The following is a 57,254-nucleotide window of genomic DNA, read 5'->3' as shown; positions in this document are numbered from 1 at the left end:
GTGGTGTTGGAGTTCTCGGCACGGAAGGTGGGGCCAAAGGTGTACACGTCGCCAAAGGCCATGGCAAAGTTCTCGGCATTGAGCTGGCCGGACACGGTGAGGCTTGCATGCTTGCCAAAGAAGTCCTGGCTCCAGTCGACCTCGCCGGACTCGGTGAGGGGCGGATTTTTGGGGTCGAGCGTGGTCACGCGGAACATCTCGCCGGCGCCCTCGCAGTCACTCGTGGTGATGATGGGGGTGTTGACGTAGACAAAGCCCTGCTCCTGGAAGAAGCGGTGGATGGCGGCAGCCGCGACAGAGCGGATGCGGAACACGGCGCGGAACAGGTTGGTGCGCGGGCGCAGGTGCTGCTGGGTGCGTAGGAACTCGACGGTTGCGCGCTTCTTCTGCAGCGGGTAATCCGGGGCGCTGACGCCCTCGACCTCGATGGAGGTGGCAGAAAGCTCGAAAGGCTGGGGCGCATCGGGGGTCAGCTTGACGGTGCCGGTGCAAATGAGTGCGGCCGAGACGTTTTGATGGGCGATCTCGTCGTAGTTGTCGAGTGCCTCGCGGTTCATGACGACCTGCAGGTCGCGGAAGCAGCTGCCGTCGTTGAGCGTAACGAAGCCAAAGTTCTTCATGTCGCGGACGGACTTGACCCAGCCGGCGACGGTGACGGTCTGGCCGCCGAGCGACTCGGCATCGGCATAGAGCTGCGCGATTTTGGTGCGGTTCACGTATCCTCCCATAACGGTTGAATGATAGTTATCCATACAGTTCGATATTCTAGCAGCTCGGCTCATTTGGGCTATACAGATAAGGCATTGGCGGGATGGTTTTTCAAACGAAAAGCGCCCGCGGCCAAATGGTCGTGGGCGCTTGACGAGGTACCTTTTGGCTGTGTGGCGCGGGGCCTGGCTACTTGGTCTTGGCAACCAGCAGCGGATCGCCCAGCTTGACGAGCGGGTTGCCGCCGATAAGCGTTCCAGACTCGCCGACATGGTCGATGCTCTTAAGACGATCGAGCTCGGAGACGATGACGGTCACGATGTCCTCGTGACCAGCGGCCTTAATGGCCTCGCGGTCGAAGCTGATGAGCGGCTGGCCTGCCTTGACCACATCGCCCATCTCGACAAAGCGGGCAAAACCCTTGCCGTTCATTTCCACGGTGCCCAGGCCAACATGGATGAACACGCGCAGGCCGTCCTCGGTGATCATGCCGATGGAGTGGTTGGTGACAGTGGTGGCACCGATGCGGCCGTTGGCGGGCGCATAGATGGTGCCGGTAATGGGCTCGATGCCATAGCCCTGGCCAAGCATGCCCGAGGCGATCGTCTCGTCGGGAACCTCGTTCAGGTTGACGAGCACGCCGTTGACGGGGGCATAGATGACGCCTTCGCGGGTAGCGAAGCTTGCTGCGGGCGGAACGGACGCCTCGCCGGTCGAGGTGAAGGTGGACTTAAGCGAATCGAGCAGACCCATAGTTGCCTCCAACTTAAATAGGCGCATATCGCGCGTTTGGTTTGCCGGAAACGTTTCATATGTGTTTCGCGGCTTGGTCAACGCCCCTATTCTACGCTGCTCAAAGATACCTCTGAACTGGGATTATGTGATATATCAGTTGAAGGGAAACTTATTGCCGGAGTGTTTCTGCGCCACGGGTTCAAGTGGGGTACGCTTGAAGGCGAAAAACAAGGGCGCATAATTTGCGCGAAGGGAGCACATATGATTGTCGAGAACCATGCGCTGTGGGGCGAGGAGCCGACCGAGGATTATCCGGCGACGTTTACGTATTTGGGTGCCGAGCCGCTGCCCGATAAACCGAATGGCCGCCGCCCCGCGGTGATCATCTGCGGCGGAGGCGGGTTTACGCATATCGCTCCGCACGAGCAGGACCCGGTGGCGTTTGCATTTTTGGATCGCGGCTACCAGGCCTTTGTGCTCAACTATGTCACGAGTTCTACGGGTGACGTGAGCTTTCCGCACCCCCAGGCAGATCTTGCCAAGATGGTCGCCACGGTGCGCGCCAACGCCGACGAGTGGCATGTCGATCCTAAGCGCGTGTGCGTCGTGGGCTTTTCTGCTGGCGGCATGATTTGCGCCTCGCTGGCAACACAGTGGAAGACCGGCCCCTTTGCGGCACTTGCCGGGGCGCGTCCGGACGACATTCGTCCCGATGCCGTGGTGCTGGGCTATCCATTGCTCGACTTTGCCTATGTGCGCGACATGCAGACGCGCGATCCGCGCATTGACTTGCGCGTGCCCAAGACGGGCGGCAAGACGGGACGCGATTTGCTCAACGACTACCTGTCGATGGTGACGGGCGGCGAGGCAACTGACGAGCATCTGGCCGACATCTGCCCCACCACGCATGTTTCGCGTCAGATGCCGCCGACCTTTGTGTGGGGCGTGTCCGACGACAAGACGGCGCCGATCGCGCAGGTCTACCCGTTTGCGCAGCGCATGGCCGAGGAGGGCGTTGCATGCGAGATGCACGTTTTTGACCAGGGCGGCCACGGCCTTTCGCTCGGCAACGCCAACACCGCGGTCGACAACGAGGACAAGCAGGTGGCGGTCCGTCCCTGGATCCGCCTAGCCTTCCGCTTCCTGGAGCGCCATCTGTAAGAGGACGGGCATCCCAGCCCTTCAATAACTTGCGGTGAAATAGTTCCGATCTGGGGCATCAACCAGCCCATCCAGGAACTATTCCACCGCAACTTTGTTTTTGATGTCCCGTCCGGAAACTACGTCCCTGTTTTGCCCTCGAAGGCGGGATGCAGTTTCCCATAGGGCCTCGATTTGGAAACCACATCCCGTTTCGAGCTCAAATTCTGGGTCGCAGTTTCCCCGAGGGGCCCCGTTGGGAAACTGCGACCCGTTTCGAGCGGGAATAACGGGACACGCTTTCCGCAAGGGCATCGTTTCCTACCAGACGGTGAACTGGGCGTTTTCTGTGTTCCAATGGACATCGCGAACGTAGTCGCGCACGCCCGTCGCATCTCGTGCTTCGAACAACTCAAGAATATGAGCATGTTCGCTGTTGGCTTTATTGAGCAGTTTACACGCCGTTTCCTGGTCGACAGTTTCGTAATCGCGCTTGATAAAGCAGCGTTCGAGCTGCGAGATCATATCGCGCAGACGGTCGTTGCCACAGCGGTTGAAGTACGTTAGATGAAAGTCTCGCTGAATGTCGTCGTACTTTCGGATGAGACCGCCTTGGATCGCGAGGTCCATGGAGCCGACGAGAAATTTAAGCTGCGTAATGTCATCGTCGGTTAGGTTCGGACAGGCGAGATATGCGGCCTGCCCGTCGAGCGGCCCCATAATCTCAAAGACTTCAACGGCGTTTTGCTGATCGAACCCACGGACGCGGAATCCGCGGCGGGGGAGATTGTCCAGATAACCGTCGCTTGCGAGCTGGATGAGCGCTTCGCGGACCGGCGTGCGCGACACGCCCATGGCGTCGCAGATCGCTTGCTCGCTCAGCCGGTCGCCGGCCGAAAGCTCGCCGGCGTCAATACGGCTCGAAATGTAGTCGTATACGTGGTCTTTCAGGGGCCTTCTGAGCGTTTCCATGAGCCTATGTTCCTTAACGGTATATTTCTAAAAGCAAATACGTTTCACTTGAATAGCTCAGTTGAATTATAGAACGACCAGCTAAATCATGCTACTTTGCGCCGATACGTAAGAATACGCTTACCGAAGAATACCTACCGTTCAGGATTGTATACAATATACAAAACAGGAAAACCGCCCTAAGATAAAGCCATCGAAAGGAAGGCGGGCGCGAAGAAGTCCCGCTCTCTGCTAAGAGATCCAAGGAGGATCATCATGACCAAGTTCAGCCACGTCATCATCCGCCGCCCCGGCAAGTCCCTGAGCAATGGCATCACGAGTGCCCCCGAGCTTGGCCAGCCCATCTACGAGCGCGCCATCGAGGAGCACTACGATTACGAGCATGCGCTCGAGCAGTGTGGCGTGGACGTGTCGGTGCTGCCTGCCCTCGAGCAGTATCCCGACAGCTGCTTCGTCGAGGATCCGGCCGTCATCACTCGCTGCGGCGCCATCATTACCAACCCCGGTGCCGACAGCCGCAACGGCGAGAAGGACGAGATCGAGCCGGTCGTCCGTCGCTTCTTTGACGACGAGCATGTCAAGCACATCGTTTCTCCGGGCACGCTCGACGGCGGCGACGTCATGATGGTCGGTGACCATTTCTACGTCGGTCGCTCCGCTCGTACCAACGAAGAGGGCATCCGCCAGTTCTGTGAGATTCTCGAGGGCTGGGGCCTCGAGGGTTCTGAGGTTCCGCTGGAGGAGGTCCTGCACCTCAAGACGGGCGTCAACTACATCGAGGACAACAACATGCTCGTCTCTGGTGAGTTCATCGATAAGCCCGACTTTGCCCAGTACAACAAGATCGTCGTGCCCGAGGACGAGGCATACGGCGCCAACTGCATCTGGGTCAACGGTACGGTCATCGTTGCCGAGGGCTATCCGACTGTGCTCAAGGCCGTGCAGGATCTGGGCTACAAGACACTCGTCGTTGACACCTCCGAGTATCGCAAGGTCGACGGCGGCCTTTCTTGCCTGTCGCTGCGCTTCTAACGCGATAGCTGTAACAGTCTGATGATCGCTTGACCGATGGCCCGGCACCCGATTCGGGACGTCCGGGCCATCTTTCGTTCGGTCACATGATGAAGGGGGTGCACATACAATGGCCTCTAAAGCTCAAAATGAAGAGATTATCGACCCTAATGGCCTCGATCTCTTTCGTCTGACCATGATGGTCATTACCGCCAGTATTTGTGGCGGCATCTTTTCGCTTGCCGGCGATATGGCAGCAGGCGGGGCAAATACCGGTGCGGTTATCGTCTCGTGGGGAATTTGCTTTATTGGCGTCTTTGCGCTGATGATGGTGTTCAACGGTTTGTCTCAGGCCCGTCCCGACCTGACCGGCGGCATCTATGCATACGCTGCGGCCGGTTTTGGCGATTACATTGGATTCAACTCCGCTTGGGGCTACTGGATCAGCGCATGTCTTTCCAACGTGAGCTTTGCGCTCTTGCTGTTTAGCGCGCTGGGCTATTTCTTCCCCGCGTTTGGCGCGGGTAACAACCTGCTTTCTATCGTCTGCGCCAGCGTGTTTTTGTGGTTCCTTACCGCCCTTGTGCTTCGTGGCGTTAAGGAGGCTGCGGGCATTAACACGATCGTCACGTTGGCGAAGCTGGTGCCGCTGGGGCTCTTTGTGCTGAGTATCGTGCTCCTGGGTAAGTTCAACGTCGATATCTTTATGGACAACTTCTGGGGAGAGCCGGCTGGTCCTGGCTTTGGCGAGCAGGTTGTCTCGACCATGATCGCCCTTGTCTGGGTCTTCACGGGCATCGAGGGCGCAGTCGTTATCTCGGGCCGTGCAAAGTACGTGCGTGACGTCGGTCGCTCGACGGCGCTCGGATTTGCGGCTGTATTCACGCTGTATCTGATCATCTCGATGCTGTCGCTCGGCATTATGCCGCGCGAGGAGATGGCACAGCTTGCAACGCCCTCCATGGCGGGAATTCTCGAGTGCGCAATCGGTCCGGTTGGTGCTGCCATCGTAAACCTTGGCGTTATCCTTTCGTTGGTCGGCGCGCTGCTGGGCTATGTCATCATTGCGTCCGAGACGCCGTTCGAGGCAGCGCGCCAGGGATCCTTCCCTCTGGCGTTTGCCAAGACGAACAAGCACGACGCCCCGGTGGTAACGGTTCTCGTGAGCTCCGGCATCACGCAGCTCTTCTTGATCGTGTCGTATGTGGCGGCGAGCACCTACCAGTTCTTCTATAGCTGCGCAGTCAACACGATTCTGGTTCCGTATGTCTGCTCGGCTGCCTATTACATGGTGATTGGCTGGAAGAACGAGCATCTGGACGGGCCGCATGCGCCCAGCGTCGGCAAAGCCCGCTTCTTCGGTACGCTCGGCTTCATCTACACATTGTTCCTGGTGTGGTCGACGGGTCTTCAGGGCGTTATGATCACGACGATTCTTTTTGCTCCGGCCATTCCCGTTTATATGCTGGGCGAGCGAGGCCGCGGTAAACCGGTGCTTCCGCATCTGCACGACAAGCTGATCGCAGCGGTGGTCATTGTCGTGGCAATCATTTCGCTGTATCTGCACTTTGCCGGCATTGCGCCGATAGTCTAAGACTGCGGCAATCTTCATCGCTTGGTAAGCCGACGGAGGCATCGCGTGCCGGTGCCGTCCGGTAATCCATAACTGACGTGGGCCTCTGTAACGTGCCTTTGTGAGCGCCCACCAAGCCCGCGCAGGTGACATTTGTTGCCAGCGCGGGCTTTTGCTGTTGCGGCGAAATGCTGCCGGCAGCTGGGGACGTTCCTATTGTGTCGGCACCCTGGGACACTCCTTGGATGTTCCGCATGCGACGGAGGGAACGGATCATTTTGTCGAGGGGCGGGCGGCTGTTTCGGTCCTCGGGGAAACCGCGTCCCGTTTCGAGAGCAGATTCCGGGCCGCAGTTTCCCCGAGGGCCCCATTGGGAAATTGCATCCCAGTCTGAGCGCCGATTCCGGGCTGCAGTTTCCGCTAGATGCCTCAACCGGAAAGCCCATCCCGTTTAGGTGTTCCGGAGTGGGATTCGGTTTCCGCAGCAGGCCCGTCTGGGAAGCAATGGCCCAGAATTCCCCTTGCACCGATCTGTTGATTGAACATCGTTGCATGTTCGCGCTATCATGCATGGTTAAAATTGGTTAGCCATGGCAAACGGTTAGCCATGGTGAACATAAATACAACGCCCTGTGGGCGCCGGGGGAGGAACACGGACGTGAAGCTCGATACACTCGAGATTGGAAAGGACGCCGTTGTCGCATCGGTGGCATCGGACGATCAGGCACTCCGACAGCATATTTTGGACATGGGTCTAACGCCGGGCACCGAAGTCACCATGATGAAGTACGCCCCCATGGGCGACCCGCTCGAGATCCGCCTGCGTGGCTACGAGTTGACACTGCGTAAGGACGATGCCGCTCGCATCGAGCTCGTGGGTATTCACGACACCGATACGGGTCCGCGCGCTAACGCCGCAATCGGCACGACGGAGCATCCGGCCCTGGGCGAGGGTACGTATTCGCCCCGTGCGGCAAAGACGGCCGTGCCAGAGGGCGCGCCGCTGCACTTTGCCCTCGCCGGCAACCAAAACTGCGGCAAGACCACGTTATTCAACCAGCTGACGGGCTCCAACCAGCACGTCGGTAACTTTCCCGGCGTGACGGTCGACCGCAAAGATGGCACCATCCGTAACCATCCCGAGGCGAGCGTTACCGACCTGCCCGGCATTTACTCCCTGTCGCCGTACACAGGCGAGGAGGTCGTGAGCCGTCAGTTCATCCTCGACGAGCGTCCGGACGCCATCATCGACATCATTGACGCCACCAACATCGAGCGCAACCTGTACCTGACACTGCAGCTCATGGAGCTTGACCGTCCTATGGTCATCGCGCTCAACATGATGGACGAGGTGACCGCCAACGGCGGCGCCGTAGACGTCAACTTGCTCGAGAGCCTGTTGGGCGTGCCCGTTGTCCCCATTAGCGCTGCCCGCAACGAGGGCATCGGCGAGCTGGTGGACCACGCCCTGCACGTGGCGCGGTTCCGCGAGCGCCCTGGTCGCCTGGACTTTTGCGCGCCCGACGGTCCGGACGGCGGTGCGCTGCATCGCTGCATCCACGGTATTGCTAACCTGATCGAGGACCATGCCGTGACGGCGCACATCCCGGTGCGCTTTGCGGCGACCAAGCTGGTCGAGGGCGATGAGCTGGTAACCGAGGCGCTTCACCTGGATCGCAATGAGCTCGACGCTATCGAGCACATCATTACCCAGATGGAGGGCGAGGCCGGCACCGACCGCCTATCTGCGTTGGCCGATATGCGTTTTAGCTTTATCGGCGACGTGTGCGGGCGTTGCGTCGTCAAGCCGCACGAAAGCCGCGAGCACGTGCGCTCCGTCAAGATTGACCGCATCCTGACAGGTCGTTACACAGCCATTCCGGCGTTTCTGGTGATCATGGGCCTCGTCTTTTGGCTGACGTTTGGCGTGATCGGCGCGGCGTTACAGGGACTTATGGAGGACGGCATCGCTGCCATCATCGCCTCGGCCGATGCAGGCCTCAAGGCGTTCGGCACCAACGACGTGGTGCGCTCGCTGGCTGTCGACGGCGTGCTTACGGGTGTGGGCAGCGTGCTGACCTTCCTGCCGATTATCGTCGTGCTCTTTTTGTTCCTCTCCATTCTGGAAGACTCCGGATACATGGCGCGCGTGGCCTTTGTCATGGATAAGGTGTTGCGTCGCTTTGGCTTGTCGGGCCGCAGCTTCGTGCCCATGCTCGTCGGTTTTGGCTGTACCGTGCCGGCTATCATGTCGACCCGTACGCTCCCATCCGAGCACGACCGCAAGATGACGGTCATGCTCACGCCGTTTATGAGCTGCTCAGCCAAGTTGCCGGTTTACGGCTTGCTGTGCGGGGCGTTTTTCCCGCAGGCGACGGTTCCCGCCATGGTCTCGCTCTATCTGATCGGTATCGTGGTCGGCTGTATCGCGGCTTTGGTGCTCAACCGCACGGCATTTAAGGGCGACCCGGTGCCGTTTATCATGGAGCTTCCCAATTACCGCCTGCCGAGCGTCAAGACGACGGTGATGCTGGCATGGGATAAGGCCAAGGACTTTATTACCAAGGCTTTTACCATTATCTTTGCCGCTACCGTGGTCATCTGGTTCCTTCAGACGTTCGACATTCGCTTTAATGTGGTCGCCGATCAGTCGCAAAGCCTGCTTGCCGGTCTGGGTAGCATCATCGCGCCGGTGTTGGCCCCGCTCGGCTTTGGCGACTGGCGCGCCTCGACGGCGCTCGTCACGGGGCTCATTGCCAAGGAGAGCGTCATCTCGACGCTCACGGTGCTTTTGGGCGCAACGTCGCCCGCGGCGCTGTCGACCATGTTTTCGCCGTTTACCGCCTACGTGTTCTTGGTCTTTACGTTGCTGTATCCGCCTTGTGTGGCGGCAATCGGCGCCGTCAAGAGCGAGTTGGGCGCGCGCTATGCCGTGGCCGTATTCGCGTTTCAGGTCGCCGTTGCCTGGATCGTGGCGTTTGTCGTGCATTCGGCGGGCATATTGCTGGGGTTGGCTTAGTTATGAATTGACGGCGCAACCTCTGTGTATCGAATTGTTTTCGGCCCCGCATCTGTACTGACGGATGCGGGGCCGTTGCTATATAATCGCCTCCGCTCAAAACGATTGGAGACGTTATATATGACTCAGACAAGGCAAGACGGCATCACGCTCAAGCAATGGCTCCCACTCGTCGGGCTCACCTGCTGTGCGTTCGTGTTCAACACGTCGGAGTTTATGCCCATCGGCCTTTTGACTGATATCGCCGCGTCGTTCTCGCTCACCGAGGCCCAGGCGGGCATCATGATCTCGGTCTATGCCTGGGGCGTCATGCTGCTGTCGCTGCCGCTCATGGTGTTCGCCTCGCGCTTTGAGTTCAAGCGGATGCTGCTGGGCGTGCTGGCCGTGTTCTCGCTCGGTCAGTTCCTGTCCGCTGTGGCGCCGACCTATCCCATCCTGGTCTGCGCGCGCCTGGTGGTCGCTTGCGCACATGCCGTGTTCTGGTCAGTCGCCTCGATTATGGCCTCGCGCCTGGTCGACACTCGCCACGGCGCGCTCGCCATCAGCATGATCGCTACGGGCTCGTCCATCGCGCAGATCTTTGGCCTGCCGCTCGGTCGCGCTATTGGCTTGGCCGTGGGCTGGCGCATGACGTTTGCCGTGGTCGGGGGCCTCTCAGCCATCGCGGTCGTCTACCAGGCAGCGGTGTTCCCGGCCATGCCGGCGGGTGAGCGCTTTACCGTCAAACAGCTGCCCGAGCTGCTCAAGAACCCGCTCCTCATCGCGCTCTACGCAGTCACGGTCTTCATGGCGACCGGCTATTACGCAAGCTACAGCTATATCGAGCCCTTCCTGGCGCAGGTCGCGCACGTCGATGCGGGCGCCATTACCATGACGCTGACGGCGTTTGGCTGCTCTGGTTTGCTCGGAAGCTGGCTGTTTGGCCGCCTGTTCGATGGGCATCGCTTCCCGTTCTTGGCTATCACGCTCTCCGGCGTGCCGGTGGCCCTGCTGCTCATGGGGCCGGCCGCATCGTCGCTCGTGACAGTGCTTGCCGTCTGCGCACTGTGGGGTTGCTGCGCCACGGCCTTTAACGTGGCGTTTCAGGCCGAGCTCATCAAGCACACGCCGGCAGATTCGTCGGCCGTCGCCATGTCGATCTTCTCGGGCCTGTTCAACCTCGGTATCGGCACGGGTACCGCGATCGGCGGAGCCGTGGTTTCGGGTCCCGGTATCGCCTGGATCGGCTTTGTGGGCGGGGCGATTGCCGTCGTGGGCGTTATCCTCGCCATCACGGTGATGTTCCCAGCCATCCGCCGCGCCAAGCCCGTCGCCTAGCCACGTCCCCTCATCAGTTGCGGTGGAATAGTTCCTGTTTAAGGCCTTTGAAGGCTCAAGCAGGAACTATTCCACCGCAACTTATTTTGGGGGAGGGGATGCACGGCAGGCATACAATGGATGTCGTTGTGTTGAGCTTACCGGGAGGTTGCTATGTGGGCATACGAGACGACGTTCTATCAGATCTATCCGCTGGGCTTTTGCGGAGCTCCGCGCGAAAACGCCGCGCCCGTTGCCGAGGATGAGCTCGCCCAGGCTGCCAATGCCGCGCCCAACCCCGATGCGCCCATCATGAAGATTGCCCAATGGGTCGACTACCTGCAGGAACTCGGCGTTGGCGCTGTGCTGATCAACCCGCTGCTCGAATCTGATAGCCACGGCTACGATACACGCAGCCTGCGCCACATCGACCGCCGCCTGGGTGGGGACGCCGACTTTGCCGCCGTATGCGACACACTGCATGCCCATGGCATCCGCGTGGTGCTCGATGCCGTCTTCAACCACGTCGGCCGCGGTTTTTGGGCCTTCCGCGATGTGCAGGAGCGCAAGTGGGACTCGCCCTACAAGGACTGGTTCCACATTAGCTTTGACGGCGATTCTTGCTATGGCGACGGCTTTTGGTACGAAGGCTGGGAAGGCCATTTTGAGCTTGTGAAGCTCAACCTGCAAAATCCCGCTGTGGTCGATTACCTGCTCGAGTCCGTGCGCCGCTGGGCCGAGGTCTTTGGCGTCGACGGCCTGCGCCTGGACGTTGCCTATATGCTCGACCGCGACTTTATGCGCCGCCTGCACGCCTTTACCCGTGAGCTCAAGCCCGACTTTGTGCTGATCGGCGAGACGCTCCACGGCGACTACAACCAAATCGTCAACGACGAGATGCTCGACTCCTGCACCAACTACGAGTGCTACAAGGGCCTGTACTCCAGCTTTAACTCGGTCAACATGTTCGAGATCGCCCATTCGCTGCACCGTCAGTTTGGCGGCGACCCCTGGTGCATCTACCGTGGCAAACATCTGCTGTCGTTTGTCGACAACCACGATGTGCCGCGCCTGGCGAGCATCCTCACCGACAAGTCCTGTCTGCGTTCCGCCTACGGCATGCTCTTTGGCATGCCAGGCATCCCGTGCGTCTACTATGGCAGCGAGTGGGGAATTGCTGGCGAAAAGGGCGGCCCCGATGGCGACTGGGCGCTGCGCCCTGCGCTCGATGAGCCTGCGCCCAATGAGCTGACGGCGTTCATCACGCAACTCGCACACCTTCGCTCGGCCGACGACGCGGCTGCCCGTGCTCTCAACTACGGTGCCTATCGCAACGTGGTGATCCAGAACAAGCAGCTGCTGTTCGAGCGCGCCTGCGACGACGCGACGGTGCTCGTGGCGGTGAACGCCGTGGACGAGCCTTACACCTTTGGCGCCGGCGAGCTCAACAGCTCCTTTGTCGATTTGCTTGCCGACGATGCGCCCACGGTCGAGCTGACGGGTACTCTCGAGCTTGCACCCTACGAGGTGCGCTATCTGTTGAGGGCCTAGATCATGACAGCGCCGGACGAGGGCTATCAACATATTGAGCATGGGTTTGAACCCGTGTTTGACGAGCACTCGCGCGTTTTGGTGCTGGGGTCGTTTCCCTCGGTGCTTTCGCGCGCCAATGCCTTTTATTACGGCAATCCTCAGAACCGCTTTTGGCGCGTGATGGCTGCGTGTCTTAGTGTGCCCGTGCCGCCCAACGAGGGAGACTCTTTGGCGAGCGGCGAGCCCGTGACGCTTGACGCCTCGATTGCCGCCAAGCGGGCTATGCTGCTGAACGGCGGCGTGGCCCTGTGGGACGTGATCGAGAGCTGCGACATTAAGGGCTCGAGCGATGCGAGCATTCGTAACGTTGTGCCGGCACATATCGAGCGCATTACCGGCGCAGCTCCCATTGAGCAGGTGATATGCAACGGTGGTACAGCTGGCCGGCTCTACAAGCGCTATCTACAAGAGCGCACCGGGCTGCCGGCCATCGTTCTGCCGTCGACAAGTCCCGCCAATGCGGCGTGGCGTCTGGAACGCCTTGTCGAGCGCTGGAGTGAAGCCGTTGATTGGCAGGCTTTTTCGATTTAGCAGTTTGAGTGCTCGGCAAGATGCCTCATAACGGCGTGCCAGATCGGTGTGGGCAGCGCAGACGTGGCGCGCACCATGCCGTCGGTGTCGACGCCACCCGTTGCGGCGCCACCGAGCTTCTGCGCGTGTTCGACGGAACACCCCATGCGCACAGCGCCCACGAGCTTGTCCATCGCTTCCGAAAACGGTCGGCGCAAGAGGCCCATGCGCGGGGAGCGACGAAGCGCTGCGATGCCGCTGCCGGCGCAGATGGCAACGCCGCCACACCACAATTGGTCATGGCGCTCACATGCCTTGTGCAGGCGAACGGCGGTCCCACGCGCCTGCTCAGCGCCCCGTTGTGCGGCTCGAATCACGGCATAGACACGCGCTCCCGTACTGCCAAAGCGCTCAAGCGCCTGCTCGATAGCTGTCAACGTCTCATCGTCAGCCACATCTTCAATGGCCAGCACGATGCCATCGGCAACGCTGCCGGCGTCATTTGCCTTCAAGTCGACTGGGCGGGGGAGCGCGGTGCCAGAAAGCTGAGCATAGGCGGCGATGGCATCCTGCAAGTCCCAGAGCAAAAACTCAAGATCGGCACTATTGGGAATGCTGATATACGCAATGGTTTGCAGCGTTTTTGGTACATCGCTGCGCGCGGTCGGCTCCATGCTGCCTCCTTTCCGGTTGGTTTCCGTTTAGGTTACACCGTCCGGCGGCGCCCCGCCGCGCTATCCTAGTGCAACCCTTATGAAAGGAACGCCATGCGTCTGCCCATGAATACCTCGCTTGCCATGCTCAAGCCCTCCGGTATCCGCCGGATTAACGCGCTCGCCGCCCAGCACCCGGGGTGCATCGCGCTTGCGCTTGGCGAGCCCGATTTTCCCACGCCCGATGTGATTAGTGCCGAGGTGACCGCCGCACTGGACCGCGGTGACACGCACTATCCGCCCAACAACGGTCGCCCCGCCCTGCGTGAGGCGTTATCTGCCTACATGGGGGACGCGGGCCTTACGTTTTCGGCCGACGAGGTCATCCTAACCGACGGCGCGACCGAAGCCCTGTCGGCAACATTCATGGCTATGCTCAACCCCGGCGACGAGGTCATCATCCCCACGCCGGCCTTTGGCCTGTACGAGAGCATCGTCGTGGCCAATCACGCCAAAGCGGTCTTTTTGGATACGGAGCCTGCGCAATTCCAGATTGACGAGGACGCACTTCGTGCTTGCGTGACGCCGGCGACCAAGGCCATCGTCATCTGCACGCCCAACAATCCTACGGGCTGCATCCTCGACGCGGCATCGCTCGACGCCGTGGCGCGCGTAGCAGAACAGTCGGGCATCTACGTGGTCTGCGACGACGTATACAGCCGCCTAGTCTATGTGGATGGCTATGAGCGTTTTGCCCAGCGCCACCCGGAGCTACGCGAGCAGACGGTGGTCATCGAGAGCTTTTCCAAGCCCTGGGCTATGACCGGTTGGCGCCTGGGCTGGCTCGCAGCGGCAACCCCCGTCATCGCCGAGATCGCAAAGGCCCACCAATACTTAGTATCGAGCGCCGTCTCCTTCGAAATGGACGCCGCAGCCCGAGCCCTCACCGTCGACCCAACCCCCATGCTCAAAGTCTACCGAGCCCGCCGCGAGCGCGTACTCGAAGCCTTAAACGCCATGGGCCTCGACGTAGTAGAGCCCGCAGGAGCCTTCTATACTTTCCCGAGCATCAAAAAGTTCGGCCTAACCAGCGAAGACTTCTGCATCAAAGCCATCAAAGAAGCAAACGTAGCCCTAGTCCCGGGAGACTGCTTCGGAACCGAAGGCCACATCCGCCTCAGCTACTGCGCTTCCGACAAAGACCTGGACGAAGGCCTCCACCGCCTGTCAACCTTCGTTTCGACCCTGTAGTCCTCAGGGACGCAACACATCAGCCCACCGGCATAAGAGTTATGCGTGGGGCGCGTCGCTCAACGGACACGAGGATTCGCAACAAAGTTACCGCAGCTCCGGCCGGGAGGGGCAGGGCGAGTTTTCCGTAGATTCCGCACGAGCCGAAGGCCACTTAATGTGGCCTTCGTGCGAGCCCAGGACTTGACCGAGCGGAAAACTCGCCCTGCCCCTCCCGGCCGGAGCGTATGCAGGGTTTGTGTACGAATCCTCGTGTCCGTTGACCGACGCCGGGGTCCCCGCCATAATACTTTCGGTTCACGCACGAATCCGCTGCCAGAGACAGCCGGCGCAAACGGGTCTTACCCGCGAGCTTAATGGGACTTCCCGCCAGCCGAGGTGGTCGAGTAGATATGTCTTCTCGCCCCCGTCGCTCATGCAGCGCGGGGGCTTTCTTTTTGGACATGCCCCCGTCACGTCCTTGTGGCGGACCGTGCCCGGAAAGAATTCGAGGAGGTGTAATTCATGCCCCAGCAGTACAAAATCGACAAGGTTGCAGAGATCGAGTCCCGTATCGCCGAGAACGCCGGTCTGTTCGTCGTCAACTACAACGGTCTGACGGTTAAGCAGGCTCAGGAGCTGCGTCATCAGCTTCGCGAGTGCGGCGCCGAGATGAAGGTCTACAAGAACAACCTGGTCAAGATCGCTCTCAAGAACCAGGAGCAGCCCGAGCTCGACGAGATCCTCGCCGGCCCCGTCGCTTATGTGTTCTACGAGTCCGAGCCGGTCGAGGCCGCTAAGGCCCTTAAGGACTTCTCTGCTCAGTCCAAGGGCGTCCTTGAGATCAAGGGCGGTATCTCCGACGGCAAGGCCGTTTCCGCTGATGATGTTAAGGCTATCGCCGAGCTGCCCACCAAGGATCAGCTTCTCGGCCAGATTGCCGGTCTCATCTCCGGTTTCGCTCGCGACATCGCTGTCTGCGTCAACGGCGTTTCCTCTGGTCTCGCTCGTTCGATCCAGCAGGTCTCCGAGCAGAAGGCAGCCTAGTCGCTGTTTTCACCCGCGGCGGCAACGCCGCACCCCTGGCGCATTCGCGCCGTGTTTTAACTGATCTCCGTGCATCCGCACGGAAACCGAAAGGACTTAGAAATGGCTAAGCTTACCACCGATGAGATCATCGATGCTCTTAAGGAAATGACCCTTCTCGAGGCTTCCGAGCTCGTTAAGGCTATCGAGGACACCTTCGGCGTTTCCGCCGCTGCTCCTGCCGCTGTTGTCGCCGCTCCCGCTGCTGGCGCTGCTGAGGCCGAGGAGAAGACCGAGTTTGACGTCGTGCTCGAGGGCTTCGGCGACAACAAGATCCAGGTCATCAAGGCCGTCCGTGAGCTCACCAACCTTGGCCTGAAGGAGGCCAAGGAGGTCGTCGAGGGCGCTCCCAAGGCTGTTCTCGAGGGTGCCAAGAAGGAGGACGCCGAGGCTGCCAAGGAGAAGCTCGAGGCTGCTGGCGCTGCTGTCACCCTCAAGTAATCAGGCTTTCTCGCCAGATTTCTTTACAGACGGGGCTCGCTATGCGAGCCCCGTCTTTTTTGTTTTTGGCTCCTCATTCCCATTGCTCGGCACGCAGAGCATCGTTGTCTTCGCCGTGCCATTCCCGTTACCGCTGGGGCGTAAAATTGCACCATTCGAGCAATAATTTGCGTTGACCTGCTGAAGAATTGCGTTTGCCTTACGGCGACGTATGTCTCCGGCGGTAAGATACTTCGGTATCGCAATTTGGTCTGCGGCCGCCGTGCCGCACGCACAGGGCGCATTCTGCGCCTGCGAAAGGATCCTTGAATAACATGAAGGCAATCATCCCCGCCGCCGGTCTTGGCACGCGTTTTCTGCCTGGCACCAAGTGCACGCCCAAAGAGATGCTGCCGGTGCTCGACAAGCCGGTCATTCAGTATGTCGTCGAGGAGGCGCTCGACCCCGAGGAGGTCGATGACGCCATCATCGTTACCTCTCCCGGTAAGCCCGAGCTGCTGAGCTACTTCCAGCCCGATCGCTCGCTCGAGAATCTGCTGCGCGAGCGCGGTAAGGACGCCTATGCCGATGCCGTCGCCCACGCTGGCGGTATGCCGGTCGACTTCCGCTATCAGTACGAGCCCAAGGGCCTCGGCCATGCTATCCGCTCTGCTGCCGACGCCGTGGCAGGGGAGAATTTCCTGGTTCTTCTGGGCGACTACGTTGTGCCTAATCGCGACATCTGCGACAAGATGCTCGCCGTTTCCAAGGAGCACGGTGGAGCTTCGGTTATCGCCGTCGCTGCTTGCTCGCCCGAGGAAGTCAGCCGCTACGGCGTTATCGCCGGCGAGCGCGTCGGTTCGCTCGAGGGCGCCGAGGACGTTGCCGATGCAGAGCCGGGCGCTGTCTGGCGCATCGGCGGTCTGGTCGAGAAGCCCGCTCCCGAGGCGGCTCCGTCCAACCTGTACATTGTCGGCCGTTATCTGCTGAGCCCGCTGGTCATGGACCTGCTCGCCGATCAGCAGGCCGGCAAGGGCGGCGAGATCCAGCTCACCGACGCCATGGCCCGCTCGCTCGATCGCGAGGCCATGTACGCTGTCGTCATCGACCCGCTCTCGGGCTACGACACCGGCACCCCGTCTGGCTGGATGGCCACCAACGCCCTCATGGCCGCAAGCGATCCTCGCTTTGCCAGCGCCTTCTGGGACGCCATCGACGAGCGCGGCGGCTTGATGCGCAAATAAGCCTTCGGGCATCGACATTTACGGGTGCGGACTTCGGTCTGCACCCGTTTTTTATAAGAGCTGCGATTGCTGGCTCTCTGTTCACAGAAAATATATGAACAGATGTTCGATACACATACATCTACCTGCGTGTTTTCTGCCGAAAAACTTTGCTACTCCAAAAACTCAATCGCGTCAAGGCTTTTCTTGCCCAACGGTCGGTACCTGATAAACTATTAGGTTGCGATAACTGGCGAAGCTATGCCTCGCCAACCCACCGAGCATTTCCGTGAAGGAGGAAAAACCTGGTGACCTACGCATACACTGCCACTGAGCGCAAGCGCGTCAGCTTCGGGAAAATCCCGGAGGCCATGGAGCTCCCCAACCTTATCTCTGTTCAAAGGGAATCCTTTGAGCGTTTTAAGGACGAGGGCCTTCGTGAGGCGTTCAAGGAATCCAGCCCCATCCAGAGTCAGAACCATGTTCTCGAGGTTACCTTCGGCGAGCATCAGTTCGGCGACCCCGCGCACACCGTCGAGGAGTGCCGCGAGAAGGACATGACCTATCAGGCTCCGCTTCTGACCGACGTCCGTCTCACCAACAAGGAGACCGGCGAGATCAAGGAGCAGCTCGTCTTTATGGGCGACTTCCCCATGATGACCGATCAGGGCACCTTCATCATCAACGGTACCGAGCGTATCGTCGTTTCGCAGCTCGTCCGTTCCCCGGGTGTGTACTACAGCTCCGAGATGGATTCGGGCAAGCAGATCTACAAGGCCCAGATCATCCCGTCCCGCGGTGCCTGGCTCGAGTTTGAGGTCGACAAGCGCGATCAGCTCATGGTCTCCATCGACCGTAAGCGTAAGCAGAGCGCCACGATGTTCCTGCGCGCCCTTGGCATCGCCGTCACCAACGACGACATCATCGAGCTGCTCGGCAACTCCGATGTGATCAAGCGCACCCTGGAGCGCGACACCGCCCTCACCCGCGAGGATGCCCTTATCGAGATCTACCGTCGCCTGCGCCCGGGCGAGCCTCCCACCGTGGACGCTTCCCGCAGCCTGCTCGAGGGCCTGCTCTTTAACCCGCAGCGCTACGATCTGGCCCGCGTCGGTCGTTACAAGGTCAACAAGAAGCTCAACCTCACCACCGAGGAAGAGGTCACGGTGCTCACCGACGAGGATATCGTCGCGACGCTGCGCTACCTGCTGTCCCTCGCTGCCGGCGAGCAGGGCTTCAAGGTCGACGACATCGACCACTTTGGCAACCGCCGCATCCGCACCGTCGGCGAGCTCGTCGCCAACCAGTTCCGTATCGGCATGAGCCGTATGGAGCGCGTCGTCCGTGAGCGCATGAGCTCCCAGGACATCGACGAGATTACCCCGCAGTCGCTCATCAACATCCGTCCGATCGTGGCCTCCATCAAGGAGTTCTTCGGTTCCTCGCAGCTCTCGCAGTTCATGGACCAGGCGAACCCCCTGACCGGTCTGACCCACAAGCGCCGTCTGTCCGCACTCGGCCCTGGCGGTCTTGCCGGCCACAAGTCCGGCTCCAGCCGCCGCACCAACGTGCCGACGGCCGTCCGCGACGTTCACAACTCGCACTACAGCCGCATGTGCCCGATCGAGACCCCCGAAGGCCCCAACATCGGCCTGATCGGCTCGCTCGCTCTCTACGCCCGCGTCAACGAGTACGGCTTCATCGAGGCTCCGTTCCGTCGCGTCGAGAACGGCGTTGCCACCGACCAGATCGACTGGATGACCGCTGACGAGGAAGAGAAGCACGTCATCGCGCCGGCCAACACGCCGCTCGATCCCAAGACCAACGAGTTCATCACGACCGATGCCGAGGGCAAGATCGTCCGTCCGCACACCGTGATCGCCCGTACCCGCGACTTCGACGGCTCCTTCGGCGCTCCCGCCGACGTGCCTGTCGAGGACGTCGACTACATGGACGTCTCGCCGCGTCAGATGCTCTCCGTCGCAGCCACGCTGATTCCGTTCCTTGAGCACGACGACGCTAAGCGTACGCTGATGGGCGCCAACATGCAGCGTCAGGCCGTGCCGCTGGTTCACCCCGCCGCTCCCTATGTCGGTACCGGCATGGAGCGTCGCGCCGCTCTGGACTCCGGCGAGGTCACCCTGGCCAAGAACGCCGGCGAGGTCATCTTTGCCGACGCCGCCAAGATCATCGTCAAGCATGCCGGCGGCATGGACGAGTATCACCTTGCCAAGTACCAGCGCTCCAACCAGTCCACCTGCATCAACCACCGTCCGCTCGTGCGCGTCGGTGACACCGTTGAGCAGGGCGAGCCCCTGGCTGACGGTCCTTCGACCGATCATGGCGAGCTCGCACTGGGCCAGAACCTCACCGTGGCATACATGCCGTGGGAAGGCTTCAACTACGAGGACGGTATCGTCGTGTCCGAGCGCCTGGTGGCCGAGGACCTGCTGACGACCATTAACATCACCCGTCACGAGATCGATGCCCGCGACACCAAGCTCGGTCCCGAGGAGATCACCCGCGAGATCCCGAACCTCTCCGAGGATATGCTTGCCAACCTCGACGAGGACGGCATCATCCGCATCGGCGCCGAGGTCGGCCCTGGCGACATCCTGGTCGGCAAGGTCACGCCTAAGGGCGAGAGCGCTCTGACCGCCGAGGAGCGCCTGCTGCGCGCCATCTTCGGTGCCAAGGCCCATGACGTCCGCGACACCTCCCTTAAGATGCCTCACGGCGCTTACGGCCGCGTCATCGACGTCGTCCGCTTTAGCCGCGAGAACGGCGACGACCTGGCCCCCGGCGTCAACGAGCAGGTGCGCGTCTACGTCGCCCAGCGTCGTAAGATCCAGCAGGGCGATAAGATCGCCGGCCGCCACGGCAACAAGGGTGTTATCTGCAACGTTCTGCCGGTCGAGGACATGCCCTACATGGCTGACGGTACCCCGATCGACGTTATCCTCAACCCGCTGGGCGTTCCTTCGCGTATGAACGTCGGCCAGCTGCTCGAGTGCCACCTTGGCTGGGCTGCTGCCTGCGGTTGGGATACCGAGCAGGCCGACTCCGACAAGTACGTCCCCGGTCCGTTCTTCACCGCCACGCCTGTCTTCGACGGCGCCAAGGAGGACGAGATCGCCGAGGTCATTCGTCGTGCCAACAAGAACATGCTCAACAAGGCCACCGCTGCCTTTGGCGATCACATGCGCCCCGAGTTCGTCACCCAGCTTGATGAGCGCGGCAAGACCCGTCTGTTCGACGGCCGCACCGGCGAGGAGTTCCGCGAGCCCATTACCGTGGGTACGTCCTACATCCTCAAGCTCGGCCACATGGTCGACGACAAGATCCACGCCCGTTCGACCGGCCCTTACAGCTTGGTTACCCAGCAGCCTCTGGGCGGCAAGGCCCAGTTCGGCGGCCAGCGCTTCGGCGAGATGGAAGTTTGGGCACTGTACGCATACGGTGCTTCCAACGTCCTGCAGGAGATCCTGACCGTCAAGTCCGACGATACCGTGGGCCGCGTCAAGACCTACGAGTCCATCGTCAAGGGCGAGAACGTTCCCGTCCCGGGTATCCCCGAGTCCTTCAAGGTTCTCGTCAAGGAGATTCGCTCCCTCGCACTGGACATCGAGCCCATGCACGATGCCGACGAGGACGCCTCCGCCCCTGTGACCGCCGAGGAGACCTCTGCTCTCGACGACCTGGCTGCGCTCGCCGGCGTTGACGCCGACGTCGAGGCCCAGGATGCCGAGACCGCCGAGGCACCCGAGGCTGTCGCCGCCACGACCACTGATAAGGAGTAGTTGACTGTGGCAGATTTCGAAGCTACTGATTTTGACTCGGTAAAGATCTCCCTTGCCTCCGCCGACCAGATCCGTTCCTGGTCGCACGGTGAGGTCAAGAAGCCGGAGACCATCAATTACCGCACCCTCAAGCCCGAGAAGGACGGCCTGTTCTGCGAGAAGATCTTCGGTCCCGCCAAGGACTGGGAGTGCTCCTGCGGCAAGTACAAGGGCATCCGCTTTAAGGGCATCGTCTGCGAGCGCTGCGGCGTCGAGGTCACCTCGGCCAAGGTGCGTCGCGACCGCATGGGCCACATCGAGCTCGCCGCTCCCGTGTCCCACATCTGGTACTTCAAGAGCCCCACGAGCTTCCCGATGAGCCGTATGCTCGACATCAAGTCCAAGGACCTCGAGAAGGTTCTGTACTTTGCCAGCTACATCATCACCGAGGTCGACTACGAGGCTCGCGAGGCCGATGCCGACGACCTGCGCGAGGAGCTCGCCGCCGATCTGGAAGAGATCGATGCCGAGTGCGCCCGCCAGATCGAGTCCCTCAAGGAGCAGGGCGACCCCGAGAACTTTGACGAGTTCTCCGACGAGGAGCCGCTGACCCCCGAGGAGATCGCCTCCGGCATCGTCGACATCGAGGAAGAGTGCAAGGACGAGAAGCAGCTCCGCACGGACGCCTTCAACGCCTTCATGAAGCTCACCGAGCGCGACCTCATCTCTGATGAGCCGCTGTTCCGCGAGATGACCCGTTACTATTCCATGTACTTCAAGGGTGGTATGGGTGCCGAGGCCGTCCGCGACCTGCTCGCTGCCATCGACCTCCCCTCCGAGGCCGAGAAGCTCAAGGCCATCATCGCCGACGAGGATTCCCAGAAGCAGAAGCGCGAGAAGGCCGTCAAGCGCCTCGAGGTCGTTGACGCCTTCCTGAAGGGCGGCAACAGCCCCGCGAACATGATCCTGGACGTCATCCCGGTCATTCCGCCCGATTTGCGCCCGATGGTCCAGCTCGACGGCGGCCGCTTCGCCGCGTCCGACCTCAACGACCTGTATCGTCGCGTGATCAACCGTAACAACCGACTCAAGCGCCTGCTCGACCTGGACGCCCCTGCGATCATCGTGAACAACGAGAAGCGCATGCTCCAGGAGTCCGTGGACGCCCTGTTCGACAACGGCCGTCGTGGTCGCCCGGTCTCTGGCCGTGGCGGTCGCCCGCTCAAGTCGCTCGCCGAGGCCCTCAAGGGCAAGCAGGGCCGTTTCCGTCAGAACCTGCTGGGTAAGCGTGTCGACTACTCCGGCCGTTCGGTTATCGTTACCGACCCCAAGCTGCTGCTGCACCAGTGCGGTCTGCCCAAGACCATGGCGCTGGAGCTCTTCAAGCCCTTCGTCATGAAGCGCCTGGTCGAGCTTGGCAAGGTCGAGAACATCAAGGGCGCCAAGCGCGCTATCGACCGAGGTGCCACCTTTGTGTGGGACATCCTCGAAGAGGTCATCGACGGCCGCGTCGTGCTGCTCAACCGTGCACCGACCCTGCACCGTCTGTCCATCCAGGCCTTTGAGCCGGTGCTGGTCGAGGGCAAGGCTATCCACCTGCACCCGCTGGTCTGCTCGCCCTTCAACGCCGACTTCGACGGCGACCAGATGTCTGTCCACGTGCCACTGTCCAGCCAGGCTCAGGCCGAGGCCCGCGTGCTCATGCTTTCTGCGAACAACCTGCGCTCGCCGGCATCCGGCAAGCCGGTCAACATCCCCTCGCAGGACATGATCATCGGTGTGTACTACCTGACCCAGGTCCGCGACGGTCTGCCGGGCGAGAACCACGTGTTTGCCAGCTTCGACGACGCGCTGCACGCCTATGACTGCCGCTCCGAGGTCGACATGCAGGCCAAGATCCAGGTCCGCGTGTCCGCTGCCGACGCCAATGTCATCAACGAGGACGGCACCCGTATCTTCCGCGTCAAGAACGGCAAGAACGAGTTTGTCGACTACGACGTCACCGGCAACAAGACCGCGCGCTTCGAGACCTCCATCGGTCGCATCATCTTCAACCGCCAGTGCCTGCCCGAAGACTATGAGTTCATGAACTACAAGATGGTCAAGGGCGACGTGGCCAAGCTGGTTGCGGACTGCTGCGATCGTTACCCCGAGGCCAAGGTCGGCCCGATCCTCGACGCCATCAAGTACTCCGGCTTCCACTACGCTACCCGCGCCGGCCTCACCATCTCGGTGTGGGACGCTCTCATCCCTGCCGAGAAGCAGGAGCTGCTCGATCGCGCCCAGGCCAACGTCGACCAGATCAACGAGTACTTCGAGGAGGGCTTCATCAACGAGACGGAGCGCCACATCGAAGTCGTTAACGAGTGGACCGCTTGTACCGATAAGGTTGCAGCGCTCATGCTCGACATGTTCGACGAGGAGAACCCGCTGTACATGATGGCCGACTCCGGCGCCCGTGGTTCTAAGACCCAGCTGCGTCAGCTCGGCGGCATGCGTGGCCTGATGGCAGACATGTCCGGCGAGACGATCGACCTTCCCATTAAGGCGAACTTCCGCGAGGGCCTGCTGCCGCTCGAGTACTTCATTTCGACCTACGGCGCCCGTAAGGGCCTGGTCGATACCGCATCCCACACCTCGGACTCTGGTTACCTGACCCGCCGTCTGGTCGACGTGGCCCAGGACGTCATCGTCCGCGAGGAGGACTGCGGTACGCACGAGGGCGTTACCTACAACCTCATCATTCCCGGCACCACCGACCTCAACACCGACCTCGTCGGCCGTTGCTTCATCGAGGACGTCGTGGCTCCCGATGGCACCGTGCTCTTTGAGCAGGACGGCTACATCGAGAAGGTCGCCGACATCCAGAAGATGGTCGATGCCGGTCTCAAGAAGGTCAAGCTCCGCGCGCTGCTCACCTGCCGCTCCAAGTACGGCGTGTGCCAGAAGTGCTACGGCTGGGATCTTTCCACCCGTCGTCCGGTCGCCATCGGTACCGCGGTCGGCATTATTGCCGCCCAGTCCATCGGCGAGCCCGGTACGCAGCTTACGATGCGTACCATTCACTCCGGCGGCGTCGCTGGCGTCGACGATATTACGCAGGGTCTGCCTACGGTCAGCCGTATGTTCGATATCGTCGGCAACGTCAACGAGAAGATTCTGGGTCGCGAGGCCGAGCTGGCTCCGTACTCCGGCCACCTCTCGATTAAGCCCGAGAAGTCCGAGTACGTGCTGACGCTCACCGACTCCGAGGATCACACCCGTGTCCTCGACGAGCGTCGCGTCCCCGCTTCGGTGCGCTTTATGCCCGAGATCGAGGACGGCTGCGAGGTTCGCGCCGGCGATCAGATCACCAAGGGCTTCGTCAACTTCCGCAACCTGCGCAAGCTGACCGACATCGAGTCGACGATGCACACCTTCGTCGAGAGCGTCAAGGACGTCTACACCAGTCAGGGCGTCGACCTGAACGACAAGCACATCGAGGTGCTCGCACGTCAGATGCTGCGTCGCGTTCAGATCACCAACCCCGGTGACTCCAAGTACCTGCTTGGTCAGTACGTCGACCGCTACGAGTTCGCCGACGAGGTCGAGCGCGTTGCCCGTCTGGGCGGTCAGGCTCCTGTGGCCGAGCCCGTCATCCTGGGTACGCTCAAGGTCGCGTCCAACATCGACTCCTGGCTGTCGAGCGCTTCGTTCATCCGTACCGCCGGCGTCCTTACCGAGGCTGCCATCGAGGGCAAGGTCGACCACCTGCTCGACCTTAAGTCCAACGTCATCGTCGGTAAGAAGATCCCGGCTGGTACCGGCCTCAAGCCGTACGCCAACGCCAAGCTGACGTATCGCACGGCCGACGGCTACGTGGACATCGACGGCCCGGCTTCGCCCAACGCCAAGTCGCTGCCCGAGTGGGCTCCTGTGGAGCTCAAGGACCTGGACGAGCAGCTCCCGCAGCAGCTCGACTGGGCCGGCTACGACGAGTTCGGTGGTGCTGACGGTTCGTTCACCCGCAACGGCCACACCATCTCCGCCGAGAAGGCTCGTCTGTACCTGTTCGACGACCTGGGCGTGTCGCAGCGCTGGACCAACAAGTTCAGCGAGGTTGGCATCGAGACGGTCGGCGACCTGGTCGGCAAGTCCGAGGAGGATCTGCTGCGCATCGATGGCATCGGTGCCAAGGCGATCGAGGAGCTCCGTGACGGCCTCGAGGCCCACGATTTGCTCTACATCCTCGAGAACAACGACGACGTTGCCGACGAGGAAGACCTCTCGCAGCTGCTGCAGATGGTCTTTAGCCCCGACGGTCCGGACGATATCCTGCTGGGTACCTCCGCTCCGACGCATCACGCCGACGCCGACGAGGAGCTCCTGGGCGCCCCGATCGACGACAAGAAGGCTCCCGCCAACGGTGCCATTAACGAGGACATGGCGTCCCTCGACGAGCTGCTCAACCAGCTCGTGGACACCGACGACGCCGAAGAGGCCAAGGACAACGACGAGGAGTAATTTCCTAGTACGTTAACCGCCCTTCCAAAGACACGCTTCCCAACAGGGAAGCGGGTCTTTTTTTGAGGAACGTTGCCCCGACGAGCACGTCGGATTCCCGGAACGGGCCGCCCGCTGTTTAAGTTTGTCGCGAGTTCCGCACGCAAAGGAAAGCACTTAATGTGCTTTCCGTCTTGCGCAGGACTGTAGAGCAGCAAACTTAAACAGCGGGCGGCCCGTTCCGGGAATCTGCCCCCGCGCACAGAAGGGGATTCCTTTTGCCAATAAGGGACAGGTTTAATTTGGTAGGTTTTCCTGCTTGAATTTGAAACATTTCGTTCGGTCAAAGCGTATCTATGGTGAGGGCCTCATCAAGAATCATGAACGTCACCGGGAGGTGATTATGGAAGAACAAGCATTTAGACAGGCGGTCGAGAATCACCGTGATGTCGTGTTTCGGATCGCATTGACGTACCTGCGCGATCGCGCCGATGCCGATGATGTTGCCCAAGATGTCTTTCTTAAGTTGCTTAAAAGCGATGGACACTTTGAAAGTCAGGAGCATCTTCGCCGCTGGCTTATTCGGGTCACGATCAATGAATGTAAATCGCTCTTTCGAAAGCCATGGAGGCGTGTGGAGGATATTGAGAACCTGGCCGATTCGCTTTCGGCGGCGCAGGATGAGATCAAGGCGGTCCTGTCAGACGTTATGCGACTTCCGGAGCGATTCCGTGTTCCCATCGTGCTCTATTACTATCTGGGCTTTTCGACCTCAGAGATTGCCGAGTTGTTGCATGTACCAGCCGCGACCGTTCGAACGCGTTTAGCTCGTGGTCGATCGAAGCTCAAATTCATCCTAGAGGAGGGCGACCGTGAAATCCAATCAAATCAAGCAGGCCTTCGAGTCCATCCAAGCCGATAGCGATCTTGCAGATCGCGTTCTAAATACCGCTGCGGGTGAGCCGCTTCATCGAAAGGGCCACGCGAAGCCTCTGTATGTTGCCGTAATCGGATGTCTTGCCGGAGTGTTGGCGACCGGAGGGGTCGCCTACGCCGTTGTCAATTCCAGCTATTTTGCCTCAGCTTGGGGAAACCACGGCAACGGGGATTCCATTACCTGGACCAACGGCGGCTCATCGGGGACTCAATATACCTACACCAGAGAGTTCGGTGACGGCATCGCGCCCCAAAGCCTGGAGGGCACAGTCCAGAAGGTTGATCTGTCCGTCGAGGGTAATGGCTATACGCTCGATATCCATGAGATGGCTATTGACCAAAACGGCTGCGGAGCCGTGACGTTTACGTTGTCCAATCCAAATGGCGTTAACTACTACAAGCCGGCAGCAGAGACAGGCGAACTTGTTCTCTATGGTGAAGAAGAACAAGGCATCGGTACGCCCAGCATGAACTTCGGCGAGGAATGGGCTGACACACGCTGCACAATTGATAAAGACACATCAAGCGACACGGTCATTAACGGCACGATGTACTTTGCATCTTGGAATCGCGATCGAGATTTACGACGCGCTGTCACTTGGAATATCTCCTGGACAGAGGGCGAAGGCGAGGATGCGAAGCCGTTCGAGGCATCGACGCCCGAGTTTAGCGTCGGAGCGTACGTCGATACAAAGGAACTCCGCTCCGATGACTCGCCTCTCGAGATCAGCCCGTTTTCCATCCAGACGCACATCGATGATCTGGGCATTGACGCAGTCACGAAAAAGTTGACCGTTACCTACAAGGATGGATCGGAGCAGATTATCGAAGATGATACTGCGGGCGCGTACAATTTCTATGTCTCGCTGACGCGCAATAGCGGAGAGAACATCTCGGTGCCGACAAAACTGATCAATGTCGATCAAGTGGTCTCGGTAACCCTTGAGGGCACGAGGTACACATCAACAGGAGAGACCGAAACAGAAGTACCCTTTACCATCGTTTATTCGTAAAGTCTGGGCCGCTTCCCAAGGGGGGAAGCGGCCTTTTTAGCGTTATATGGACGAGTGGATTGGACGTTATTCGTCTGATTCTCGGAAGAACGTGGCAAATGGATGCGGATCACCGTGAAGAGTGGCGTTTTCCCAGATAAAACCGACCAAAATAAACCTGTCCCTTTTTGGCAGGGAACGTTGCCCCGACGAGCACGTCGGATTCCCGGTCCGGGCGGCCCGCTGTTTAAGTTTGTCGCGAGTTCCGCACGAGCCGGAGGCCACTTAATGTGGCCTCCGTGCGAGCCAGGACTGTAGAGCAGCAAACTTAAACAGCGGGCCGCCCGGGCCGGGAATCCGCCCCCGCGCACAGAAGGGGATTCCTTTTGTGTAGGCTTTGCGGAAATATGCTCATTTTGGGATACGCCCGGCGGCGTGGTCTGTTGACGGCACAGCTAACGCCACGTATCCTATCGAACTGCGTGTTTCGTAGGGGGATGCTGACCCCTCGATTCAAGCCGTTGCACTTTACAGAAAGCTGGAATCATTCGAGAAGGAGTACGCTTTGCCTACTATTAACCAGCTGGTTCGCCAGGGCCGTCGTTCCGTGCCCAAGAAGTCCAAGAACGCTGCTCTGCAGCACAACTCCCAGAAGCGCGGCGTGTGCACCCGCGTCTTCACCACGAGCCCCAAGAAGCCGAACTCGGCTCTTCGTAAGGTTGCCCGTGTTCGCCTTGTCAACGGCATCGAAGTTACCGCTTACATCCCGGGTGAGGGCCACAACCTGCAGGAGCACTCCATCGTGCTCGTCCGCGGCGGTCGTGTCCGTGACCTCCCTGGTGTCCGTTATCACGTCATCCGTGGCGCTTACGACGCTGCTCCGGTCCAGAACCGTATGCAGGCCCGTTCCAAGTACGGTGCTAAGCGCCCCAAGGCTAAATAAGCCAGATAACGTTTTGATACTTTCGCCGTGTGCCGCCTAAGCGCCGCACGGTAGACACTTAAGGAGATTTCACATGCCGCGTCGTGCAGCAGCTAATCGTCGTGAGGTTCAGCCTGACGCCGTTTACAACAACCGCCTGGTGACTCAGCTCATCAACAAGGTCCTTCTTGACGGCAAGAAGGCCACCGCTGAGCGCATCGTTTACACCGCTTTCGAGATCGTTGCCGAGAAGTCCGAGGGTGGCGACGCTCTCGCTACCTTCAAGAAGGCTATGGACAACGTCAAGCCCACGCTCGAGGTTAAGCCCAAGCGTGTCGGTGGCGCTACCTATCAGGTCCCGATGGAGGTCAACTCCCGTCGTTCCACCGCTCTGGGTATCCGCTGGATCGTCAACTTCTCCCGCGCTCGCAAGGAGAAGACCATGGCCGAGCGTCTCGCCAACGAGATCCTCGACGCTTCCAACGGCCTGGGCGCTTCCGTCAAGAAGCGTGAGGACGTCTTCAAGATGGCCGAGGCCAACCGCGCGTTCTCTCACTATCGTTGGTAAGTTAAGGTAAGGAACTAACATGGCTAAGCCTAAGTACAAGCTTTCCGATACCCGTAACATCGGCATCATGGCCCACATCGATGCCGGTAAGACCACCACGACCGAGCGTATTCTTTACTACACCGGTAAGACCCACAAGATCGGTGAGGTCCATGAGGGCGCTGCCACCATGGACTGGATGGTTCAGGAGCAGGAGCGCGGCGTAACCATTACCTCCGCTGCTACCACGTGCTTCTGGAACAAGGACGGTAAGGACTACCGCATCCAGATCATCGACACCCCGGGCCACGTTGACTTCACCGCCGAGGTCGAGCGTTGCCTGCGCGTTCTCGATGGCGCTGTCGCCGTCTTCGACGCCGTTGCCGGCGTTCAGCCCCAGTCTGAGACCGTTTGGCGTCAGGCTTCCACCTTCAACGTCCCCCGCATCGCCTTCATCAACAAGTATGACCGCGTGGGCGCTGACTTCTTCAACGCTATCGAGACCATGAAGGATCGTCTCGACGCTAACGCCGTGGCCGCTCAGGTCCCGATGGGCGCCGAGGACAACTTCTGGGGCGTCATCGACCTGGTCACCATGACTGCATGGGACTTCAAGGCCGACGAGAAGGGTATGACCTACCCCGAGCCGATGGACGAGATCCCGGCTGAGTTCGCCGACATCGCTGCCACCAAGCGCGAGGAGCTCCTTGACGCTGCTGCCAGCTTTGACGACGAGCTCATGGAGAAGATCCTCATGGAGGAGGACTTCACCGTCGAGGAGCTTAAGGCCGCTCTGCGCAAGGGCGTTCTGGCCAACGAGCTCAACCTCGTCTTCGTGGGCTCCGCCTACAAGAACAAGGGCGTTCAGGAGCTGCTCGACGCTGTCGTCGACTACCTGCCCAGCCCGCTCGACGTTGAGGCCGTCACCGGTACCGATCCGGACACCGGCGAGGAGATCCAGCGTCATCCTTCCTTCGACGAGCCCTTCTCCGGCCTGGTCTTCAAGATCATGACCGACCCGTTCGTCGGTAAGCTCACCTATGTCCGCGTTTACTCCGGCCGCGCCGAGTCCGGCTCCTACGTTGTTAACGCTTCCAACGGTCAGCGCGAGCGCCTCGGCCGCATCCTCGAGATGAACGCCGCCGAGCGTATCGACCGTGACGACGCTGCCGCCGGCGACATCGTCGCTTGCGTCGGCTTCAAGAACTCCACCACCGGCGACACCCTGTGCGCCGAGGGCAAGGAGATCGTCCTCGAGAAGATCGAGTTCGCTAAGCCCGTTATCGACGTTGCCATCGAGCCCAAGACCAAGGCCGAGCAGGACAAGATGTCCCTGGCTCTGACCAAGCTCGCCGAGGAGGACCCGACCTTCCAGGTGTCCACCAACCACGAGACCGGCCAGACCATCATCGCCGGCATGGGCGAGCTGCACCTCGAGATCATCGTCGACCGTCTGCTCCGCGAGTTCAAGGTTGACGCTAACGTCGGTAAGCCCCAGGTCGCCTACCGCGAGACCGCTGGTCACGACGTCGAGAAGGCTGAGGGCAAGTTCGTCCGTCAGTCCGGCGGTCGCGGTCAGTACGGCCACGCTGTCATCAAGCTCGAGAAGATGGAGGAAGGCTTCGGCTACGAGTTCGTCAACGCTATCGTCGGCGGCGTCGTGCCCAAGGAGTACATCCCGTCCATCGACAAGGGCATCCAGGAGGCCCTGAACACCGGTGTTATCGCCGGCTTCCCGGTCCTCGACGTTAAGGTCACCCTGTTCGACGGTTCTTACCACGAGGTCGACTCCTCCGAGGCCGCCTTCAAGATCGCCGGTTCCATGGCTATCAAGGATGCCCTCAAGAAGTCCGATCCGCAGCTGCTCGAGCCGATCATGGCTGTCGAGGTCGAGACCCCCGAGCAGTACATGGGCGACGTTATGGGCAACCTCTCCGGTCGCCGCGGCAAGATCGAGGGCATGGAGGATCGCAAGAACAGCAAGCTCATCCGTGCCAAGGTGCCGCTGGGCGAGATGTTCGGTTACGCTACCGACCTTCGCTCCCAGACCCAGGGCCGTGCATCCTACACGATGCAGTTCGACTCTTATGAGCCCGCGCCCAAGTCCATTGTGGACGAGGTCATGAGCAAGAACGCCTAAGTTCGAGCTCCCTGTTACGTAATCCGCGAGAACATCTCTCGCACTCTTTGGAGGTTTAAGTTGGCTACCCAGAAGATCCGCATTCGCCTCAAGGGCTATGATCACGAGGTCGTCGATCAGTCCGCGAAGCTCATCGTCGAGACCGCTCAGAAGACCGGCGCTCGCGTTTCCGGTCCTGTCCCCCTGCCCACCGAGCGCAACCTGTACACGGTTATCCGCTCGCCGCACGTGAACAAGGACTCCCGTGAGCAGTTCGAGATGCGCATCCACAAGCGCCTCATCGACATCCTCGACCCCACCTCGGGCACCGTTGATTCGCTCATGCGTCTCGACCTCCCCGCTGGCGTCGACATCGACATCAAGCTCTAAGCGATATCGCTCATAGCTTAAAGGGCCCCGCTGCCGTTATGGTAGCGGGGCTCTTTTGTTTTGAATGATGGTTTTGGACCGCCGGGCAAGGCTGCCGAGAGGGTGGTTGTGATGCCCTATTTGCTCAAGGGGCGCAAAGACGCCTCCTCAAAATGGAAGAAACGCAAGCCGTCTTTCGTTTCGATGCACGCGCGACCAAAGCCATCGACCGTTTTAAAGATGCCTCGCGCCAGCTCGTCTCCAGCGGGGGAGCGGGCGAGAACGTGCTCCCCGATCCAATTGAGGTGAGCGATATATTCGTCGTGGACGGGCGCGAGCGGACCGGCGTCTTCTTCCTTGGCGTTGAGCAGATCTGTCCATGCGTCCACAGCGTTTACGACGGTGTGATAGACCTTCTTGAGTAGCACATCGACGGCGGGAACGCTCTCGTTGAGATCCGAGAGACCGATTGCCGGCAGGCCGCCATCGGGAACCTCCGAGGGTACATAGTTCAAATTGACGCCAATGCCGCAGACGGCGAAAGGTTTGCCTTCGTTATCGCGTGCCGCCTCGACCAGAATACCGCCGAGCTTGCGTCCTCGCGCGACCAGATCGTTGGGCCATTTGAGGTCAATCTCGTTTGCAAGGCCCTGTTTTTCGAGCGCCGCAAGCACCGCTAGGCCGCTGACGGCGGCAAGACCAGAGTACTTTGCGGGATTAACGCATGGACGCAGGACAATCGAAAGCAATAGGTTGCCGGCGGTTGAATCCCACTTGTGCCCGCGCCGGCCGCGTCCTGCCGTTTGCGCGCGGGCGGCAAGTCCTGTGCCGTGTGGCGCTCCCTGTTTTCCTGCTTCGAGCAGGTCATCGTTGGTCGATCCGGTTACGTCGACTATCGTTAAACGAGAATCCATAACAGCTGCTACCTCCTAAGTTAATAAGGCAATCGCGCAATGGTGTCGAGAGATAGACACAATGTGAAGCCTTTGTCGCATTTGGACAATTTAATGTTAACACGTCAACAAAGACTGAAATGCGATATCCTCTCTTGGTCGATGTAAACACGTCAACAACTCAAAGGAGGTTAGTGATGGGTTTCACGATTCTTGGAACAGGTTCGGCACTTCCTGAGCGCAGTGTTTCCAATGACGAGCTGTCTGAGTTCCTCGATACCTCGGATGAGTGGATTTTTACCCGCACAGGTATCAAGAGCCGCCACGTCTGCACCACCGAGTCACTTGACGACCTTGCCGTAGCGGCGAGCGAGCGGGCACTCCAGGTGTCCGGAATCGACGCGAGCCAGCTGGATCTGATCGTCTGCTCGACGACGACGGGTGACCACCTTGTTCCCGCTGAGGCGTGTGCCGTTGCTGAGCGACTAGGCGCGACGTGCCCTGCCTTCGATGTCTCGGCGGCTTGTGCCGGCTTCGTATTTGCGCTCGATATTGCCGAGGGCTATATCGCCCGCGGCCGTGTCGAGCACGTGCTGGTCGTTGCTGCCGAGCAGATGACGCGCGCGCTCGACTGGACCGACCGTGCCACCTGCGTGCTCTTTGGCGATGGGGCAGGCGCCGCAGTGATTGAGGCTGGGGGAGACAGTCCCCTTGCCGTTGAGCTTTCGACGGCGCCCGACGTCGAGACGTTGCGCGTTCCTGGTCTAGTTGGCACCTCGCCGTTTAAGGCCTCCGCAGATAGCGAGAGCGTGCTGTCCATGAATGGCCGCCGCGTGTTCAAGTTCGGCGTCAACGCCATCTGCGACACGGTCCATAAGCTTGCGATCGATGCGGGCATTTCGGTCGAAGACATCGATCATTTTGTATTCCATCAGGCTAACGAACGAATCCTGAGCCAGGCGGTCAAGCGTCTGGGCGTGCCGGACGAGCGTGTGGTTCGCACGTTGCGCGAGACCGGCAACATTTCGAGCGCATGCATTCCGCTTGCCCTCGACCGGCTGGCAAACGCCGGTGCACTTCACACGGGCGACACGATCGCCTTGGTTGGATTTGGCGCCGGTCTGGATATAGGTGGCTATCTGCTTCGTTGGAAGTAGTCACACATAGGAAATAAAAACGCCCTAGGGCACAACCAAAGGAGAACTACCATGGCAGATCAGAAGACCTTCGAGCGCGTTTGCGACGTTATCCGCGAGACCGCCGGTCTTGACGATGTCGAGATGAAGCCCGAGTCCACGCTCGAGGAGATTGGTCTCGACAGCCTGGGCACCGTCGAGATCCTCGTTGCCGTCGAGGACGAGTTTGGCATCCAGCTCGATACCGAGGAGAACCCCAAGACGGTCGGCGAGTTCGCCGATACGGTCGAGGCGGCATTGGAGAAGTAGAGATGCTCAAGACTCCTCTCTGCGATCTGCTCGGCATCGAAAAGCCCGTGTTCCAGGGCGGTATGGCCTGGATTGCCGATGCCTCGCTGGCGTCCGCAGTGTCCGAGGCGGGTGGCTTAGGCATCATCGCGGCCATGAACGCCGACGCCAACTGGCTTCGCGACCAGATTCACGAGCTGCGCGCCAAGACGGATAAGCCCTTTGGCGTCAACGTCATGCTCATGAGCCCGTTTGCCGACGAGGTCGCGCAGGTCGTGATTGACGAGCGAGTGCCGGTCGTCGTGACGGGCGCCGGCAATCCCGCCAAGTACATGAAGGCGTGGAACGAAGCGGGCATCAAGGTCATCCCGGTCGTTGCCTCGGTGGCGCTGGCGCGCCTCGTGGCACGTCGTGGAGCCACGGCGGTTGTTGCCGAGGGTACCGAATCGGGCGGCCATATTGGCGAGACCTCGACGATGGCACTGGTGCCGCAGGTCGTCGATGCGGTTGACATTCCCGTTGTGGCCGCCGGCGGTATTGCCGACGGCCGCGGCGTGGCGGCCGCCTTTATGCTGGGCGCCGAAGGCGTGCAAGTGGGTACGCGCTTTCTGGTCGCAGACGAGTGCACCGTCTCGGAGCAGTACAAAGAGATGGTCCTGAAGGCCAACGACACTTCGACGCGTGCGACCGGTCGCTCGACGGGACATCCAGTGCGCGCCCTCAAGAGCCCCTTCACCAACGCCTATGCCAAGAGCGAGGGTTCCGGCGCGAGTGCCGAGGAGCTCAGCGCTATGGGAACCGGTGCGCTGCGTAAGGCCGCCAAGGACGGCAACTACGAAGAGGGTTCGTTTTTGTGTGGACAGATTGCCGGCATGGTCAACGAGCGCCAGAGCGCACGCGAAATCGTTGACGACCTGGTCGATGGCGCCGAGCACGTCCTGAAGGGTGCGTGCGCATGGGTGGCGTAGCGTTTTTGTTTGCCGGCCAGGGTGCCCAGCACCCCGCGATGGGCGTCGACTTGATCGAGACATCGCCGGCGGCCGCCGAGGTGTTCGCCATTGCCGATGAGGTGCGCCCGGGGACGAGCGAGCAGTGCCGGAGCGCCTCCAAGGAGGAGCTCTCGCAGACCGAGAACACGCAGCCGTGCGTGTTCGTGCACGACTTGGCTGTCGCCGTCGCCCTGCGCGAGCGCGGCGTGGTGCCTGCCGTCTGTGCGGGATTCTCGCTGGGCGAGGTCGCCGCGCTCACCTTTGCGGGGGCATTCGATGCGCGAGCGGGCTTTGAGCTCGTGTGCGAGCGCGCGGCATTGATGGCCACGGCGGCCGAGCGTCACCCCGGCGGAATGCGCGCCGTTATCAAACTCGATGCGGCGCAAGTCGAGAACCTGGCTGCGCAGGCCGGCGAGGACTGCTGGCCGGTCAACTACAACAGTCCGCAGCAGACGGTTGTGGCCGGAGCGCCCGATGCGCTGCAGACCCTCGATGTCCTAGTAAAAGAGGCTGGCGGCCGCGCCATGAAGGTCGCGGTGTCGGGTGCATTTCATAGCCCCTATATGGCCGAGGCGACCTGTGGCCTTGCCGCATATATTGAGAGCGGTCACGCGCCGTCCCCGTTGCTCATTCCTGTTTTGGCAAATATGACAGCGGCGCCCTATCCGGCGGACCCCCAGACGGCATCGGATGTCTTGGCCAATCAGGTGAGCCATGCCGTGCGCTGGGTCGATACGCTGCATGCTCTGCAGGATCAAGGCATCGACACATTTATTGAGGTCGGCCCCGGCAAAACGCTGTCCGGCCTGGTCAAGCGTACGCTGAGCGACGTTCGCGTGTATTCGTGCGAGACGGCCGAGCAGGTCGCAGCTATTGCCGACGAGCTCGCATAGTCCACAGGGCTGTAACCCGAAAGGAATGACATGAGCAACTTGAACAATGGCGCGCTCGAGCGCAACGACTCACGTCGCGTGGCACTGGTCACGGGCGGCTCGCGGGGTATCGGCCGCGCCTGCGCTATCGGTCTGGCGGAGGATGGCTACGATATCGCCGTCGTCTATGCCGGCAGCGTCGATGCGGCGCGCGAGACGTGCGACGCCTGCGAGGCGGCTGGCGCCACGGTGCGCGCATATCAATGCGACGTGGCCGACCCCGCTGCCGTCAACGCGTGCGTGGAAGCGGTCCTCAACGACTTTGGCTCCATTTGGGCGCTCGTCAACAACGCTGGCATCACCCGCGATGGCCTGCTCATGCGCATGGGCGATGACGCCTTCGATCGCGTACTCGATGTCAATCTCAAGGGAACGTTTAACACGACGCGCGCGCTCACCAAGACCTTTATGCGCCAGCGCGGCGGCTGCGTCGTCAACATGAGCTCGGTCGTGGGCCTGATGGGCAATGCCGGGCAAGCTAACTACGCTGCCTCCAAGGCGGGCGTGATAGGGCTTACCAAGGCGGTGGCGCGCGAGCTTGCACCCCGCGGCGTACGAGTGAACGCGGTCGCCCCCGGGTTTGTCGAGACAGATATGACGGCAAAGCTCTCGGATAAGGTGCGTGCGGCGTGCGAGGAACAGATTCCCCTAAAGCGCATGGCGCGCCCCGAGGAAGTGGCCGGTGTGGTGCGCTTTTTGGCGAGTGATGCGGCTGCCTACATTACGGGCGAGGTCGTGCGCGTCGACGGCGGAATGGCGATGTAGAAACCAGGGCCGAAGAACGGCTTGGATGAGGAGACCATGATGGAACAGAGAGTTGCAATCACCGGCATAGGTGCCGTATCGCCGCTCGGCAACACCGCGCTTGCCACCTGGGCGGCCATGTGCGCCGGCACGTGCGGCATCGGCCCGATCACGCACTTCGATACCGATGCATTTGCCGTCAAGGTGGCGGCCGAGGTCAAGGGCTTTGACGGCAACGAGTACTTTGGCAAGCGTGACGCCAAGCATCTGGACCCCTGCGTTCAGTTTGCGATGGCGGCTTCGGACGAGGCCATGCACGATGCGGGCTTTGATGTCGAAGGCTCCATCGATCGAGAGCGCCTGGGCGTCTACGTGGGCTCGGGTGTGGGCGGCATGCAGACACTCGTCGACAACGTCCACACGATCGCCGATCGGGGGCCTCGTCGCGCATCGCCTTACATGATCGCGATGATGATTCCCAACATGGCTTCGGGCAACATCGCGATTCGCCATAAGGCAAAGGGACCGACCCTGCCCGTCGTGACTGCCTGCGCGACTTCTGCCCATGCGGTGGGTGAGGCGTTCCGCGCCATCAAGCACGGCTATGCCGACGCGATCCTCGCGGGCGGCGCCGAGGCCGCAATTATCCCCGATGCCGTTGCGGGCTTTACGTCCTGCCGCGCATTGACCACCAACCCTGATCCCGCGACGGCTTGCCGCCCGTTCGATGCAGACCGCGATGGCTTTGTGATGGGCGAGGGCGCCTGCGTGCTGGTACTCGAGAGCATGGAGCACGCACAGGCCCGCGGCGCGCACATTTATGCCGAGGTTGTGGGCTATGGCAACACCGATGATGCCTATCACATCACGAGCCCCGATCCCGAGGCTGCCGGCATTGCCCGTGCGATATCGCTGGCGGTGGCCGAGGGCGACGTTAAGCCTTCCGAGGGCCTCTACATCAACGCTCACGGAACCTCGACTAAACTCAACGATTCGTCCGAGACGGCGGGCATTAAGCGTGCGCTCGGCGAGGACGCGGCACGCGCCGCGCACGTCTCGTCGACCAAGTCGATGACCGGCCACATGATCGGTGCCACGGGCGCCATCGAGGTCATGGCCTGCGCCATGGCGCTCGAGCAGGGCGTGGTGCCGCCGACCATTAACTACCACACACCCGATCCCGCCTGCGATCTTGACTACACGCCCAATCGCGCGGTTCGCGCCGACCTTACCTGGGCGCTTTCGACCAACCTGGGCTTTGGCGGGCACAACGCCGCCATCGCGCTGCGTAGATATACGAGGAGCTAGAGCATGGATTCCAAAAGACTTGCCGAGATAGCCGATGTGATGGAGGACCGCGGCCTCACGCGCGTGCGCGTTGAGGAGCCCGATGGCACCGCGGTCGAACTCGAGCGCGCGAGCGCCGCACAGCCGGTTGCCGTGCCCATGCCCATGCCGAGCGCTATGGCCGCTCCAGTTGTAGCTCCCACAGTCGCGCCTGCCGCACCGGAGCCCGCCGCGCAGACACCTGCCGCCGCACCGGAGCCCAAGGGCACCGAGGTGACCGCTCCCATGGTCGGCGTTTTCTATGCTGCCCCGGCACCGGGCGACGAGCCGTTTGTGCACGTGGGCTCTAAGGTCAAGGCCGGCGAGACGCTCTGCATCATCGAGGCCATGAAGGTTCTCAACGAGGTGACGGCCGAGGCAGACGGCGAGGTGTTCGAGATCTGCGTGGCCGACGGCGACCTCGTGGAGTTTGGCAGCTGCCTCATGAGGATCGGATAGGTGATGTCCATGAACAAAGAAGAGCTCAAGAAGCTGTTGCCGCATCGCGAGCCGATGCTTTTGCTCGACGAGGCCGAGCTGGTGGGCGACGAGGCCCACGGCAAGATCATGATCACGGGCGACGAGTACTTTTTGCAGGGGCATTTTCCGGGAAACCCGGTGGTCCCCGGCGTGATTCAGTGCGAGATGCTCGCCCAAAACTGTTGCGTGCTGCTGATGGGCGATGAGGAAGCGCGCGGCGCGACGCCGTTCTACACGAGTCTGGACAAGGTGCGCTTTAAGCGTCCGGTGCGCCCGGGCGACACGGTTGATCTGGTGTGCACCATCACGCGTGCGCGCGGGCCGTTCCGCTTTGCGACGGGTACTGCGAGCGTCAACGGTGAGGTTTGCTGCCGCGCCGATATGTCTTTTGCACTCATGCACGAAAGTTAAGGAAGGCTTCATGTTCGACAAAGTGCTCATCGCCAACCGCGGCGAAGTCGCGGTCCGTGTTATCCGCGCGTGCCGCGATATGGGCATCAAAACCGTCGCCGTCTATTCCACGGCCGATGCGGACGCGCTGCACGTGCAACTTGCCGACGAGGCGTATTGCATCGGCGGGCCGCGTCTTGCCGAGAGCTACCTCAACGACGATGCCGTGCTCACCTGTGCCGTAAAGTCGGGAGCTAAGGCAATTCATCCCGGCTATGGCTTTTTCTCCGAGAAGGCGAGCTTTGTGCGCGACTGCGACAAGTATGGCCTGGCGTTTGTCGGTCCTTCGGCCGAGGTGATCGACAGCATGGGCGACAAGGACGCCGCGCGTCGAACGGCTGCCGCGGCGGGCGTGCCCATCGTGCCGGGCTGCGATTTGCTCAAAAGTCCCGAGGAGGCAACGGCCGAGGCTGAGCGCATTGGCTGCCCCGTGCTTATTAAGGCGCGTGCGGGCGGCGGCGGTCGCGGTATTCGTAAGGTCGAGCGCGTGGAAGATGCGGCAAAGGCCTTTATTGAAGCACGCGCCGAGGGCGAGGCCGTTTTTGGCGACGGCGAGTGTTACATGGAGAAGTTCGTCGCGCCGGCGCATCACGTTGAGGTGCAGATTATGGCCGATAAGCAGGGCCATGTGTTTTCGCTCGGCGAGCGCGAGTGCTCGGTGCAGCGGCGCAACCAAAAGCTAATCGAGGAGAGCCCCGCGCCGTGCCTCGACGGACACGACGACATTCGTGCTCGCATGCACAAGGCGGCGCGTGACCTGGCTCGTGCCGTCGGCTACGAAGGAGCCGGTACCATCGAGTTCCTGTATTCGGACGACGGCAATTTCTACTTTATGGAAATGAACACGCGCTTGCAGGTGGAGCATCCGGTTACGGAGTTTGTGACCGATACCGACTTGGTCAAGTGGCAGCTGCGCGTGGCAGCCGGCCAGCCTCTGCCCTTTGAGCAGGAGGACATGCCGGTCCGCAACCACGCCATGGAGTGCCGCATCAATGCCGAAACGCCGGACTTTCTGCCGTCATGCGGAACGGTCACCGCGTTGCGTGTGCCGGGTGGTCCGCGCGTGCGCTGGGATTCCGCCATGTTTACCGGTGCGAAAGTTCCGCCGTACTACGACTCCATGCTTGGCAAGCTCATCGTGTGTGCGCCCACGCGTGACGGCGCCATTCGCAAGATGCGCTCGGCCCTGGGCGAGCTCGTGATTGAGGGCGTGAGCGAAAACAGCGAGCTTCAGCTCGACGTGCTGGCAAACGACGAGTTCTTGTCGGGCATGTATCACACCGATCTGATGGGGCATCTCTATGCTGATGAATAGAAAAGCGAAGACGGTCAACGTCCTCGAGGGACCGATGACCGAGTCGTGCGCCGAGTTTCCCGCGCGCCACGTGTTTATCAAGTGCCCGGAGTGCCGCCGCGTGATCGATGAGGCGCGCCTGCACGACAACCTCGAGGTCTGCCCTCGTTGCGGCAAACACTTTCGCGTGAGCGGGCGCGACCGCATGCGCATGACGATTGACGAGGGCACGTTTGAGGAATGGGATGCCAGTCTGGCGCCGGAGGACTTCCTTTCGTTTCCCGGCTATGCCGACAAGCTCAAGAGCGTGAGCGAACGTTCGGGCGAGCGCGATGCCGTTGTGTGCGGCAAGGGCAAAATCTGCGGTTGCGATACGGCGCTCTTCTTTATGGACGCCAACTTTATGATGGGCTCGATGGGTTCCGTGGTGGGCGAGAAGATCTGTCGCACATTTGAGCGAGCGACCGAGCTTGGATTGCCAGTTGTCGGCTTTACCGTTTCGGGCGGTGCGCGCATGCAAGAGGGCGTGACATCGCTTATGCAGATGGCCAAGATTTCTGCGGCGGTTAGGCGCCATAGCGAGGCGGGCGGCCTGTATATCACGGTGCTCACTGACCCCACGACCGGAGGCGTAACCGCGAGCTTTGCCATGGAGGGCGATATTATCCTGGCCGAGCCCGATGCCCTGACGGCATTTGCCGGCCCGCGCGTGATCGAGCAGAACATGCACAAGCGCCTGCCCAAGGGATTCCAGCGCTCCGAGTTTTTGCTGGAGCACGGCTTTTGCGATGCCGTTGTTCCGCGTGGCGAGATTGCGCTCACGGTAGGCGAGCTGCTGGCACTGCACGAAGGGCACGCGCCCGGCCTGGGGGCACCGCATGAGATCGTGCATACGGGTCGTCGCGGCAAAAAGCTGGGACACTTGTTCAAGCGCTCGACCGCACCAAAAACCGCGCTCGAGATTGTCAAGCAGACCCGCTCGGCAGATCGCGCCACGGCGGGCGAGATGATCTCGCTGGGCCTGGATGGATTTGTTGAGCTGCATGGCGACCGTTACTTTGGCGACGACGCCGCCGTGGTGGCTGGCATTGGCTGGAAAGACGGGCGACCCGTGACGGTTATCGCCGTCGAGCGCGGTACCACGACCAAAGAGCGCATGCGTCGCAACTTTGGTATGGCACATCCCGAGGGCTACCGCAAAGCGCGTCGCCTTATGCGCCAGGCCGAAAAGTTTGGTCGACCGGTTCTGTGTCTGGTCGATACTTCGGGCGCGTTTTGCGGCATCGGTGCCGAGGAGCGCGGCCAGGGCGAGGCGATTGCCCAGAATCTCATGGAGATGAGCGGCCTCAAGACGCCGATTGTCTCGGTGGTGACAGGCGAGGGAGGCTCTGGTGGCGCGCTGGCGCTGTCCGTGGCCGACCGCATCCTGATGCTCTCGAGCTCGGCCTATTCGGTCGTGAGCCCCGAGGCCTGTGCGTCGATCCTGTGGAAGGATACCGAGCGCGCGAATGAGGCCGCCGAGGCGCTTAAGCTCACGGCCCCCGATCTGCTGGCGCTCGGCATCACCGACGGCATTGTTGACGATAAGGGCCTGTCGCATGAGGAGATCGCCGGTGCCGTCATGTCCTCGGCATTTGATGCCTTCGATGCGCTTGGGCAGCTCGACGACGCGACCCTCACAAACCTCCGCTACGAAAAGTACCGCGCAATCGGTCAGTACCGCACGATGTGACAAAGGGACAGCCCGCATGTCATATTGGGAAAGGCGTTCCATGCTACAAGTTTCTAACACCTCGTTTACAACGTCGGTTTCATCAAACGCCATGGCCGTGGTCGATTATCTGTCCAAAAGCATGATGTCGGCGCTGCCGTTTATTGTCTGCGCGGCGTTGTTCCGCACCGTCGCCGTCATTATGGGCGAAGGCATGCTGGGCCTGTGGTCTGCCGATTCCGAAATCTATCGCCTGTTCTACAGTTGGCTCTATAACGCCGGCTACTACTTTTTGCCCATCTATCTTGGTTGGGCGGCCGCCCGCCAGCTCGGTTGCTCGGAGCAGCTGGGTATGATGCTGGGCGGCGTATTGATTGCGCCCGATCTGCTCAAGCTCGTCGATGCCGCATCGACGACGGGGGCATCGATGACTTCCGTGTATGGTCTGCTTCCCGCGCCGGTCAACGATTACACGACGACTGTTATTCCAGTTCTCCTTTCGGTGCCTGTGCTATGGCGAGTGGAGTGTTTCTTTAAGCGCGTTATCCCTAGGGCCGTGGCGTTTTCGTTTGTTCCGTTTGCGACCATGCTTGTCATGGTTCCGGTTTCGCTGTGTATTACGGCGCCGGCGGGCAGCTATCTGGGCATGCTGTTGGGCCAGCTTATGTTTATGCTTGGCAATTCCGGTGGCATCGTGTCGCTGCTCACGCTCATGGGGCTTGCCGCGGGCTGGGAGTTCCTAAAGATCGCCGGCGTCAGCAACGTTGTCCTATCGCTCGCCTATGCGCAGTTTATGAGTGTGGGAACGGATTCGTGCGTCCTGATCGCCGCGACGATGGCAACGTTCGCCGTTTGGGGCATGCCCTTTGGCGCGTCGCTTCGCGTTGCGGATAAGGACGAGAAGGCGCTCATGCTGGGCTATTCAATCTCGGGTGTTCTTGGCGGCGTAAGCGAGCCGGCGCTGTACGGTTGCGGCTTTAAATATGGCAGGTGCCTGACGTGCATGGCCATTGGCGGCGCCGTCGGAGGCCTTGTTGCGGCCGTGGGCCACGTTACGGCCTATACCATCGGCATGACGAATGTCCTTATGGTCATTGGCTTTGCCACGGGCGGCATCTCGAACCTGCTGTGGTGCTGCGCTGCCGGCGGTGTGGCATTTGCGGTGTCTGCTGCGCTGAGCTACTGCTTTGGCGTGGTGCCGGCGAAGGGGCAGACGACGGGGGACGGAGCCGATTCACCCGAAACCTCGAAGAGCGTGGCCGAAGCAAGCGCGTGAACCTGTGCGACACAAGGACGATTCCTTTGCCACATTCCAAGGCCGTGGCCCGTGTGGGTTGCGGCCTCTTTTTATCTGGGAGACAAAGTGGCTACACTACAATCCGTTTGAGCAATGGATATATAAGTAGAACCGTGGGGGCGGATGTAGATGGTCGAGTGGATTGTTAAGCGCGCACAGGGCGATCGTGCGCGTGTGGGCACGTTAGCTGGCATGGTGTGTATTGTCGCCAATGTTGCGCTTTGTGCTGCGAAGGGCGCAATTGGTGTGGTTTCGGGATCGGTTTCGATTGTGGCGGATGCCATGAACAACCTGTCCGATGCAAGCTCGAATATCGTGAGCGTGCTGGGCTTTAAGCTGGCGAGCAAGCCGGCCGACCCCGAGCATCCTTACGGCCACGGTCGCTACGAGTATCTCTCGGGTTTGGTCGTGGCGGCGCTCGTGCTGCTTATTGGCATCGAACTGGTGAAGTCCTCGGTGGAGCGTATTGTCAACCCGGAGCCTGTCGAGTTCTCGCTTGCCCTGGTGGCAGTCCTGGCGCTTTCGATGGTTGTTAAGCTGTGGATGGCGGCGCTCAACCAAAAGCTCGGCGACCGTATCGAGTCCGAGACACTGCATGCGACTGCCCAGGATTCCAAGAACGATGTTCTTGCCACAGGCGCCGTGCTGGCATGTGCAATTGTTTCGCAGGTGACGCACATCAATCTTGACGCATGGGTCGGCCTTGCCGTTGGCGCCTATATTGGTTGGAGCGGCTTTGAACTTATTCAAGATACGGTGAGCCCGCTTTTGGGCCAGACGCCCGATCCTAAGCTGGTCAAGCACATTCGAGACAAGATCATGAGCTACCCCGGCGTTTTGGGCGTTCACGATCTGATGGTTCACGACTACGGCCCGGGCAGGAAGTTTGCAAGTGCGCATGCCGAGATGGCGGCCGAGGCCAGCCCGCTGGAAAGTCACGACACGCTCGATAACATCGAGCAGTCGTTTAGGGTCGAAGACGGCATGATCGTCACACTCCATTACGATCCCATCGTGACCGACGATCCAAAGGTGACAAGCATGCGTCTGCGCATCAACGCCATGGCCCAGGAGATCGATGGTCGCCTTTCAATTCACGATTTGCGCTGTGTGCCGGGTCCTACGCACACTAACGTGATCTTTGACTGCGTGCGACCCTCGGATCTGCGAATGAGCGCCGAGGACCTAAAGCACGAGTTGGCGAAACGGGTCGAGTCGGAATACCCCAAGTCGATTGCCAAGATTACGATCGACGAAGACTACGTAGGGCATACCCACGAGTAGGGCTGTGCCGGCAAAGCAAGTTATACAGAAGGGGAGAATATGAATAGGCTGTATCTGCTCCGCCACGGCCAGACGGAATTCAACGTCAAAAAGCTCGTCCAGGGCCGCTGCGATTCACCGTTGACCGACCTGGGCCGCAAACAAGCGGGAATGGCAGCCGCATGGCTCAAGGCCCACGGCGTCGTCCCCGACAAAGTGGTCTCATCACCCTTAGGCCGAGCCATGGACACGGCAAGTCTCGTCGCATGCGAGCTCCTCGGCCCGGACGCAGCAGTCGAGCCCTGTGAAGGCATTATCGAGCGCAGCTACGGCACCTTCGAAGAAGGCCCCCACGACGCCCTGCCCACCGACGTTTGGGATCCGGGCGAGGACCTGGTCCCCTTCGGAGGAGAAGGAAGCCGCGCACTGCAAGAACGCATGGTAGGCGCCCTCACCAATCTCATGGGCTCCGAGGGCATCGAAACCCTCCTAGCAGTAAGCCACGGCAGCGCCAGCCGCCAATTTATCAAGGCCGCAGCCCCAGAGGGCTTTGAGCTCCCAACAAAACTCCCCAACTGCGCCATCATGATCTTCGGTTTTGACGATGCGCGAGAAGAGGACGATACGCCCCAATGCAAGTTCACCTTGCAACAAATTGTGGACCCTCAACAAAGTCATTAGCCTGAGCGAGCAGAGTTAAGCAGACATCAACGTGGCGTTCCCGGTGTGCGGCGGAGGGGGCGGGCCTGAGACATATTAAGGTTGTCGCGAGTTCCGCACGAACAGGAGAGCACTTAATGTGCTCTCCGTCGTGAGCAGGACTGTAGAGCAGCAACCTTAATATGTCTCAGGCCCGCCCCCTCCGCCGCACACTGGGAACGTGCCACGCACTTTACCTGCGTAAACAATGTGAGTGAAATATGAATCTCGATGGATACGCCCGCAGCCGTGTATACTAAACAGCTGTGTGTAACCAGGGGAGTATTCTGGCTGGACAAAATGCCTGCTTAATAGGGTTGTCAGGTAGTCCGGGCGAAATACAAGGCTGGGGAGCACGTCGTGTAAGTAGTGGTCCTCTAGGGGCGTACGCTCGGTGGTGTACGCATTGTCCCAAGACCACGCGAGAGTTGGGATCATATCTTGATCAGCATGATTCTCGGCCGCAAGATTGGCATGACCCAGGTTTGGGACGAGGACGACAACGTCGTTCCCGTCACGGTCATCCAGGCTGGCCCCTGCGCTGTCTCGCAGGTTAAAACTCAGGCAACCGACGGCTATGACGCCGTCCAGATCGGTTTCGGCGACATCAAGGCCAAGAACGTGAACAAGCCCATGGCTGGTCACTTCGCCAAGGCCGGCGTCGAGCCTGTCCGCTTCCTTCGTGAGGTCCGCGTCGAGAACGGCGAGGAGCACAAGGTCGGCGAGGTCGTCACCGTCGCTGATTTCGCTGATGTCGAGAAGGTCGACGTCATCGGTACCTCCAAGGGTAAGGGCTTCCAGGGTCGCATCAAGCGCTGGGGTCAGCGCCGCGGTCCTATGACGCATGGTTCTCACTTCCAGCGTCACCCCGGTTCTATCGGTCAGTGCGCCTATCCTGCGCGCGTCCTCAAGGGCGTCAAGATGGCCGGTCACATGGGTAACGAGCGCGTTACCGTCAAGAACCTTTCCGTTGTCCGCATCGATGCCGAGCAGAACCTCATCTTGGTCAAGGGCGCTGTCCCGGGTGCCAAGAATGGTCTCGTCGCCATCCGTATGGCCTAAGGGCCCAGCCCATTTAGCCCAGCGTCATACCAAGGAGAACACTTAAATGGCAAAGTTTGAAGTAAAGAACAGCGAGGGCAAGAAGGTCGCCGAGGCCGAGCTCGCCGCTGAGGTGTACGGCATCGAGCCGAACATCCACGTTATGCACCACATCGTCAAGTGCCAGATGGCCTCTTGGCGTCAGGGCACCCAGTCTGCTAAGGGTCGCTCTGAGGTTTCCGGTGGCGGCAAGAAGCCTTGGCGTCAGAAGGGCACCGGCCGTGCCCGCCAGGGTTCCATCCGTGCTGCCCAGTGGCGTCACGGTGGCGTTGTCTTCGCCCCCAAGCCCCGTTCCTACGCTAAGCGTATGAACAACAAGGAGGTCAAGCTGGCTATGCGCTCCGCGCTGTCCGCCAAGCTGGCCGATGGCGAGCTCGTGCTCGTCGACGACTACGGCTTCGAGAAGCCTTCCACCAAGGCTGCCGTCGCCATGCTCAAGGCTCTCGGTCTTGAGGGCAAGCGTCTGACCATCATCGTTCGCGATGAGGACGTCAACGCCTACCTGTCGTTCCGCAACATTCCCAAGACGTTCATCATCACCGCTGACGAGGCCAACACCTACGATCTCGTCAACAACAACGCTGTGCTGATGCCCGCCGACATCGCCGCTCACTTCGGGGAGGTGCTTGCATAAATGACCGCCCACGAGATCATCATCCGTCCGATCGTGTCCGAGCGTTCCTTCTCCGGCATGGAGCTGAACAAGTACACGTTCGAGGTCGCCAAGGATGCTAACAAGTATCAGATCAAGGACGCTGTCGAGGAGATCTTCGGCGTCAAGGTCGTTCGCGTGAACACCCTGACGGTCAAGCCCAAGACCAAGCGCGTGCGCTATGTCGCCGGCAAGACCCGTTCTTGGAAGAAGGCCATCGTCACGCTGGCCGAGGGCGACACCATCGAGGTCTTTGGCAACCAGGCCTAAGACTCGCTGCTGTTGAGTGAGCTCATGCCTCCCAAATAGGGGAGGCGAGAGCTCAAGGTTTTGGGCGTATAAAATGGACACGCCCGGAACCGTGTATACGTCCGGTGTCATCGCACCCGAGGCAGAACCTCGAATCCCTGTCTGCGATGGCTAACGGATTCCTATTGAAAGGGATTGTAATGGCTGTAAAGCACCTTAAGCCGACCTCCGCTGGTAGGCGTTGGCAGACGATCTCCGATTTCTCCGAGATCACCTGCACCAAGCCCGAGAAGTCTCTTCTCGAGCCCCTGCCCAAGAAGGCCGGTCGTAACAACAACGGCCGCATCACCACCCGCCACCAGGGCGGCGGCGTGAAGCGTCGTTACCGCGTGATCGACTTCAAGCGCAACAAGGACGGCGTGCCCGCCAAGGTTGCCACGATCGAGTACGATCCGAACCGTTCCGCTCGCATCGCTCTGCTGCACTACGCTGACGGTGAGAAGCGCTACATCCTGGCCCCCAAGGGCCTCGAGGTCGGTCAGACCATCATGTCCGGTTCTGACGCCGACATCAAGCCGGGCAACGCTCTGCCCCTCGCCGACATTCCCGTCGGTACGCTCATCCACGCCGTCGAGTTCCAGCCGGGCAAGGGCGCTGCTATCGCCCGTTCCGCCGGTAACTCCTGCCAGCTGATGGGTAAGGAGGGCAAGTACGCTATCGTCCGTATGCCTTCCTCCGAGATGCGCCGCATCCTCGTTACCTGCCGCGCCACCGTCGGTGAGGTCGGCAACGCCGATCACTCCAACATCGTCATCGGCAAGGCCGGCCGTAAGCGTCACATGAACGTGCGCCCGACCGTCCGCGGTACCGTCATGAACCCTGTCGACCACCCGCACGGCGGTGGCGAGGGCAAGAACCACACCTCTGGTCGTCCCTCCGTTACCCCCTGGGGTAAGCCGACGAAGGGCCTTCGTACGCGCAAGAAGAAGAAGGTCTCGAACCAGCACATCATTCGTCGCCGTAAGAAGTAATTTCGGATACCGAGTTTTAGGAGAAAGCACTTATGAGCAGAAGTCTCAAAAAGGGCCCGTTCGTGGAGACTCGCCTTCTCTCGCGTATCACCGCGATGAACGAGGCTGGCAAGAAGGACGTCGTGAAGACCTGGTCCCGCGCGTCCACCATCTTCCCCGAGATGGTTGGTCACACCATCGCCGTCCACGACGGCCGCAAGCATGTGCCCGTGTATGTTACCGAGTCCATGGTTGGTCACAAGCTCGGCGAGTTCGCGCCGACTCGTACGTTCCGTGGCCACAAGGCCAAATAGGGGGTTAACCGTAAATGGCAACTAAGTCTATTGAAACTGAGGCCACCGAGGTTCGCGCCGTCGCTAAGTACGTGCGTGTTTCCCCCAGCAAGGCCCGCCTGGTGGTCGATCTGATCCGCCGCAAGCCTGTCGCTCAGGCCTTCGACATCCTCCACTTCTGCGACCGCGCCGTCGCCGTGGATGTCGAGAAGGTTCTCCGTTCCGCCGTTGCGAACGCCGAGAACAACAACGGTCTGCGTGCCGACAACCTGGTTGTCGCCGCTGCCTATGTTGACGAGGGTCCGACGCTTAAGCGCATCCGTCCCCGCGCCAAGGGTTCCGCTTCTCGCATTCTGAAGCGTACTTCCCACATCACCGTCGTCGTTGCTCCTCGAAAGGAGGCGTAAAGCTGTATGGGTCAGAAAGTCTACCCCACCGGCTTCCGTCTTGGCATCACCGAGAACTGGCGCTCCCGCTGGTTCGCAGAGAAGGATTACGCTAAGACCCTCGGTAACGATCTCGAGATTCGTAAGTACCTCGAGAAGCGTCTTTCCCGCGCAGCTGTCTCCCGCGTCGAGATCGAGCGCGCTGGCGACAAGGTGAAGGTCATCATCCTCACTGCTCGCCCCGGCGTTGTCATCGGTAAGAAGGGTGCCGAGATCGATACCCTCCGTACCGAGCTCGAGAAGGTCGCTGGCGTTTCCAAGGGCCAGCTCTCCGTCGACGTTGTCGAGATCAAGCGCCCCGAGCTCGACGCCAACCTCGTTGCTCAGTCTATCGCCGAGCAGCTCGAGGGCCGCGTTGCCTTCCGTCGCGCTATGCGCAAGGCTGTCCAGTCCGCCCGCAAGGCCGGCGCTAAGGGCATCCGTATCCAGTGCTCCGGTCGTCTCGGCGGTGCCGAGATGGGCCGTCGTGAGTGGTACCGCGAGGGTCGCGTGCCTCTGCACACCCTCCGTGCCAAGATCGACTACGGCACGGCTGTCGCCAGCACCACCATGGGCGCTTGCGGCGTGAAGGTCTGGATCTACCTGGGCGAGAAGCTCCCGGGCCAGCCTGTTCCCAACCCTGCACTCGAGGGCTCTTCCCGTCCTCGTCGTCGTAACTCCGAGAGGAGGGGTCAGTAGTGCTTGCCCCTAAGCGTATTCTTCACCGCAAGGTGCAGCGTGGCTCCATGAAGGGCCAGGCCAAGGGTAATACCGAGCTGCATTTCGGCGAGTTTGGTATCCAGGCTCTCGAGGCCCATTGGATCACCAACCGTCAGATCGAGGCCGCTCGTATTGCCATGACCCGCTACATGAAGCGTGGCGGTCGTGTCTACATCACGATCTTCCCCGATAAGCCCATCACCAAGAAGCCTGCTGAGACTCGCATGGGTTCTGGTAAGGGTAACCCCGAGGAGTGGGTGGCCGTCGTCAAGCCCGGCCGCATCATGTTCGAGGTCAAGGGCGTGCCCGAGGAGGTCGCTCGCGAGGCTCTGCGTCTTGCACAGCACAAGCTTCCCATCAAGACCAAGATTGTTGCTGCTAAGAACGCTGAGCAGCGCATCGAGAAGGAGATGGCTGAGGAGGCCGCTCTCGAGGCCAAGTGGGCTGCTGAGGACGCCGCCGCCGCCAAGGAGGAGAACTAATGAAGCCCGCAGAGATTCGTGAGCTCTCGGACGCTCAGCTCGTTGAGAAGCTGAAGGAAATGCGCGCCGAGCTCTTTAACCTTCGTTTCCAGATGGCCACCAGCCAGCTGGACAACACCGCTCGCGTCAACACCGTGAAGAAGGACATCGCTCGCGTCCTCACGGAGCAGCGCGCCCGCGAGATCGCAGCGGAGAAGTCCGCTGTCGCCGAGTAGGACCTAAGGAGAGAACATGACTGATTCGCGTAACTCGCGTAAGGTCCGTACGGGTGTCGTTACCTCCGTCTCCGGTGCCAAGACCATTGTTGTCACCATCACCGAGCGCAAGCGTCACCCCAAGTACGGCAAGATGATGACCAGCTCCAAGAAGCTGCACGCTCACGACGAGGAGTGCACGGCTGGCGTGGGCGACACCGTCCGCGTTATGGAGACCCGTCCTATGTCCAAGATGAAGCGTTGGCGCCTCATCGAGGTCGTCGAGCGCGCTAAATAAGCAGTCGCTCTTACGACTTGTACGTTTCCGAAGATGTGCGTATGCCTGGCTTGCATACCACAGGCCGTATAAAGGCAGCGCACCTCTCTTCGGTTCTTAGTTCGGAGGAACATCTACCATGATTCAGATGCAAACCATGCTGAACGTCGCCGACAACTCCGGCGCTCGCAAGATTCGCTGCATCAAGGTGCTTGGCGGTTCCAAGCGTCGTTATGCAGGCATCGGCGATGTGTTCATCGGTGCTGTCCAGGAGGCTACCCCTGGCGCCAACGTCAAGAAGAAGGACGTTGTCCGTTGCGTCGTCGTTCGCACCGTTAAGGAGATCCGCCGCAAGGATGGCTCCTACATTCGCTTTGATGAGAACGCCTGCGTTGTCATCAACAACGATGGTTCGCCCGTCGGCACCCGTATCTTCGGGCCTGTCGCTCGCGAGCTTCGTGACAAGAAGTACATGAAGATCGTCTCGCTCGCTCCCGAGACCCTGTAGTTAGGGGAGATATATGTATATCAAGAAGGGCGATAAGGTCCAGGTTCTCTCTGGTAAGGATCGCGGCAAGCAGGGCGTTGTCCTGCGTGCTCTCCCTGCCGAGAACAAGGTCGTTGTCGAGGGCGTTTCGGTCGTCAAGAAGGCCGTCAAGCCCAACGCTGCCAACCAGCAGGGCGGCATCGTTTCGCAGGAGGCTCCCATCGACGCCTCCAACGTCAATCTCGTTTGCCCCGAGTGCGGTAAGGTTACCCGCGTCGGTCACGAGAAGGACGGCAAGAACAAGCTGCGCGTCTGCAAGAAGTGCGGCCACAAGTTCTAAGCTGCCCGCAACATCAAGTTGCTAGCAAAGGCCCGGATGCCACGGCACCCGGGCCTTTTTTCTATCCCTACTCATTGGGGACATACTCATTGGGGACAGACTTAAATGAGTGGAAGTCGCTTGGCATTCATTGGGGACAGACTTAAATGACTAGTCGTTGGGGGACAGTTCCTATGTGCCGGCAGTTTGGGACGGTCCTTTGATGTCTGATGCCTCCAGAGGGGTGAAGTAATACAGCTGGCTCAGTCTTTTGGGGCTTTGGTGTTCCGCCCCTTTATGTTTCACAAGGATCGTCGCATGCGCATTTACGCGCATAGCCTTGCGCGATAATGCGCATAGCCGCGCAAACATCTGCCAACTATGGCTAAATAATGACCGATAAGCAAATAAACACGCAAACACGAGCAGATACGCGCGCAATTGTGCGAATATAGGGTTGTTAGAAATGAAGGACTTCCAATGATTCAGGAGGCATATATGGCAGATTCCAAGCAGGCTCCACTCGACTCCGCGGCAGCCGCAAAAGCAGCGTTCGCTTCGGTCCAGGACAAGCCATTCCCCGATGATATCTTTACGGCCCCCGAGCTTCGTTGGGCTGTGATCGGGTGCGGCGTTATCGCCAACCAGATGGCCCGGTCTCTCGCTCTTGCCGGTCGCAAGCTTGCGGGCGTCGCCAACCGCACGCTGTCCAAGGCTCAAGCTTTTGCTGAGCAGTATGGCATCGAGAAGGTCTATGAAACGGTCGAGGACCTCTATGCCGATCCGAACATTGACGCAGTCTATATCACCACTCCGCATAACACGCATATCACCTACCTGCGCGCCGCTCTGGCGGCTGGTAAGCACGTGCTCTGCGAGAAGGCCATTACCCTCAACTCCGCCGAGCTCGACGAGGCGCGTGCCATTGCCGACGAGCACAACGTGGTCCTCATGGACGCCACTACGGTGCTCCACATGCCCTTGTATCAGGAGCTGCGCCGCCGCATGGATGCCGGCGAGTTTGGCCGCATGAACCTCGCTCAGCTCAACTTTGGCAGCTACAAGGAGTACGGCGACCTGACCAACCGCTTCTACAATCGTAACCTTGCTGGCGGTGCCATGCTCGACATTGGCGTCTATGCCCTGTCCGTCATGCGCTTCTTTATGGCAAGCCAGCCCGCTGAGGTCGTTTCGCTGGGCAACACCTGCGAGACCGGCGTTGACGTTGCGGGCGGCATCGTCTGCCGTAATGCCGAGCAGCAGCTGGGTGTTGTGAGCCTTACGCTCCACTCCAAGCAACCCAAGCGCTCGGTCATCAGCTTTGACAAGTGCTATATCGAGGTCACCGAGTATCCGCGTGCCGATCACGCAACCATCGTGTGGACTGCGGACGGCCACCGTGAGGAGGTCCACGCCGGCATCGAGGCTTACGCCCTTTGCTATGAGATGGCCGATCTTGAGAAGGCCGTTGCCGGCGACGACTCCAAGCGCGAGCTGCTGGATTATGCTTCCGATGTTATGGAGCTTATGACCAAGCTCCGCGCCGACTGGGGAGTCGTGTACCCCGAGGAGGAGTAAGCGATGCTGGCGGAAGATAGGCTCAACGCGATTGTGTCGATGGTGCAGCGAGCCGGCTCGGTTACCGTGCCGGAGCTTGCTGGGGCCCTGGGCGTGACGGCGTCTACCATTCGGCGCGACCTGCAGACGCTCGACCGCGCACACCGCATCGCCAAGGTCCACGGTGGAGCGACGAGTCTTGAGCGCGCGCACGTGACGCGCGACCTAACGCTCAATGAGCGCAGCGATCTTCATAACGACGACAAGGAGCGTATCTGCGCCCGTGCGGCGGCGCTTGTGGAGCCTGAGAGCTTTGTATACATCGACTCGGGTTCGACGACGCTCAGGCTCATCGAGCATCTTCCACACCTTGAAGATGTCGCCTATGTGACCGATTCCGTGCTCCATGCTCAACGCCTTGCTTTGCGCGGCATGCGTACCGTGGTGCTGGGCGGCGAGCTCAAACCCGAGACCGAGGCGCTCGTTGGCCCCGATGCCTTGGCAACCTTAGACCGCTACAACTTCAACTGTGGCTTTTGGGGCTCTAACGGCATTGCCGCCGAGCAGGGCTTCACGGCGCCCGATATCGAGGAGGCGCAAGTAAAGCGTATCTCGATGCGCCATACGGCCAAGCGCTTCGTAATTTCGGACGCCAGTAAATTTGGCATGGTGGCGCCCGTCAAGTTCGCGGACTTCCGTGACGCAACGATTATTACCGCAGGCGAGGTCCCCGCCAAGTACCGGGCAATGGACAACGTCATCACGGTCTAACAGCAGGGGACGGGCAAACGCCAAAACCACTGCGAAGGGGTAGGAACCTATGTGGTGGTTTTGGCGTTTGTCCAGATAAAACCTGCCAAAATAAACCTGTCCCTTTTCGGCAGGCTTTAGGGCTTCCAGGGGCAGGGGGCTTCGATGTGGATGTGCTCGCCGGTTACGGGATGCGTGAAGGACACGCTGTGGGCGTGGAGCATCAGGCCGCAGGGGCGCGGCGTTCCGTACAGGTCGTCGCCAACCAGGGGATGATGCTCGCTTGCCAGGTGCACACGGATTTGGTGCTTGCGGCCGGTGAGCAACTCGACATCGATATACGAGCGCGTGGGCAGGCCACGACGGCTCTTAAGGCGTTTGAGCACCTTCACGCGCGTTTGAGAGGGCTTGCCGCTGGTGCCGACGCGCATCTTGCGGCTGTCGTGACGGTCGCGGGCGATGGGCTTGTCGATGAGCTTTTCGTTCCAGTCGATCTTGCCCTCGGCGAGCGCTAGGTAGTGCTTTTCGAAAGCGTGGTCGATAATCATCTGGTCAAAGGCGGGCTGCGTCTGCTTGTCGAGCGAGAACAGCAGCACGCCGGTGGTGTCACGGTCCAGGCGATTGAGCGGCTGCATGTCGGTCGCGGCAAAGCCGTCGCCCATCGCCAGCAGCAGGTCGCTGGCGTAGTCGGTGAGCGTGCGCTCGCCGGTGCCGTCGCCGTGGACGATCATGCCGGCGGGCTTGTCGATGGCCATAAGCCAGGCGTCGCAGTAGAGGACTTGAGGTTCTTCGTTCACGTGTAAGCCTTTCGGTTAGCTAATTCCCACAAACATGCAGCCCGAAGTCGCCCCGCGCAGGCGGGCGGCGGGCTTGCGGCCGGCTTGAGCTGCCTCGACGGCGCGACGGACGCGAGCGACGGCACGGGCGATCTCATCCGTCTCGAGTAGCGTTCCGTCCACCATGAGACGACGCACGCCGGCATCGAGCAGCTGAGGAACCTGAGGCGTGAGGTCGATGGGGTAGGCGTCGTACAAGCGAGAGCGGCCATGGATGTTGGTGCGCACGGGCATGACCTTGCCGTCGATATTCTTGAGCGACAGCTTGCGGGCGCGCAGGCGGCAGTTGGCGCAATCGTGGATGCAGCCATTGGCAACCTGCAGGATGCAGTGCTCGCTCGTCATGACGCGCGGGCGGCCAAAGACGGTGATGCCCAGAGCCGCGGGCGCGGCGGCGCCGAGCGAGACAATCTCGTCGAGCGTGATCTCGGGCGAGAGCCAAAACGCACCGGCTCCGCGCTCGGCAAGCGCCTCCATGCAGGGCGTGTTGTGCACCGGCAGGCAAGAGCGAATCTCGGCCGTGGCGCCGGCATGCGCGGCTACGGCGAGCTCGGAGATATTGCCGACGGCGACGGTGGCTCCGGCATTGATCCAGGGATCGACGCGTACGTGGTCAAGGGCGCGGCAGACCTCGTCGAGTACGGGTACGATGTCCTGCTCAAATGCATCGGCGGGGGAGAGCTCGGCCGCATCGAGCGCATCGGTGGTCATATAGATGCGCGTTGCACCCTCGGCGCGAGCGGCTTCGGCGGCCTCGAGCGAGGTGACGGTGGCGCAGATCTGCGGCTCATCGCGGTAGTGCTCGGGCGCGGGGCGGGAATCACTGGTTACAATCGCCGGCAGCTCGAGCGTTTTCGCGCGCTCCTCGTACGGTGCCAGAATGGCCTCTTCCAGCGCCTTACAAGCGGCGGCGCGCACCTTGTGCACGGCGGAAAAGCCCATACCGCAGCCGGCGTCGAGCGAAACGTCAAAGCTTGCGGCCTCAAAGGGAGAGGAGCCCATGCGCCCGACGTGCTCAACCAGATCGGATGCCTCGACGGCGCGGGTCTTGGCAGCCTCGACGGTAAAGCCCGTGGCCGTGGCCGTAAGCGAAGGATCGTCGCAACAGGTGAGCGCAACGGCAAACGGCTCGCCCAGACGCGCCACAACGGACACGTCTACGGCGCGGCGGCGCAGCACATCGCGCTTGAGCGCGGCGCCGGCGGCGTCGATGGCACGCTGACTGCGAATCACGCGGACGCGGCAACCCTCGGGCATGCTGCGGGGCACGCGGCATTCGATGATGTCGCCCGCGGCGGCATCATCGGCGGCAATGGTGGTCAGGAACTGGTCAAATTCGTTATCGTGGCGAAGCTCCAGCAGGTCGCCCTTGCCCACGGGCTCAAACAGCTCAATGCGGGCGATGGCGGCGCGGCGACGGCGATCGTCGGGCTTGAGTCCGCGTACATCGCGGTTGGCCAGGCGACTGCCCAGCACCGTGCCCACAATCTGGCCGCGGTTGTTGGAGCGCTCGTAGCTCATCATCTCGTCGCCAGAGGTGCCATCCTGGTAGGCGTGCGTAAAGTCGCGATTAAAGCAGCGCTTGAGCTGGCGCTGGCGGGCGGCATCCTCATCCTTAGAGGTCGAAACATCGGCAAGCATGTCATCAATCTGATGACGGTACACGTCGACGATGGAATACACGTAATCGGGGGCCTTCATGCGGCCCTCGAGCTTGAGCGATGCGGCGCCGGCGTCATACAGACGGCGAACAAGCTGCGACGTGTTGGTGTCGCGCGGGCACAGCGCGCGCTCGCGACCGGCAGGGGAGAGCGCGCGGCCGTTCTCGTCGATCAGCTCGTAGGGTAGGCGGCAGGGCTGGGCGCACATGCCGCGGTTGGCCGATCGTCCCGCCATGGCAAAGCTCGAAAGCAGGCACAGGCCCGAGTAGCAAAAGCAGATGGCGCCATGGCTAAAGACCTCGAGGTCCACATCGGGCGCGGCGTCGTGGATGGCGGCGATCTCGTCGATGGAGAGCTCGCGCGAGAGAGTCACGCGGTCGGCGCCCTGCTCGCGGCACCAAAGGGTTCCGCGGTCGTCGTGGATGTTTGCTTGGGTTGAGATATGGGTTTCGATGCCGGGCATGGTGCGCTTGACCTCAAAGAACAGACCCCAGTCCTGGATGATGAAGGCATCGGCGCCCAGCGTGGAGCAGCGGTGGATGAGTTGCAGCGCATCGCCCATCTCGGACTGCTTGATGACGATGTTGACCGTGACGTAGACGCGCGACCCGGCTAGATGCGCGGCGCGGCAGGCTTGCTCAAAGGCCTCGTCGGTAAAGTTGGTGGCCTTGCGGCGGGCGTTGAAGCTGCCCATGCCGCAGTAGATGGCGTCTGCCCCGGCGGCGAGTGCGGCGGCAAAGGGCTCGGGCCCTCCGGCGGGCGCCAAAAGCTCGGGTCTGCGGTTGGTGGTTCGACTGGCGGTTGCGGTCATATCCTGCCTTTCAAAATGCTCAGATATTCAAAAGTATAGTGGTGCCGTTGCGGCAGGCGATGCCCGTGCTCCAAGCGGGATAAAGTCTTCAGCAGCTTGGGCTGGCTGACCCCGTGGAGAACCGTTCAGCGGTTCGGGGAAACCGTTGGGCGATAAAATATTCTCGCAAGCTGATAATATTCTTGCATCAAACAGAAACCTTGAGTACCATCCCAATCAAGCGCGGTGTTCAGACCGAACTGTGCCTCCCGGTGTGAACGCCGCGCTCACGCTTTCTCAACTGATCGTAAGGAGATAAACATGAGCAAGACCGTCGTGTCTTCCGATAACGCACCCGCAGCCATCGGCCCGTATTCCCCCGGTATCCAGGCCGGCAACATGGTGTTCCTGTCCGGCCAGCTGGGCATCGATCCCGCGACCGGCAAGATGCCCGAGGGCGTCGAGGCCCAGGCCAAGCAGTCCCTCGCCAACGTCGAGGCCTTGCTGACCGCTGCCGGCGCCACCTTTGCCGATGTCGTCAAGACCACGGTCTACCTGGCCGACATCGCCGACTTCGCTGCCGTGAACGAGATCTACGCCTCCAAGTTCGAGGCTCCGTTCCCCGCGCGCAGCG

General features: G+C 60.8%; 53 protein-coding genes and 1 pseudogene (2 of these 54 cut by a window edge). 47 read left to right on the top strand and 7 right to left on the bottom strand.

All coding sequences use genetic code 11. The features are described 5' to 3' along the window. On the bottom strand, positions 1–716 hold the 5' portion of the coding sequence (gene asnS, locus AAAX34_RS02805; protein WP_117635367.1) for an asparagine--tRNA ligase. Its footprint begins 688 nt before the window's first position; the window shows 716 of its 1,404 coding nt (coding positions 1–716); it begins with the start codon at positions 714–716; the stop codon falls past the left edge of the window. 181 nt (positions 717–897) lie between these two features. After that, a complete protein-coding gene (locus AAAX34_RS02800) occupies positions 898–1,488 on the bottom strand; it encodes a PTS glucose transporter subunit IIA (protein ID WP_006234996.1) in 591 nt (196 codons plus the stop codon). Positions 1,489–1,704: 216 nt separating this feature from the next. Here AAAX34_RS02800 and AAAX34_RS02795 point away from each other — a divergent pair, with 216 nt between their 5' ends. Then, positions 1,705–2,604 (top strand): alpha/beta hydrolase, encoded by a 900-nt coding sequence (locus tag AAAX34_RS02795; RefSeq protein ID WP_195363880.1) that lies wholly within the window; start codon positions 1,705–1,707, stop codon positions 2,602–2,604. A gap of 300 nt (positions 2,605–2,904) precedes the next feature. Here AAAX34_RS02795 and AAAX34_RS02790 read toward each other — a convergent pair whose 3' ends face one another. Next, complete coding sequence (locus tag AAAX34_RS02790) at positions 2,905–3,555, bottom strand: GntR family transcriptional regulator (protein WP_117756911.1); 651 nt, start codon at positions 3,553–3,555, stop codon at positions 2,905–2,907. Positions 3,556–3,810: 255 nt separating this feature from the next. Between AAAX34_RS02790 and AAAX34_RS02785 the strand changes: the two genes are divergently transcribed. From AAAX34_RS02785 to AAAX34_RS02760, 6 genes are all read left to right on the top strand, one after another. Next, positions 3,811–4,587 (top strand): arginine deiminase family protein, encoded by a 777-nt coding sequence (locus tag AAAX34_RS02785; protein WP_117635364.1) that lies wholly within the window; start codon positions 3,811–3,813, stop codon positions 4,585–4,587. Positions 4,588–4,696: 109 nt separating this feature from the next. Then, positions 4,697–6,160, top strand: coding sequence for a basic amino acid/polyamine antiporter (locus AAAX34_RS02780; protein WP_148345237.1), 1,464 nt, complete (start codon positions 4,697–4,699; stop codon positions 6,158–6,160). 586 nt (positions 6,161–6,746) lie between these two features. Then, positions 6,747–9,158 carry a ferrous iron transport protein B gene (feoB, locus tag AAAX34_RS02775; protein WP_152067414.1) on the top strand — a complete coding sequence of 804 codons (2,412 nt, stop codon included), beginning with the start codon at positions 6,747–6,749 and terminating at the stop codon, positions 9,156–9,158. Between the two features lie 120 nt (positions 9,159–9,278). Continuing rightward, complete coding sequence (locus AAAX34_RS02770) at positions 9,279–10,475, top strand: MFS transporter (RefSeq protein ID WP_195520850.1); 1,197 nt, start codon at positions 9,279–9,281, stop codon at positions 10,473–10,475. A gap of 153 nt (positions 10,476–10,628) precedes the next feature. Beyond that, a complete protein-coding gene (locus tag AAAX34_RS02765; RefSeq protein WP_195520851.1) occupies positions 10,629–12,005 on the top strand; it encodes an alpha-amylase family glycosyl hydrolase in 1,377 nt (458 codons plus the stop codon). 3 nt (positions 12,006–12,008) lie between these two features. Beyond that, a complete protein-coding gene (locus tag AAAX34_RS02760; RefSeq protein ID WP_349109896.1) occupies positions 12,009–12,578 on the top strand; it encodes a DNA-deoxyinosine glycosylase in 570 nt (189 codons plus the stop codon). Here AAAX34_RS02760 and AAAX34_RS02755 read toward each other — a convergent pair. Further along, positions 12,575–13,231, bottom strand: coding sequence for a hypothetical protein (locus tag AAAX34_RS02755; RefSeq protein WP_349109895.1), 657 nt, complete (start codon positions 13,229–13,231; stop codon positions 12,575–12,577). The genes AAAX34_RS02760 and AAAX34_RS02755 overlap by 4 nt on opposite strands. 93 nt (positions 13,232–13,324) lie before the next feature. On the opposite strand from AAAX34_RS02755, the gene AAAX34_RS02750 reads away from it, so the two are divergent. From AAAX34_RS02750 to rpsJ, 12 genes are all read left to right on the top strand, one after another. Beyond that, positions 13,325–14,461: an aminotransferase class I/II-fold pyridoxal phosphate-dependent enzyme gene (locus tag AAAX34_RS02750; protein WP_349109894.1), complete on the top strand. Its 1,137-nt coding sequence runs from the start codon at positions 13,325–13,327 to the stop codon at positions 14,459–14,461. 504 nt (positions 14,462–14,965) lie between these two features. Next, positions 14,966–15,487, top strand: a complete 522-nt coding sequence (gene rplJ, locus AAAX34_RS02745; protein WP_099432079.1) for a 50S ribosomal protein L10 — start codon at positions 14,966–14,968, stop codon at positions 15,485–15,487. A 102-nt stretch (positions 15,488–15,589) separates the two neighbouring features. Then, a complete protein-coding gene (gene rplL, locus AAAX34_RS02740) occupies positions 15,590–15,967 on the top strand; it encodes a 50S ribosomal protein L7/L12 (protein WP_006235005.1) in 378 nt (125 codons plus the stop codon). Between the two features lie 314 nt (positions 15,968–16,281). Further along, positions 16,282–17,190: a UTP--glucose-1-phosphate uridylyltransferase gene (locus AAAX34_RS02735; RefSeq protein ID WP_099432078.1), complete on the top strand. Its 909-nt coding sequence runs from the start codon at positions 16,282–16,284 to the stop codon at positions 17,188–17,190. Between the two features lie 287 nt (positions 17,191–17,477). Further along, positions 17,478–20,969 (top strand): DNA-directed RNA polymerase subunit beta, encoded by a 3,492-nt coding sequence (locus AAAX34_RS02730; RefSeq protein WP_199408647.1) that lies wholly within the window; start codon positions 17,478–17,480, stop codon positions 20,967–20,969. 6 nt (positions 20,970–20,975) lie between these two features. Further along, complete coding sequence (locus tag AAAX34_RS02725) at positions 20,976–25,451, top strand: DNA-directed RNA polymerase subunit beta' (protein ID WP_022094180.1); 4,476 nt, start codon at positions 20,976–20,978, stop codon at positions 25,449–25,451. Between the two features lie 382 nt (positions 25,452–25,833). Beyond that, positions 25,834–26,352: an RNA polymerase sigma factor gene (locus tag AAAX34_RS02720; protein WP_349109893.1), complete on the top strand. Its 519-nt coding sequence runs from the start codon at positions 25,834–25,836 to the stop codon at positions 26,350–26,352. Further along, positions 26,303–27,379 (top strand): DUF4179 domain-containing protein, encoded by a 1,077-nt coding sequence (locus tag AAAX34_RS02715; RefSeq protein ID WP_349109892.1) that lies wholly within the window; start codon positions 26,303–26,305, stop codon positions 27,377–27,379. The genes AAAX34_RS02720 and AAAX34_RS02715 overlap by 50 nt, the downstream gene beginning before the upstream one ends. Positions 27,380–27,923: 544 nt before the next feature. Further along, positions 27,924–28,301: a 30S ribosomal protein S12 gene (gene rpsL, locus AAAX34_RS02710; protein ID WP_006235012.1), complete on the top strand. Its 378-nt coding sequence runs from the start codon at positions 27,924–27,926 to the stop codon at positions 28,299–28,301. 73 nt (positions 28,302–28,374) lie between these two features. Next, entirely contained in the window at positions 28,375–28,848 is a 474-nt protein-coding gene (gene rpsG / locus AAAX34_RS02705) for a 30S ribosomal protein S7 (protein ID WP_006235013.1), read from the top strand. 19 nt (positions 28,849–28,867) lie between these two features. Further along, entirely contained in the window at positions 28,868–30,967 is a 2,100-nt protein-coding gene (gene fusA, locus AAAX34_RS02700; protein ID WP_022094183.1) for an elongation factor G, read from the top strand. 60 nt (positions 30,968–31,027) lie between these two features. Beyond that, entirely contained in the window at positions 31,028–31,336 is a 309-nt protein-coding gene (rpsJ, locus tag AAAX34_RS02695) for a 30S ribosomal protein S10 (RefSeq protein WP_349109891.1), read from the top strand. Between the two features lie 116 nt (positions 31,337–31,452). Here the strand turns inward: rpsJ and AAAX34_RS02690 are convergent, their stop codons facing one another. Continuing rightward, positions 31,453–32,229 (bottom strand): biotin--[acetyl-CoA-carboxylase] ligase, encoded by a 777-nt coding sequence (locus AAAX34_RS02690; RefSeq protein WP_349109890.1) that lies wholly within the window; start codon positions 32,227–32,229, stop codon positions 31,453–31,455. Positions 32,230–32,405: 176 nt separating this feature from the next. On the opposite strand from AAAX34_RS02690, the gene AAAX34_RS02685 reads away from it, so the two are divergent. The 27 genes and pseudogenes from AAAX34_RS02685 to AAAX34_RS02555 all read left to right on the top strand — a co-directional run bounded on the left by AAAX34_RS02685 (position 32,406) and on the right by AAAX34_RS02555 (position 53,354). Further along, a complete protein-coding gene (locus AAAX34_RS02685) occupies positions 32,406–33,365 on the top strand; it encodes a beta-ketoacyl-ACP synthase III (protein ID WP_349109889.1) in 960 nt (319 codons plus the stop codon). Between the two features lie 51 nt (positions 33,366–33,416). Beyond that, entirely contained in the window at positions 33,417–33,653 is a 237-nt protein-coding gene (locus AAAX34_RS02680) for an acyl carrier protein (protein ID WP_006235019.1), read from the top strand. Positions 33,654–33,655: 2 nt separating this feature from the next. Then, positions 33,656–34,600, top strand: a complete 945-nt coding sequence (gene fabK, locus AAAX34_RS02675) for an enoyl-[acyl-carrier-protein] reductase FabK (RefSeq protein ID WP_349109888.1) — start codon at positions 33,656–33,658, stop codon at positions 34,598–34,600. Then, on the top strand, positions 34,588–35,514 hold the full coding sequence (locus AAAX34_RS02670) for an ACP S-malonyltransferase (RefSeq protein ID WP_349109887.1): 927 nt from the start codon (positions 34,588–34,590) through the stop codon (positions 35,512–35,514). Before fabK ends, AAAX34_RS02670 begins: the two co-directional genes overlap by 13 nt. A gap of 30 nt (positions 35,515–35,544) precedes the next feature. Continuing rightward, the gene (fabG, locus tag AAAX34_RS02665; protein ID WP_349109886.1) at positions 35,545–36,318 is read left to right on the top strand and encodes a 3-oxoacyl-[acyl-carrier-protein] reductase; all 774 of its coding nucleotides are present in this window, start codon (positions 35,545–35,547) and stop codon (positions 36,316–36,318) included. Between the two features lie 39 nt (positions 36,319–36,357). Next, positions 36,358–37,605 (top strand): beta-ketoacyl-ACP synthase II, encoded by a 1,248-nt coding sequence (gene fabF, locus AAAX34_RS02660; protein ID WP_349109885.1) that lies wholly within the window; start codon positions 36,358–36,360, stop codon positions 37,603–37,605. Between the two features lie 3 nt (positions 37,606–37,608). Beyond that, positions 37,609–38,082: an acetyl-CoA carboxylase biotin carboxyl carrier protein gene (gene accB / locus AAAX34_RS02655; protein ID WP_349109884.1), complete on the top strand. Its 474-nt coding sequence runs from the start codon at positions 37,609–37,611 to the stop codon at positions 38,080–38,082. A gap of 9 nt (positions 38,083–38,091) precedes the next feature. Then, positions 38,092–38,514, top strand: coding sequence for a 3-hydroxyacyl-ACP dehydratase FabZ (gene fabZ, locus AAAX34_RS02650; protein WP_349109883.1), 423 nt, complete (start codon positions 38,092–38,094; stop codon positions 38,512–38,514). A 10-nt stretch (positions 38,515–38,524) separates the two neighbouring features. Beyond that, complete coding sequence (locus tag AAAX34_RS02645; RefSeq protein WP_035137491.1) at positions 38,525–39,868, top strand: acetyl-CoA carboxylase biotin carboxylase subunit; 1,344 nt, start codon at positions 38,525–38,527, stop codon at positions 39,866–39,868. Then, positions 39,861–41,579 (top strand): acetyl-CoA carboxylase, carboxyltransferase subunit beta, encoded by a 1,719-nt coding sequence (gene accD, locus AAAX34_RS02640; protein WP_349109882.1) that lies wholly within the window; start codon positions 39,861–39,863, stop codon positions 41,577–41,579. Before AAAX34_RS02645 ends, accD begins: the two co-directional genes overlap by 8 nt. A 40-nt stretch (positions 41,580–41,619) precedes the next feature. After that, the gene (locus AAAX34_RS02635) at positions 41,620–42,834 is read left to right on the top strand and encodes a hypothetical protein (RefSeq protein ID WP_349109881.1); all 1,215 of its coding nucleotides are present in this window, start codon (positions 41,620–41,622) and stop codon (positions 42,832–42,834) included. A gap of 150 nt (positions 42,835–42,984) precedes the next feature. Further along, complete coding sequence (locus AAAX34_RS02630; protein WP_349109880.1) at positions 42,985–44,139, top strand: cation diffusion facilitator family transporter; 1,155 nt, start codon at positions 42,985–42,987, stop codon at positions 44,137–44,139. A 39-nt stretch (positions 44,140–44,178) separates the two neighbouring features. Further along, positions 44,179–44,799, top strand: a complete 621-nt coding sequence (locus tag AAAX34_RS02625; protein ID WP_349109879.1) for a histidine phosphatase family protein — start codon at positions 44,179–44,181, stop codon at positions 44,797–44,799. A 459-nt stretch (positions 44,800–45,258) separates the two neighbouring features. After that, complete coding sequence (rplC, locus tag AAAX34_RS02620) at positions 45,259–45,879, top strand: 50S ribosomal protein L3 (RefSeq protein ID WP_035137484.1); 621 nt, start codon at positions 45,259–45,261, stop codon at positions 45,877–45,879. A 46-nt stretch (positions 45,880–45,925) separates the two neighbouring features. Continuing rightward, positions 45,926–46,552: a 50S ribosomal protein L4 gene (gene rplD, locus AAAX34_RS02615; protein WP_006235032.1), complete on the top strand. Its 627-nt coding sequence runs from the start codon at positions 45,926–45,928 to the stop codon at positions 46,550–46,552. Further along, positions 46,553–46,840, top strand: a complete 288-nt coding sequence (rplW, locus tag AAAX34_RS02610; RefSeq protein WP_022094197.1) for a 50S ribosomal protein L23 — start codon at positions 46,553–46,555, stop codon at positions 46,838–46,840. A 179-nt stretch (positions 46,841–47,019) separates the two neighbouring features. Next, positions 47,020–47,850 (top strand): 50S ribosomal protein L2, encoded by an 831-nt coding sequence (gene rplB, locus AAAX34_RS02605; RefSeq protein ID WP_022094198.1) that lies wholly within the window; start codon positions 47,020–47,022, stop codon positions 47,848–47,850. Between the two features lie 32 nt (positions 47,851–47,882). After that, complete coding sequence (gene rpsS, locus AAAX34_RS02600; protein WP_006235035.1) at positions 47,883–48,143, top strand: 30S ribosomal protein S19; 261 nt, start codon at positions 47,883–47,885, stop codon at positions 48,141–48,143. A 14-nt stretch (positions 48,144–48,157) separates the two neighbouring features. Next, the gene (gene rplV / locus AAAX34_RS02595; protein ID WP_006235036.1) at positions 48,158–48,529 is read left to right on the top strand and encodes a 50S ribosomal protein L22; all 372 of its coding nucleotides are present in this window, start codon (positions 48,158–48,160) and stop codon (positions 48,527–48,529) included. A gap of 6 nt (positions 48,530–48,535) precedes the next feature. Then, entirely contained in the window at positions 48,536–49,246 is a 711-nt protein-coding gene (gene rpsC, locus AAAX34_RS02590; RefSeq protein ID WP_006235037.1) for a 30S ribosomal protein S3, read from the top strand. Beyond that, positions 49,246–49,641 (top strand): annotated as a pseudogene (gene rplP, locus AAAX34_RS02585) (50S ribosomal protein L16); the annotation flags it as partial. The gene rpsC and the pseudogene rplP, both read left to right, overlap by 1 nt. Before the next feature lie 107 nt (positions 49,642–49,748). Beyond that, the gene (rpmC, locus tag AAAX34_RS02580) at positions 49,749–49,964 is read left to right on the top strand and encodes a 50S ribosomal protein L29 (protein ID WP_006235039.1); all 216 of its coding nucleotides are present in this window, start codon (positions 49,749–49,751) and stop codon (positions 49,962–49,964) included. Positions 49,965–49,980: 16 nt separating this feature from the next. Beyond that, complete coding sequence (gene rpsQ / locus AAAX34_RS02575; protein ID WP_006235040.1) at positions 49,981–50,241, top strand: 30S ribosomal protein S17; 261 nt, start codon at positions 49,981–49,983, stop codon at positions 50,239–50,241. A 118-nt stretch (positions 50,242–50,359) separates the two neighbouring features. Continuing rightward, the gene (gene rplN / locus AAAX34_RS02570; RefSeq protein ID WP_006235041.1) at positions 50,360–50,728 is read left to right on the top strand and encodes a 50S ribosomal protein L14; all 369 of its coding nucleotides are present in this window, start codon (positions 50,360–50,362) and stop codon (positions 50,726–50,728) included. A gap of 13 nt (positions 50,729–50,741) precedes the next feature. Further along, positions 50,742–51,047 carry a 50S ribosomal protein L24 gene (rplX, locus tag AAAX34_RS02565; RefSeq protein WP_006235043.1) on the top strand — a complete coding sequence of 102 codons (306 nt, stop codon included), beginning with the start codon at positions 50,742–50,744 and terminating at the stop codon, positions 51,045–51,047. A 477-nt stretch (positions 51,048–51,524) separates the two neighbouring features. Beyond that, complete coding sequence (locus tag AAAX34_RS02560; RefSeq protein ID WP_349109878.1) at positions 51,525–52,604, top strand: Gfo/Idh/MocA family oxidoreductase; 1,080 nt, start codon at positions 51,525–51,527, stop codon at positions 52,602–52,604. A 3-nt stretch (positions 52,605–52,607) separates the two neighbouring features. Then, positions 52,608–53,354 carry a DeoR/GlpR family DNA-binding transcription regulator gene (locus AAAX34_RS02555; RefSeq protein ID WP_349109877.1) on the top strand — a complete coding sequence of 249 codons (747 nt, stop codon included), beginning with the start codon at positions 52,608–52,610 and terminating at the stop codon, positions 53,352–53,354. A gap of 116 nt (positions 53,355–53,470) precedes the next feature. Here the strand turns inward: AAAX34_RS02555 and AAAX34_RS02550 are convergent, their stop codons facing one another. Then, positions 53,471–54,130, bottom strand: a complete 660-nt coding sequence (locus tag AAAX34_RS02550; protein WP_349109876.1) for an RluA family pseudouridine synthase — start codon at positions 54,128–54,130, stop codon at positions 53,471–53,473. A 15-nt stretch (positions 54,131–54,145) separates the two neighbouring features. Continuing rightward, the gene (locus AAAX34_RS02545) at positions 54,146–56,641 is read right to left on the bottom strand and encodes a U32 family peptidase (RefSeq protein WP_349109875.1); all 2,496 of its coding nucleotides are present in this window, start codon (positions 56,639–56,641) and stop codon (positions 54,146–54,148) included. 300 nt (positions 56,642–56,941) lie between these two features. On the opposite strand from AAAX34_RS02545, the gene AAAX34_RS02540 reads away from it, so the two are divergent. Beyond that, a protein-coding gene (locus AAAX34_RS02540) for a RidA family protein (protein ID WP_055285184.1) crosses the window boundary here: on the top strand, positions 56,942–57,254 show its 5' portion. 65 nt of this gene lie beyond the right edge of the window; the window shows 313 of its 378 coding nt (coding positions 1–313); it begins with the start codon at positions 56,942–56,944; the stop codon falls past the right edge of the window.

Origin of the sequence: Collinsella sp. CLA-ER-H4, assembly GCF_040092395.1 — a bacterium.
Lineage (GTDB): Bacteria > Actinomycetota > Coriobacteriia > Coriobacteriales > Coriobacteriaceae > Collinsella.
This window is presented reverse-complemented; position numbering and strand designations above follow the sequence as displayed.

What these genes read in the sequence shown, in the direction of transcription:
- AAAX34_RS02800 (WP_006234996.1), bottom strand. Translation starts at nt 1,488, where the DNA reads ATGCGCCTATTTAAGTTGGAGGCAACTATGGGTCTGCTCGATTCGCTT.
- AAAX34_RS02795 (WP_195363880.1), top strand. Translation starts at nt 1,705, where the DNA reads ATGATTGTCGAGAACCATGCGCTGTGGGGCGAGGAGCCGACCGAGGAT.
- AAAX34_RS02790 (WP_117756911.1), bottom strand. Translation starts at nt 3,555, where the DNA reads ATGGAAACGCTCAGAAGGCCCCTGAAAGACCACGTATACGACTACATT.
- AAAX34_RS02785 (WP_117635364.1), top strand. Translation starts at nt 3,811, where the DNA reads ATGACCAAGTTCAGCCACGTCATCATCCGCCGCCCCGGCAAGTCCCTG.
- AAAX34_RS02780 (WP_148345237.1), top strand. Translation starts at nt 4,697, where the DNA reads ATGGCCTCTAAAGCTCAAAATGAAGAGATTATCGACCCTAATGGCCTC.
- feoB (WP_152067414.1), top strand. Translation starts at nt 6,747, where the DNA reads ATGGTGAACATAAATACAACGCCCTGTGGGCGCCGGGGGAGGAACACG.
- AAAX34_RS02770 (WP_195520850.1), top strand. Translation starts at nt 9,279, where the DNA reads ATGACTCAGACAAGGCAAGACGGCATCACGCTCAAGCAATGGCTCCCA.
- AAAX34_RS02765 (WP_195520851.1), top strand. Translation starts at nt 10,629, where the DNA reads ATGTGGGCATACGAGACGACGTTCTATCAGATCTATCCGCTGGGCTTT.
- AAAX34_RS02760 (WP_349109896.1), top strand. Translation starts at nt 12,009, where the DNA reads ATGACAGCGCCGGACGAGGGCTATCAACATATTGAGCATGGGTTTGAA.
- AAAX34_RS02755 (WP_349109895.1), bottom strand. Translation starts at nt 13,231, where the DNA reads ATGGAGCCGACCGCGCGCAGCGATGTACCAAAAACGCTGCAAACCATT.
- AAAX34_RS02750 (WP_349109894.1), top strand. Translation starts at nt 13,325, where the DNA reads ATGCGTCTGCCCATGAATACCTCGCTTGCCATGCTCAAGCCCTCCGGT.
- rplJ (WP_099432079.1), top strand. Translation starts at nt 14,966, where the DNA reads ATGCCCCAGCAGTACAAAATCGACAAGGTTGCAGAGATCGAGTCCCGT.
- rplL (WP_006235005.1), top strand. Translation starts at nt 15,590, where the DNA reads ATGGCTAAGCTTACCACCGATGAGATCATCGATGCTCTTAAGGAAATG.
- AAAX34_RS02735 (WP_099432078.1), top strand. Translation starts at nt 16,282, where the DNA reads ATGAAGGCAATCATCCCCGCCGCCGGTCTTGGCACGCGTTTTCTGCCT.
- AAAX34_RS02720 (WP_349109893.1), top strand. Translation starts at nt 25,834, where the DNA reads ATGGAAGAACAAGCATTTAGACAGGCGGTCGAGAATCACCGTGATGTC.
- rpsG (WP_006235013.1), top strand. Translation starts at nt 28,375, where the DNA reads ATGCCGCGTCGTGCAGCAGCTAATCGTCGTGAGGTTCAGCCTGACGCC.
- fusA (WP_022094183.1), top strand. Translation starts at nt 28,868, where the DNA reads ATGGCTAAGCCTAAGTACAAGCTTTCCGATACCCGTAACATCGGCATC.
- AAAX34_RS02690 (WP_349109890.1), bottom strand. Translation starts at nt 32,229, where the DNA reads ATGGATTCTCGTTTAACGATAGTCGACGTAACCGGATCGACCAACGAT.
- AAAX34_RS02685 (WP_349109889.1), top strand. Translation starts at nt 32,406, where the DNA reads ATGGGTTTCACGATTCTTGGAACAGGTTCGGCACTTCCTGAGCGCAGT.
- AAAX34_RS02680 (WP_006235019.1), top strand. Translation starts at nt 33,417, where the DNA reads ATGGCAGATCAGAAGACCTTCGAGCGCGTTTGCGACGTTATCCGCGAG.
- fabK (WP_349109888.1), top strand. Translation starts at nt 33,656, where the DNA reads ATGCTCAAGACTCCTCTCTGCGATCTGCTCGGCATCGAAAAGCCCGTG.
- AAAX34_RS02670 (WP_349109887.1), top strand. Translation starts at nt 34,588, where the DNA reads ATGGGTGGCGTAGCGTTTTTGTTTGCCGGCCAGGGTGCCCAGCACCCC.
- fabG (WP_349109886.1), top strand. Translation starts at nt 35,545, where the DNA reads ATGAGCAACTTGAACAATGGCGCGCTCGAGCGCAACGACTCACGTCGC.
- fabF (WP_349109885.1), top strand. Translation starts at nt 36,358, where the DNA reads ATGGAACAGAGAGTTGCAATCACCGGCATAGGTGCCGTATCGCCGCTC.
- accB (WP_349109884.1), top strand. Translation starts at nt 37,609, where the DNA reads ATGGATTCCAAAAGACTTGCCGAGATAGCCGATGTGATGGAGGACCGC.
- fabZ (WP_349109883.1), top strand. Translation starts at nt 38,092, where the DNA reads ATGAACAAAGAAGAGCTCAAGAAGCTGTTGCCGCATCGCGAGCCGATG.
- AAAX34_RS02645 (WP_035137491.1), top strand. Translation starts at nt 38,525, where the DNA reads ATGTTCGACAAAGTGCTCATCGCCAACCGCGGCGAAGTCGCGGTCCGT.
- accD (WP_349109882.1), top strand. Translation starts at nt 39,861, where the DNA reads ATGAATAGAAAAGCGAAGACGGTCAACGTCCTCGAGGGACCGATGACC.
- AAAX34_RS02635 (WP_349109881.1), top strand. Translation starts at nt 41,620, where the DNA reads ATGCTACAAGTTTCTAACACCTCGTTTACAACGTCGGTTTCATCAAAC.
- AAAX34_RS02630 (WP_349109880.1), top strand. Translation starts at nt 42,985, where the DNA reads ATGGTCGAGTGGATTGTTAAGCGCGCACAGGGCGATCGTGCGCGTGTG.
- AAAX34_RS02625 (WP_349109879.1), top strand. Translation starts at nt 44,179, where the DNA reads ATGAATAGGCTGTATCTGCTCCGCCACGGCCAGACGGAATTCAACGTC.
- rplD (WP_006235032.1), top strand. Translation starts at nt 45,926, where the DNA reads ATGGCAAAGTTTGAAGTAAAGAACAGCGAGGGCAAGAAGGTCGCCGAG.
- rplW (WP_022094197.1), top strand. Translation starts at nt 46,553, where the DNA reads ATGACCGCCCACGAGATCATCATCCGTCCGATCGTGTCCGAGCGTTCC.
- rplB (WP_022094198.1), top strand. Translation starts at nt 47,020, where the DNA reads ATGGCTGTAAAGCACCTTAAGCCGACCTCCGCTGGTAGGCGTTGGCAG.
- rpsS (WP_006235035.1), top strand. Translation starts at nt 47,883, where the DNA reads ATGAGCAGAAGTCTCAAAAAGGGCCCGTTCGTGGAGACTCGCCTTCTC.
- rplV (WP_006235036.1), top strand. Translation starts at nt 48,158, where the DNA reads ATGGCAACTAAGTCTATTGAAACTGAGGCCACCGAGGTTCGCGCCGTC.
- rpsC (WP_006235037.1), top strand. Translation starts at nt 48,536, where the DNA reads ATGGGTCAGAAAGTCTACCCCACCGGCTTCCGTCTTGGCATCACCGAG.
- rpmC (WP_006235039.1), top strand. Translation starts at nt 49,749, where the DNA reads ATGAAGCCCGCAGAGATTCGTGAGCTCTCGGACGCTCAGCTCGTTGAG.
- rpsQ (WP_006235040.1), top strand. Translation starts at nt 49,981, where the DNA reads ATGACTGATTCGCGTAACTCGCGTAAGGTCCGTACGGGTGTCGTTACC.
- rplN (WP_006235041.1), top strand. Translation starts at nt 50,360, where the DNA reads ATGATTCAGATGCAAACCATGCTGAACGTCGCCGACAACTCCGGCGCT.
- rplX (WP_006235043.1), top strand. Translation starts at nt 50,742, where the DNA reads ATGTATATCAAGAAGGGCGATAAGGTCCAGGTTCTCTCTGGTAAGGAT.
- AAAX34_RS02560 (WP_349109878.1), top strand. Translation starts at nt 51,525, where the DNA reads ATGGCAGATTCCAAGCAGGCTCCACTCGACTCCGCGGCAGCCGCAAAA.
- AAAX34_RS02555 (WP_349109877.1), top strand. Translation starts at nt 52,608, where the DNA reads ATGCTGGCGGAAGATAGGCTCAACGCGATTGTGTCGATGGTGCAGCGA.
- AAAX34_RS02545 (WP_349109875.1), bottom strand. Translation starts at nt 56,641, where the DNA reads ATGACCGCAACCGCCAGTCGAACCACCAACCGCAGACCCGAGCTTTTG.